Origin of the sequence: Rhizobium gallicum bv. gallicum R602sp (assembly GCF_000816845.1) — a bacterium.
Lineage (GTDB): Bacteria > Pseudomonadota > Alphaproteobacteria > Rhizobiales > Rhizobiaceae > Rhizobium > Rhizobium gallicum.
The window spans coordinates 3,168,819-3,223,586 of sequence record NZ_CP006877.1; the positions used below are offsets into that span (position 1 = coordinate 3,168,819).

The following is a 54,768-nucleotide window of genomic DNA, read 5'->3' on the forward strand; positions in this document are numbered from 1 at the left end:
CGTGTTTCATCGATCGCTTGACTGGAATAGCTTGCGACAGCGCGGGCAAGACGCATCAGCTTGTCGAACGATAGATCCGGCAGATCGTGGGTCTGCCATCCGGCCCTCCCCTCGGTCACCACCTGACCCGGCCAGTTGACGATGATCTCGTAAAGCGACATGTCGCGCAGAAAGGCGGAGATTGGCGCAAGAAGTTCGCGCACGACACCGCAATCTTCTCCTTCGGTCATCGGCGTACCTATTTGGTGACCAGAGTGGAAGGCGGGCTGAAATCCCCGAGAACGGCGCGGTCATAGGTCCTGTTGCGAGGCTCCGTCACGCGAAGCCGGTAAACGCCAGAGAAATCAAGATCCCGCGCTACGAAGATTGAGACGAGGTCGCCCTGGTGTTTCAGAAGCGTCGGCGGGATATTGATCGACTGTTCCACCGCGATCGCCGCGGCTTGCTGGCCGGCGCTCGTGGTATCCTGCGCCTCGACATCGCCTTCCTGCAGCCGGCTGCTCGCGTAGGAGGTCGCATCGCCGACGATCGACAACAGGATCGCGCTACCGAAACGCTCCCACCAGTGGGTGTCGACATAGCCGTCCATGCCGGCACGTCCAAGAGTATCGGTCGCAGGCGACGCGAGCGTGATGATCACGCCCTTCGGCGTCTTGGCACGGTTCCACAGAACAAACAGGCGTTTTTGACCGCGGCGAAGACCGCCGCGATATTCGCCAACGATCTGGGTACCCTTCTCCATCAGCACGACGCGGCCATTGTCCGACAGCACATCGCGGTTGATGACGCAGCTTGCAAAGCCCGGCTGGTCCGAGGAAAGCGCTGTTTCGAGCACGCAAGGGATGGACGTTCCCATGGCGACGATGAAATCGCGATTTCCAAGCATGCCGGCGCGCGAGCCCTGCAATTGCGTCGGCGTCAGCATCCTGTTGAACCGCTGATCTTCGTTTTCTGCCTCAGAGCCGAGAGTGCCTGGACTGACGTCGAACGGAAAGTCGTTCGATGGAGCATCCGAACTCTGGTTCTGCCGCTCGGCAGCCGGCCCCTTTTCGCCGCCATAAGCGATCACCGGCGCGCGGCGGGCAGCGTCCAGGAGCTTATCCTCCTCAGCCGGCGCCTCCTCGGCCACCACAGGCGTTGGCAGTTGCACTTCCGTCGGCATCACGACTGGCTGAACCGGTTCCCTGGCGCGCTCGAAATCCGAGGTCTGGCGGATGACGACGCGCTCGGGTTGGGTTCCTTCTGACGGCTTGTTCTGACCGCGCATCGACCAGAGCGCAAAAGCGACGAAGGCAACGATCGCAACGGCAACCGCGCCGCGTTTCAGGATCGGGCTGTTGTCGAGGCGCCGCCGACCGGTCGACGTTTCCGCGCGCTCTCCAGGGATCGGTGTGTTGTCTTCCGCAGCCATGACACTTTCCTATTGCGCGATAGCGGGTTGCGCCTTGACGACACGCTCGACGGACGGTGACGTCGTGTTGGTCTCGGGGTTGATGCCGACGCGGTCGTAGGCCTCGTTGAACACGCACAGCACATCCCCTCCCCGGCGCAGGATGAACTTGCGGCTGATGGCGTGAACCAGCACCAGATTGCCGTCGACGGATTTTGGAACCAGGCCCTCGGTGCCGTCGGAGTTTTCCATGTAGATCGCCGGCATTTCCTGATTGCCGGTAAAAGCGAAAGTGGTGACTTTGCCGTTGTCATAGACGGCCTGCGGTTCGAGTGACACGGAACCTTGCGCCGAATAGCGCCAGTTTCGCGGCCCATAGACCTCGTGGAGCGCGAGCACCCGGTCCGCCCGACCGGCCTCAGCAGCCTGGGCACGGGCGGCGGCCTTCTGACGGCGCCGTTCCGCCTCATCGGCCGGGTAGCGGTACTTCACGTAAAAATAGGTGTTCTGTCCGGCTTCGACCGTTCCGTCCCGCACCGTCAGTTCCATCTGATAGCTGCGGGTGGATCCGTCGCGCCTTGCCGTCACAACCGAGATATTGGTCACCGGCTGATGTTCCCGCGGCTTCAGGAACAGGATGTTGCCGGCCGGCGCCACCTCCCATGCAACGCTGTTGCCAAGGGCGACATGGGCAATCTCCTCGTCGGCGGCAAACTCGATCTGCACCGACGACCGCAACGTCCCGACGATCCGTGTGATGTTGTAGGGCTGATAATCGACGAAGCGGATACGGCTGTCCTTTGATGCGCTGCGGGGAATTTCCAGGGCAACCGCCGTCGATGAAAGACAAAAGCTGAAAACAGAGGCGATCAGTAATATCTGTTTCAATCGACGGCCTCCGGATCGGCACGATATTCGCTGACGGCAAAGCCCAGGGGATTGACCAGCCGGTCGGTGGAGGACATCGGCGCGTTGACATAGGAAAAGGTGAGCGTTGCGACCCAGTGCGTGGTGCTTACGTCGTCTCCGCGGGTGTTCGTGCGCATGTAGCGCACGGAGGCCACGTTTGCATTGATCAGGGAGATGGAAACAATGCTGATGCGCGCCGTCGCGCTGCGGCCGTAGATATTCTGCGGAGATTGCGGATTGCTGCCTCGGTAGACAGTCGCAAAACGCGTCTGCTCCGGCTGCGTGGAGAGCAAGGCAACGATCCGGAAATTCTCCTCGGCCTCGCTCCAGACATAGCCTTCTCTCGCGCGCACATACTTGGCGGCGAAATATTTGGTGACGGCCTCATCATAGCTCCCGGCAGCCGACGTCAATGCGGAGACGACGTCGACGATGCCGGTGGAGTTGTCGACGCGGACCACGAAGGGCTCGACCGTTTTCAACGGGGTGAGCCCGGCAATTGCAAAGACCGAGACGACGGCCGCGATGCCGGCACAACCAGCGACGAACCAGGCGATGCGGGCGGAACGCTCTACCTGGATCAGCCGATCCTGATCGAACCGGCGCGCCTTGTCGAAGTAGCTTTTCAGATTATCGGGCGTCACCATGTCACTTGCCCTTGCACGGACGGTAAGAACTCGCGATATCGAAATGGGCAAGGGCGGCTGGCGTGGCCGGGGCCGGTTGCTGCGCGTAGGAGGCGGCATGGCTTGCCGGGGCGAACTGATCCTGCTTCAGCTTGCCATCGTCCTCCCGTTGCCACATCGCCCGGTTCAGCGGCCGGCGTAAGTAGCCGTCACATTTGGGAAGCGGGTGTGTCATCGAGCTGCAGGCGGGAAGTGCCACGGTGATCAGAAACCATGAAACGACGCGAAGCATGCGCAAACAACCTGTCCATTTCTCGAGGAGAGTGGCCATCATTTTTCCCCTCCCGATCTGAGACGGCGCGAAACCGGGCGGGCCACCCGACCGACCGCTCTTGCCGAACGCGAGGCTGCCCAGGCAATCGTGCTTTCGTGAGCGTCGCGAGCAGCGCCGTAGCCGTAGGTCAAGGTTGCTCCGCCTGCCGCGAGTGCCGACGCAATAGCGGGCAACTGATAGAAGACGTAAAGTGCTGCAAGGCAGATGGCGCAGAGCGCGATCGGACGCATCAGGACGTCGGAATAGCTTTCGATCGCCGTGAAGGTCGTGTCGACGCAGGTGATCAACAACGAACCGATCGCAACGACCAGGACCTGGAGGATGACGAAATTGGCGAGCTGCGCAATCCAAGACTCGGTGAAGCGGCGAGTGGGCTGGAACATTGCAAGCGCAATGAAGATCGGGCCGATCGCAAGCACGATGGCAAGGGCCAGCCGCGCGTAAAGCGAAACGATGTAACCGATCGCCGCGACAATAAAGCTCGCGCCAATGACCATCATCCCGCCGATGCCGGTGACAATGTCGACCGGCCAGGACGCACGGGCCCAGACTTCCTGGGCGCCCTTCTGACCCTTGTCGAGCAGGCTGTCGAAGGTAGAGGCGCTGGGCGCCGCGCCCGAGTTCAGCGCCTCGGAAATCTCTTTGGGCAGCGTCTCGAAGAACAGACCAGTGACATAGGTCTGGTACTCGCTGGCATTCCTTACCAGCATGACGATGATTGCAAGCTTCATTGCCCGAAACGCAAACTCAAGGATGGGCTCCTGGACGGAACCGCGCAGCACAAGGTAGCCGTAAAGCACGACGTAGAGCGTCAGCGCCACGGTGAGCGGGCCACTCACCCAGGTGGCGATGTTTGCGGTGCCCGACGAGAGGAACGTCTCCAGGGGCGACTTGAACTGCCCGTCGACGAAACTGAAGACCTGATACATCTCTTAGCCTCCTGGTGACTGAGGATCCGCAGAAGCTGCAGTCTTGCCGCCTCTGTAGTTTTGGGAAGTGTCAGCATGTCTGACCGGATTGTTGCAGCACCCGGCCATGACGTTGGCGAGCAAGGCCTCATCACCCGCATCCGTCTGGCCGGAGCAAACCGGCTGGGCGGACGCGATCACGGCAGGAAGGGCATGTTTCATTTGAGCGCCGCTCCCATAGCGTCCATGCGCTTGCGCCAATCCTCCGCCTTTCGCTGGTCATCGACCTGCACCTGCGCCTGCTGGATCATCTGCAAACTCTGCATGCGCAGCACGTCGGTTTGAAGAAACGCTGTTTCGGCCTGCAGCCGTGCCTGAAGATCGGCGACGTCCTTGGCATCGGCGGCGCTGGATATCTGCTGGCGCAGCTGATCGATGCCCTCGATGCGCGTGGTGGCTGCATCATAGATCTGTTGGCCAAGGCTCATCTGCCCTGCATACTGTTTCTGGACGCGCGACAATTCCTGGGCGTAGAAATCATTGGCGTCGGTGCGATAGGTCGAGTTGCTCTTGAGGAATTTCGAAGCCGAATCGCCGAAGACATCGGTGCCCGACCCCTTGAACAGGCCTTCGACGGCATTGAAGTCGCGTGGCAGCGCCTTGCGGATCGAAGGGTCGTTCAGCAGGCTTGCGACATCTGCCATGTTGGTGATCTTGTTCAACGACCCATAAAGCTGCCGAGCTTGCTGGAGCTGCTGGTTCAGCGTGTCGAGCTGAGACTTCAGCTGTGTGATGCTCTCGATCTGCTTTACGATCGCCGTCCGGTCGATGACCGGAATGCCCTGTGCGGATGCCATTGCCGCCGACAGCAAGGCAGCTGCCGCCATAAGAGCGAATGTTACCCTTTTCCTTCGCATCATCCCGTTCTCCTTCTTTGCCGGAATTCCGCCAGCCAGTCCTCTCGCAGATCACCGACCTCCGCCCTGATCGCCTCGGCGAGTTCCACGTTGGCGGTGCGGCCCGACAGTATGTCGAGCTCGTCATCGAAGCCTTTGAGGTTCAGTTCAGCGACAACGCTGTTGTGTCCCTGCTTGACGATGAAGCGACGGCTTTCGGCCGACAGTTCGCGGGTAACAAGCTCGAACTCCCGTTCGGTGAGTTTGAAACCATCGACGTAGTCGGCACGATCGCCACGCGGATTGGGAAGGAAGATCTGCGTCGGGCACTGCTCGATGATCGTGTGGGCGATCGGTGAGACAATGGCATCGCGCGGGCTTTGGGTCGCAAACAGCATGAGCCCGTTCTGTTTGCGGATCGTCTTGAGCTTGTTTTCGGCGAGGTCGCGAAATCCTTCGTCCTGCAAGGCCTTCCAGAATTCATCGATCACGATGATGATGCGGCGCCCGTCGATCAGCTGCTCGATGCGGAAGAAGAGATAGGCCATCAACGGGGTACGGATTTCCTCGTTGTCGAGGAAATCTGTCATGTCGTATCCGACGAATTTGGCGCCGATCCCGATCTCGTCGGCCTCGTTGTCGAATACCCAGCCAAGCGGCCCTCCCCTTTCCCACCGCCGTAACCGCGAGGCGATACCCTCTGGGTCGGTGTTGTTGAGGAAAGTGCGCAAGGCGCCGATGGACCGCCGTTCGACCGGCAGGTCCGCCAGGCCGTCGACGGCCAAGGCGATGTCGCGCAGCTCCGTGACCGTCAGTTCACGTTTCGCCGATCCGGCGAGCTTGCCGATCCATCGTGTGAGAAACGCCTTGTTTTCCGCAGTCAACTCAAGTGCTTTCAGCGGCGCGCAGCCGGTGGCCACGCCATTCCTCACCGGCAGGTAAGCGCCACCCGCCGCGCGGACGAAAAGGTCCGACCCACGATCCTTGTCGAAAAAGACCATATGCGGATCGTGCTTTTCGAGTTGGGAAAGCATGAAGTTCAAAAGGACGGTCTTGCCGGCACCCGAGGGACCGCAGATGAATGTGTTGCCAAGGTCGCGGTGGTGGAAGTTGAAGTAGAAGGGCGAGCCGGACGCAGTCTTCAAAAGGGCAACGGCTGGTCCCCATTCATTTCCGTCCTTCTGCCCGGTTGGATAGGAATGGAAAGGCGAAAGTGCTGCAAAATTCCGGGATGTGATGGCGCCAGAGCGCGCGCGGTAGCGAAAGTTGCCAGGCAGTTGTGCCCACCAGGCCGCTTCAAGCCCGAGATCCTCGCGCGCGACGACCGCGCCGCCATTGGTAAGGTGCGAGCGGGCCTCCGCCAGACTGTCAGTGAGCGCTTTGACTGAGGAAGCGAAGACTGAAAGCGTGAGGTGATGCTCGCCAAGTACGAAGCGGTTGGATTCGAGATCGTCCATCGCGGCGTCGAGTTCTTCGACCTGGGACGCCGCCTTGTCGCCGGCGCTGACCATCTGGTTCTGCTTGCGCCCCATGATGCTGCGCGCATCCGCTTTCGAGGTGAAGGCGAAGGATTGTGCGAGGATGAGCTCGAAGGGGGCCGTCAGGATGCCGTCGAGCATGCCGCTGCGGGTCGCTGCCGGATATTCCTTGAACCCGAACATCCCGGCATAACGGCTTTCGGCCTCGTGACGGATCTCGATGGTCTCGCGGCCGAAAATCACCCGATCCGAATAGATCGCCGATGAAATCCTTCCTTCAGTCAACGCAATGGGCTCGCGCCGGCCACCCACGATTTGATGAAGGACTTCGCTCGGCTCGGAAAACAGGATGCCGTCCTGCTCGTAAAGGGAGAGCACCCGAGGCTCGAAGCGTTTCAGGCCCGCGGTGATGTCGGATAGCTTGCTGCGCAGGTGCTTCAGCGCAGTTTCGTCGAGCTCGACATCGCTCCGGCGCGCCCTGCGCAGCCGGGAAAGAAGGTTCACGGCCCTTTCGGCGGGATCGCGTGCGGGATGCCAGACCAGTGAAAGAAAGAGATCGTTGCGAAACAGATCCTCACCGATCATGCGCGCGCGATATCTCGAATTCAGCGCATCGGAGAAAGGATTGGCAAATTGTCCTTCCGGATAGCCGTTGTCGCGACGGCGAATGACATGCGTCCAAAGTGCGAGGCGCTCATCGGCGATATTCCGGTAGAGCGTGTTGAGGTTACGGTGCAGGCTGTTGAGGTCGAAGACGTCCGCTGTTTCAAAGGAGACGCCTTCGAGCGCGATCATCACCATCAGCGCTCTGGTACCGAGCCCGATCGTCGTCTCGTCGATATGGCGCACATAAGGAATAAAGGTCTCCGGCCCGAGTTCGCGGGATCGAAGCGTTGCGTTCCTAGGCAAGGCTAAGGTCCCTTTCGTCATAGTGTCTGGTGAGTTTGAGCGGCGAGAGCGTAGCCCCGCCCCAATAGGAGGTGTTGCGCGATCGACCACGGGTCTCCATCCAAGAAACCAGGATCCGGAACATGTTATGGTCGTGCTTGACGAGCGTTCGGAACAAGAAATGGAAGACGACGCCGACAAGCGCATAGGCAATCGATCCCGCCGTGATGTAGAGGATCGTCGTCAGCATGATGTTCAAACCCATCGCCTCCATCGTCACACCGGCAATCATCGCCGGCCGGGTGCAGGCGAGGAACAGGGTATCTTCTTCGATGTCGGGAGCTGTCGCCATGCCGTTCAGCTCCCGACAATGGTGTTCACCAGTTCTGTGGCGCCGAAGATCCCCCCGATGCCGATGATCCAGTAGCCGGCACGGCGCAGATCCATGTAGCCGAACATCCAGGCGATGCAGATGATGATCACGGCAATGACCGCAAGCAGGCGGGCGATGTTGCCGGTCAGCATATCGACGATATTCTGCAGGACGGTTTCGATGCCTGCGGCCTGGGCGAAGGCCGGTTCGACCATGCAGGCGACGATGGACGCGGCCATCAAGGCAGAGGCAGCGACAGGGCGAAGACTGGATTTTGAAGTCATTCACTTTCCTCCGATCGATCATTCTGAAACACGAGAACCGAGGATCGCCGCCGGGAATTGAAGACGTCCCATGAGGCGGTCTCTTCGACTTGGGGACGGCGTTTTCTCACCGCTGACACGTCCTGAATGTCCGCGGGCTTCTCGAAGCGAGCTTCCATGCGCGGCTCGCCAACGGAAAGCGATGCCAGTTTGGGGGACAGCCGGACCATTTCCTGGCGGACCTGCTCGTCATATCGGACCAGTTTGCCCAGCGACGGATCGTCTCGACCGTAGTGAGACTGTAGCATGATGTTTTCCGCTTGCGCTTCATCGACGCCTGCGCGCAAGGCAAGGCGATAATACCCATCGAGAAGAGTGGCGGTGGCCTTGAGGTTCAGGCAGGGATCGAACGCATCCGATATGGAAAGCTTCAGCTTGTGCAGTCCCTCCAAGCCAAGACCGCCAAGCCCGATCTGGATGTCCTGGTGAGCCGCCACGAGGGAAGTGGCGAGCTCAATTGCCTCCGCCTTCGATGCCGGTCGATCCGAAAGCGGTGGGCCACTGTTGATGCGGATGGCATAGGGATGAAAACTGCTCTCCAGGCTAACAACTGCAGCAATCGTCTCGATCGCAATGTTGGGAGCGCATGCCTGCGCAAGATCGACGAAGGCGACTGGCATTGCTTAGTACCACACCCTTTGGTTTCCGATCCCATCAATAGTCACGTCGACGTAGTGCGGCTTCGCGCGCATATGCGGTTGCATTGTCACGTAGCGCTGGCACTGTCGCTGGCCGTCATTCCAGTGCCAGGCGGATGAATGAACTCCGCGCTCGCTGTCTGAGTAGCATTCGTTGTTTGAGACAGTCTGCGGTGTGGTCGAGATGCAGCTTACCTGCCGCCCGCGGTCACTGTATCGCGTCGTTAAGCGGTAGCCTTTGTCGCAATAGTAAGGGGCGTATCCGGGCGCAGATGCCGTAAAACCATTGCCGTTGCAGCTCGGGAATGCGTGCCCCTTTGCAAGTTCTCGCCACAGTTTCTCAATCGGCGGGCGGCATTCGGTAAATTGCGTTGCGCCGCCGGGATTGGAAAGGCATAGGATAACCTGGCATCCCCAATCATCTGCCCGCGCATGACTCCCTGAAATGAGATATGATGGCGAGGCATTGAGAAGAGCCACGAACGTCCTGATCAGAAGGTTTTTCATGAGCCGTCCCTCCGCAATCAACACGCCAACGATGCCCGCCGGCGCCTGTGTCGTCTGGAATTTTATACAGCCTTATATTATGCAGTTAAAGAAATGACAAGAGCACTCAACGTTCAATGGCACAACCTTGCCTTTTCAGCCTTCATCTTTCATGAGATTTTTGACAATCCGCTGGAAGATGAAACGCCTCAGTCGCGGTTGAAGCAGATCGGCATGATGAGTGTCCTCTACATCATGCACCAGGGGCACCAGCCGCTAACGCTTTCAAATATCGTCGAAAATACGGGTTTGACGCGCACAGGCGTAACCGAAACGGTAGACCCGTTGGTTGGGCGCGGCCTCCTGACGGAGAGCTTCGTGAAGAACTCGATGGGGCGCGGCAAGGCGAGACGGTTTGAGATCGCTCCGGAGATCCTGGAGAAGATTCGCAGCTTCCAGGGGAGTTAAGACCCCGCCCGGGTGGCATCGTTGGCGAGTTTTAGCGCCTTAATTAAGAGCAACTGCTTCGCCTTTGTCACCTGAGCCAGATAGTCGGCGCGGGGATTGTCGGGCTTCTCGCTGGCGTGACGTCTTAAGGCCTCGTTGTCCATCTCTATGCCGAGCTGCGCTCACCGATCCTACGCCTTCGCCATCGCCGTGATCTTCGCGGATTCCGCCGCCATTGCAGGTTATACCCTTGTGCATGGCAAGCCGTTCCTTCTGAAATCTGGCGGCAAATCTTCTGCATTTGCGGGTTGCGCATTCGTCGGGCTTTCGGCGCTGGCAAGGCTGGCCGATCCATCGGTGCTCAACGTGGGTTAACGGATGAAGATCACACCCAGTTTTCCGCCCGGACGCCCGGCATTCGGGCGAACTCCCGCATGTTGTTGGTGACGACGATCAATCCTTCGCTGCGGGCATGGCCGCCAATCTGCATGTCATGGGGACCGCAAGGCGTTCCGGCTCGCTCAAGCTCGGTCCGGACCTGCCCGTAGTGCGCCGCCGCCTTGTCTGCGAAAGGCAGCACCTCCAGCCGCACCACGAATCGCTCGACCGCAATCAGGTTCTCGATGCGGCGAGCCGATTTTTCCGCCCCGTAATAGAGTTCTCCAAGCGTGATGCTGGATATACAGAGCTGTTCGGCCAGCGTGTTGAATTTCTCACGCAGTTCCAGTGGATAGTTCTTCATCACGTAGATGCAGATATTCGTATCGAGCATGTAGGTGAGCATCAGAACGACTCGCGTTCTTCCGCTGCCGGTTGCTCACGTTCGCTCAGGAAATCCTCGCTGACGCGCGGCCCGCTCAGAAACAGATCGTCCCACCGCTTGCCTTGGGGCACGATTACCCGGCTGCGGCCGATCTTGAGAATATCGACCAGATGCACGTTTTCAGGAAAGGCGACGGCTTTGGGAAGTCGGACCGCCTGGCTGCGATTACTGATGAAAACCGTGGAGCTGGTCATCGTGCATCTCCTGCATATCCAATTGGGATATACATAACTTTGCAACCTCCGAATTACAAGGGCAACTTTACGGAAAGCCCATGTTCGGCCTCGGCATCAGTTCGGCGCACCTGCCCCGAAAAGAGAGCTGGCGACAAATTCAAGATGGCCATCCACGATTTCGAGAGCGATCAGACCTATACCGAGAAGCCTGGGCGCATTCACGGTGAACATAACCTTTGCCGAGGTAAAGGCGAGCAATTTACGACGCCCGATGCTTACGGCAGGTCGCGCGCCGCATGAAGTATTCTGCGGTCTGGATCGCTCCCTCGCCTTCCTCGATGAGGAGGACGACAAAGCCAACCCCTTCGGCGCGAAGGACATCGGTGAGCTGGGTGACTGCGGATCGAGCGCGGCGGTCGCGAACGCCGTGTATAATGCGACAGGCATCCCGGGTTCGCAGTTTCCCAATTACTCTCTACAAGCTGCTGCCGAGCCTACCACTGATGTAGCGGCAGAAGGCATGATGCCACGCTGAAGGAAATGTGGGTGGATGCGGGAGTAGCGTCGAACATTCTACGACTAATCGGTCGTCGACTTTGCGCCCCTGCTCGCGATCGGTTAGATCGGCTCTGCGGGCATTTCATGGGATCAACGCTCCAAATTGATCTTGTCATATGTCCAGATTTGGGCTATGTCTAATTCAAGACTGGAGGCTATTATGCCGCACGCGCAAAGCACAAAGCGACAGGACAGGCATGAGCCGCACCGCCTGGAAACCGACCGGTTTGCTCCAGCAACCCGCAAAAGGTTGAGCGCCCCGGCTCTGCGAACCTTTCTGGCGATCGCCGATCTTTGGGGTCTGAACGAAGAGCAGCGCTTGCTTGTGCTAGGTTACCCATCCCGGTCCACTTATCACAACTGGGCCAAGCAAGCGCGCGAACATGGTGCCTTCACGCTGGACGTCGACACACTCATTCGAATCTCGGCCGTGCTCGGTATTCATCAGGCGCTTGGGATCCTGTTTCCCGATGAACGCCTCGGCGTTGCGTGGCTGCGAACGCCGCATGAAGCGCTTGTTTTCGGCGGCCATCCCCCGCTCGACGTCCTGACAAGCGGAACGCAGGACGGACTGATGACAGTTCGTCGATTTCTCGATGCGGCAAGGGGTGGCATCTACATGCATCCGAACATCCTGGACGAAACGTTCACACCTTACGAAGACGGGGACATAGTCTTCCGGTGACTGATCGTTTTGCTCAGGCGCCGCGTCCTTCGTACCGGCTGATCCCATCACAATTTCCGCCAATCGGGCTTTTTGATACGGTTTCGACGCCGGCCGACCTCGAAGCGGTGATGGAGCTTACCGGCTGGACCAATGACCGTCTGGTTGCCGACCGCATCCAACGACTTCCCCAGGGCGAATGGGTCTACGGCATTCCCAATTCCAGTATTGTGATGGGGGCATTTCTCCATGTTGCGCCGGGAGGAATGCGGTTTAACGGCCCCGATCTCGGCGCATGGTATGCCGCCGACGATATCCGCACGGCCGCAGCCGAGGTCGGCCATCATCTTCGGCGCGAAGCTGTTGCGCGCAGTGTGGCGACGATGACGCGCACCTATCGAAGCTACATGGCCATCCTGCTTGGAGATTACCTCGACATTCGTGGAGAGCAGATGCTGCGTCCCGAGATCTATGACGGCACCAGCTATGCCGCGTCGCAAGTGTTTGGTGAGCAAGTGCGGTCGAACGGCGCGGCCGGCATCCTCTATGACAGCCTGCGGCGCAGTGCCGGCGTGAACATTGTCGCACACCGGCCGCGGAACATTCGCAACGTTGTGCAGGCAGATCACTTCGAGATCACCGTCTCCGCCGACGATCGACGCATTGATGTCCAAAGACTCGCGGCCTAACGACGGAAACATCTGAACTTCGGGGTGAAGTGCGCATATTGCGTCCAGCGCATCAAGCTGCCCAATCCGCTTCGGACAGATACACATTCATGTACGGCTTGTTGCAATGCACGCGGTCTTCAGTTTGCAGAAGAACGCCATGACTGCGGAGAAGTTTTGAAATGCAGCGAACTCAGCGGCTCGGTCGGTGTGGGAGGTCAGATACGGATCGAACGGCAGCATGAACGGGTAAACGCATGAGACGAAACAATCAGTCAGCGGATGCGTTGCTGACGTCATCCCGTGGGTGAAGTTCGGGCCGGCGCATTGGCGCCAGCCAACTCTTTCACCACCGATATGCGTACCCCCGGGGATGTCAGAGGAGGACATCATGACCAATGTCTTGAATGCGGAGAAGCGGCTGCGAAAGGTTTTGCGCGGCCGTCCGTACAATGTGAACGAATTCGCCAGGAAATACCGGCTCGATGAGCAAGAGGCAAAGCGCCTTTACGAGAAGTTCGGACCGTCCGCCACCGACCTTGACCTATTGATGTCCGCAAAGTGTAGCGCGTCTCGCAAACTACCGCCCTGGGATCTTTGAAGCGGGGACCAAAATCTGCATTAGCTCTCCCTCGCTGCAAGCGTCAGTGGCATCTGGTCCTCGAGCGACATCGCATTCGGTGCCACTGGTCGCGCGTCCAGGAAGCCTGAGCAGAAAGCGTGGCGTCCTTCATTGAAATCAAAGCTCGATAGAACGTGAACTATACTTCTGGCTGACTTTTGGTTTCAGCAACGAGAAGCACCATTGTTGCGCATCATAGAAGTTTTTGGAGCAGCTTTTGCAATCCAGGTTGAGTCGCTTCCCGAATGGCGCCCTTCACTGAAAACCAGCGCGTCTTACGGACGGATTTTTCAGGAAAGGTTTCGGCGACAGACAGCGCCTCAAGCAAATGCACTTTCACCGAAAAGCGGTTGCGGCTGCCGTCCTTGAAGTAGGTAAAGGTTCCGAAGACCTCGTCAGAGACGACGCCGGTCACGCCAGCCTCTTCGAACGCCTCGCGTTCTGCCGCGGTTCTTGAATTTTCACCGGGCTCGATGTGCCCTTTTGGAAGGCCCCAACGTCCGCTGCGGCGGCTGCCTATTAGAAGAACCCTGATCTGACCTTTCCTGTCCCGGCGCAAACAGACCGCGCCAGCCTGGTGCACATCGTCTACGTCTGCAGGTGTTTCCGGTGCGATGGCGATCGATCCTGTAACATCGTCGTCCTTCGATGGGCGCATGCTCGTCAAGCAGACGGCACCTTGGTGAACGGGTCAACTCCAATCCAGCCTCGGCAAGATCGATCTTTTCCACTACAATGACATCCTCAGATGTCGGCTTCATGATACCGTGACACGGCTGAACTATCTGCTAGCTTCGAACGTTTCTGATCCTCTTATTCTGAACCTTGGAGATCATCCTTGGCTGCCGAAATCGAATTGAAACTCGAGCTGTCACCTGAAGCGGTCAAAGAGCTGCTCGCTTCCGAATTTCTCGGAGAGCCAGAAGACGTCCTCAGCCAGCAGTCGACATACTTCGACACGGCCGACCATCAGCTTTTCAAGGCAGGTTACACCCTGCGTATCCGCCGCACAGGCGAAGCCTTGTTTCAGACGGTAAAGGCGACAGGATCAAGCGCCTCCCTCTTCGCACGGTCGGAGTGGGAGACCCCTTTAACCACCGACACGCCCTTGCTCGATCATTCCAATCCGCTGCAGACCGAGTTTGGAGCTGACCTCGACGTCGCTCCCCAGTTCGATGTCCAGGTTGACAGACGGGTCTGGAACCCGAGCGAAAACGGATCACAGATCGAGGTAGTCGTGGACCAGGGAACTGTGATCTCGGGAGAGCGGCATACACCGATCTGCGAGGTCGAGCTTGAGCTGAAGGACGGTGACCGCCAAAATCTGTTCGTCCTTGCCAGGCGGATCAAAGCCGTTGCGCCCGTTCGTGTCGGGGTTCAATCCAAGGCGGGCCGTGGTTATCAGCTCATCGGGCCGCAGCAGTTCGTGTTCAAGGCAGAACCGATCGATCTGGACCGGAACATGAACGCGGTCAGATCCTTTCAAACCATCGCGCAATCCTGCTTCCGGCAATTCAGGTTGAATGAGGATGTCCTCCTTTGCCGAAGGAATGCTGAGGCTCTCCATCAGTCACGCGTGGCCCTGAGACGCCTCCGCTCTGCCTTTTCACTCTACAAGCCGGTGCTTACCGATACAGAAGCAGAGCGCCTGAAGGACGAGCTCCGGTGGCTGGCGGGAACACTAGGTGACGCCCGAAACCTGGACGTTCTCCTCGTCAAGGCCAAGGATGACGACATGCATCACCGGCTGAAGAGTGCACGCAATGCCGCCTATGACGACGTCGTCGACGCCCTTCAGTCCTCGCGCGCCCGTTCCCTGATGCTCGACTTCAACGAATGGCTTCAGTGCGGTGAGTATCTCGACCGACCGGAGACCGCCGATGATCGCAATGGGACGGCCGTCGACTTCGCCTGTCAGGCGCTCGACCGGATGCGCAAGAAGCTCAAGAAGCATGGCCGTGCCCTTGCACAGGTCGATGATGAACAACGTCACGAGGCCCGTAAGGATGCTAAGAAACTGAGGTATGCGGCGGAGTTCTTCGGCTCGCTGTTTCCCGACAAGCGCGGCGTGCGCCGCCACAAGCGGTTCATTTCGGCGATGAGCGACCTGCAGGATCACCTTGGCGCTCTGAACGACCTCGCAACCGGGCCAAGTGTCTTGAAGAAGCATGGTCTGGAAGATCATCCGGCTGCGAGCTCGGTCATCTCGCAGGCCGACAAGAAAGACTTGATCGATGCAGCACAGGCTGCGCTCGACGACGTCGTGGATGCAAAAAGGTTCTGGCGTTGAATGGGGAAAAAAAGCCCGCCGACGGCGGGCAAGAGAGCGGTCTGGTCGGAAACCATGACACTTCCGTGTCGCTTCCCGAAATGAAACAGTGATATGTTGCTTATAACTTGAAAATTGGCGAGGAGACTAATCAGTCCTCCCGAATATAGCAGCTATAGCGAATACCTTGTTCTTGGTGCTGGTGATCAAGGTGCGAAATTCAATTCGGAATTGCTTCGCGCGGCACCGAAGCGGATGCGGCCTTCTTCTTCAGCTTCCGCAGAACCGGGCTCTTTTCGGCGGGATCTTCCTCATCGTCGGGGTCATTCGCCGACCCGACCTCATCCATTCGGTGCGCTATCGCAAGCGCGTAAATGGTGTGTAGAACATTCCTATCCTTCACGTGAGGATCTGAAAGAGCAAGAAGCGAGGCACGCACTATCTTGTTGCTGGTCGCTTTGGGACACCGCTGCAGCACGAAATCGTAAAGCGCTTTGCCGGAAAGACCTTCTGTGGCGCCATCCAAAAGCGCTTCGTAAACTCGTTTCCGTTTTTCACTCACGTTTCTTCCTCCCTCCAAAGTCGTCGCGGCAGTTTCTGTCGCAAAACCGTCATACACAATAAATCACCGCGCGCAATAAAAGCACGAACTCGCGCCCACACCAGATGACGCCACCGTGTCGCCGTCACATCATGCGGCCGCCGCTGCGAACGACGAGATTTGCGCCGCCTTTCGATTCGGTCGACGATGTCTGCGAAAGTTTTCCAAGCCTTTTCGAGAAGGCTGTGAAACGCCCTTTACGTCTTTCCGAGAAAGACTTCGCAAATCGCGCCTTCACGAGGCTACGTCCCTACCACGAGGTCTTCGACGCATCTCCCGTAGCCGAAAAGCCCGCAGCGTGCCGCCGATCCGCCAAGCCGAGTTCAGCCGATAGCGAGGCAGACTCTTTGATAATCGGCTCGGGAGCCCAGGTTTTGGTCAGGATCGCGGTGGCGGATCAGGATCCGACGCGCGGGACGCCGTGGACATGAGCTAACGTCGCTTGCAGTCGCAATGAGGACTATCGCATGGCATCAGAGCTCCCTACCAGCCGCCGCCGGTTCCTGGCCGGAATGGCAACCACCGCCGCAGCGTCACTGCTCGGATCCACGGCTTTTGCACCTGGGGCTTTCGCCCAACAAGGTGGACAGGCGCCCATCATGCGGCCGATACCAAAGACCGCAGAGATGATTCCGGCGATTGGTCTCGGCACATTTGAGACCTTCGACATTCGTCCCGGCGAAACGCGCGACAACGTGCGCGAGGTCATCAGACTCTTCCATGCGCGAGGCGGACGGGTGATCGATACGTCACCACTCTATGGAATGGCCGAGGTTTGCGTCGGCGACTTCGTGACCGACCTCGGCATTTCCGAGGATATATTCATAACGAACAAAACCTGGACGACTGGCGACTATCTGTCCGACAACAGCCATTCGGAGCGCCAGCTTAGACAATCGCGGGAAAGATTGTGGCGCGATCAAATCGACGTGCTGCAAGTTCACAGCCTCGAAAATCACGACCAGGTTCGCCACTGGCTGGCCCAGAAGAAGGCGGAGGGCTCCGTTCGCTATATCGGCATCACCCAGTGGAGCCCCGAATATTACGACACGATGGAGCGTCTCGTGAACACGGGGACCCTGGATTTCGTCGACAATATGGGCGCGCTTTACGGTGAACTACCCGACCCAGCAATGCGCAAGCGCATGGCTGATCACTATACCGGGCTGGCAGGTGTGGCGGATGCGCTAAAACAGCCGCCCTATCCCGGCAAAAATTATGGTGGTGTCGTCACATGGCCTTTCCCGCAAGCCCCGCAACGTACTTGACGCTTGCGCTTGTCACACTGCCGATCGCCTCTGCGGCGTCAGGTGATCGGGTCGAGATCGACGGCTTCGCCATCGAGCGGACCGAGGTCTCCGTCTCGGACTTTGCCGCGTTCGCGGATGGCCGCAAGCTGAAGACCGCCGCTGAGAAAGCGGGCGGCGGTCACGAATGGGGCAGCGGATGGGAACGCCGGCACGGCTGGACCTTCCGGACGCCTTTCGGCAAGCCTTCTGAGGATGCGGCCGAGCCTGCCGTGCATGTCAGCTGGCAGGAGGCGCGGGACTACTGCGCCTCGGTCGGGGGCCGACTGCCGAGCCGGTCGGAATGGGAGCGTGCCGCATACCGCGAATATGGCAGCGGAAAGAAGGCTGGCTTTGCCATCGGCCGGGTATATCCCTATCCGACCGGCGAAACTCCGGACGGCGCCAACACGATCGCCGGCGATCCTTGGCCGCGTCATGCACCGGCGAGTGTCACCCGCGCTGGCATCAACGGCCTGTATGACATGGGTGGCAACGTATGGGAATGGATCGCGGAGCGTGACGGCGAAGACGCGCTGACGGCCGGGGGATCGTGGTGGTATGGTCCGGACAAGATGCGGAAGGAGGCTATGCAGTGGAAGCGGGCCGATTTCTATGTCGCCTATATCGGCTTCCGGTGTGCCTATGAACTGAAATCATGAAGCTTCGAGCCATCCTATCGTTCACGTTTCCGCTCACGCCCTGTTGATTGCCCGAACGCTAGAAGGCCATATTCGTTGCTGCGCACTTCGGCATGCCAAACTATCATCCGGCATAGCGCCCCTTTTTCTTGCATCCTTGGGCGGGCGCACAGCTGGGCTAGACTCATGCAACACCCTTCAGGCTGGAAATTGACACAGCCGCCGAACGACCATGTTAAAGCAACATGGTCTGGGGGCCACTTCGAGACCGCGCGCCGCGGCCGGACCCCCGAGGTCGAAGGCCGGATCGCGTCTGATAAGCACCTCATCATGGTGACCCTGAGCGGCGGCGCGGATCGGCATTCCTTCCGTACCGATGACGGCTTTCGTTATGACGGTCGGGATGAAAAAGGCATGATCTCGTTTCTACCGGCCGGATGTGGTCGCGATCTCGCCCTCCACAATGTGGCATGGGAATGGGGTGCGATTGCAATTGATCCGGCGACTGTCGCTCCCCAATTTCTCGACATGCAGCCTTTTCTCATTAACAACGATGACTTCATCTATGGCATGACTGCACAGATGGGCGGCCTGCTTCACCGCGATGGCAGCCTGGATGCAACCTATTGTTCCACGATGGTTCTAGCCCTCTCCCAGTATCTTTCGAACAGGCTTGATCGAAGCAGTGCAGGACAGGCGTCGGTCAAGTATTGTCTGACGACCAGACAACTGCGCGATACTTATGAGAGAATTGACACCTGGCTGGGGCGAAGAATCGTAATCGCTGACCTTGCTGTTCCGCTTGGCATTTCAGAGGGGCACTTTTTCCGGGCCTTTCGCGGCACAACCGGCCAGACGCCGCTCGAAGCGATCTCAGCTCGTCGCATGAACCACGCGGCGCGGCTATTGAGCGAGACAAATTTGGATGTGACAGAGATCGCCGTGCGGTGCGGAATTGAGAGCCCAAGTCATTTCGCTCGCTTGTTTCGGGCTCACAAAGGACAGTCGCCCTCACATTGGCGTCATGGGCGGAAGCTGCTTTGATCTTGACCTTAAAGCTGGATGATCGGCGCTAAGTCGTCGTCAGTCGCACCGTGGCGACCTTTCGTCAGGCCAGTTCCGACAGCAGTTTGTCGAGCGTAATCGGGAATTCACGCACCCGAACACCGGTGGCGTTGTAGACCGCGTTCGCCACCGCGGCACTGGTGCCGCAGACACTTAGTTCGCCGAGACCCTTGCTGCCGAGAACATTGGCCTTTTCGTCGTGCTCCTCCAGAAACACGACCTCCAGAGGGGGCACATCGGCATGCACCGGCACATGATATTCGGCCAGATCATGATTAACGAAATGCCCGTGGCGCGAGTCGAGCACGGTTTCCTCCATCAGGGCCGCACCGATCCCCCACACCATTCCGCCGATGATCTGCGAACGGGCGGTCTTCGGATTGAGAATCCGGCCTGCGCCAATCGTGGTCAGCATGCGGCGCATCCTGATCTCGCCGGTATCGGTGTCGACACCGATTTCGGCGAAGTGAGCGCCGTAGGAATGTTGGGAGAAATTACGGAAAGCCTCGCCGGCCCGCTCGACCCCGCCTTCGGCTTCTATTCCAGATGGCCAAAGCCGGCCGACCAGCTGACCAAGCCGTTCCGTCCGCTCCCCCAACCGCAGCTCGCCATTTGTGAAGACTACATCCGCCGCCACAAGGTTTTCGAGGGACGGATCGCGACGGCGCGCCTCGGCTACGATTCTTTCGCGAAGCGCAAGGCAGGCATTGTGCACAGCCGACCCGGCGCTGGCAGCACCCCAGGAACCACCGGAACCCGCCGTGCGGGGAAAATTGCTGTCGCCGAGCTCGACCCTGACGGCCGAGGGCGGTAGGCCTGTCGCATCGGCGGCGATCTGTGTGAGGATCGTATAGGTGCCGGTGCCGATATCGGTCATGTCGAGCTGCACGGTCAAATGACCGTTTCCGCCAAGGCGGACCCTCGCGCTCGAGGCACCAAGGTAATTCGGACGGATTGCAGCCGCCATGCCGTAGCCGACGAGGAACCGGCCGTCGCGCATGGTGCGCGGGACGGCATTTCGCCGCTCCCAGCCGAAGCGTCTTGCGCCTTCGCGCATGCAGGCGACCAGATTGCGGGTCGAGAAAGGGACGTTGTTCTCCGGATCGAGTTCAGGCTCGTTGCGAACGCGAAACTCTATCGGATCGAGACCGAGCTCTTCGGCCATCTCGTCCATCGCGCATTCGAAGGCGAACATTCCGGGCGCCTCGCCGGGCGAGCGCATCCATTCGCCTCGATTGGTGTCCATTGCGACGAGGCGATGCCGGGTCAGACGATTTTCCGCCGCATAGAGCGAACGGGCAAACACTGCCGATTGCTCGCAGAATTCCTCAAACCCCGAAGTCGCGGATATTACGTCGTGGCCGAGTGCCGCGAGCTTGCCGTTTCGGTCGGCTCCGAGGCGGATGTTATGACGCATCTTGGCCCTGTGCCCGGCGTTGGCAAACATCTGCTGGCGCGTCATGGCAATCTTGACGGGGCGTTGCACGACCCGCGCCGCGAGCGCGGCGAGAACGGTATCCGCATGGACGATGAGCTTAGAGCCAAAGCCGCCGCCGGTGAACGGGCTGACGATCCGCACGCGCTCTGGCGCAATCTGAAGCGTATTAGCCATTCCGGCGCGGAAATTGGCAAGCGTCTGGGCGCCCGTGTAGACGGTGAGGTCATCGCCGGACCAGACCGCGATGGTCGCATGCGGCTCCATTGGATTGTGGTGCTGATAGGGCGTCGTATAGGAAGCATCCAGCCGGACGGCTGCGGTGGCGAAAGCGCTTTCGAAATCGCCGATGTTGCTGTCGGTCGCAAACCCGGCATTCGTCCGTTGCGGCGCGTATGCCTCGGCAAGATGGGCTTCCAGATCATACCTGCCGGTCTCCGCCTCGTAGCGAACGTCGATCAGGCTCGCCGCCGCCCGTGCTGCTTCGAATGTCTCGGCCACGACCAGAGCCACCGGTTCGTCATAGAAGCGGACGCGGTCGCTCGAAAGCATCGGCCGGGCCCGGGTGAAGACCTCCGGCACCGTCGGCGTGACCGGCGGTCCGAATTCCGGTTGGGCCGGTGCATTCCTGTGCGTCATCACGTAAAGCACATCCGGAGCCCTTTCTGCCTCCGTGGTGTCGGTGGCGATAATCCGGCCCTTGGCGATCGCCGCGCCCTGAATATAGCCGTGGGCGATATTGGCCATTTCGGAATGCTCATAGGCATAGCTCGCGCGGCCCGTCACCTTCGGGATGCCATCGACCCGGTCAAGCGGCCGGCCAATATGCCGCTGCGCACCCTCGGTTGACGGAGATGGGTTTGCTTGATTGTCCGTCATCATCGCCTCATACGTTCTGGGTTGCGGCCGAAAGGGTGGCTTGGAGCGTTCGCCGGGCCAGCAGGATCTTGAAATCGTTACCGCCGGCGCCGCGTGCCCCGGCAAGAGCGGCCTCGGCGGCGCGATTGAGAACGTCATCACTGCGCTTTGCTCCATCGAGGACCTGTTCGGCCCCCGATGCCCGCCAGGGTTTCGGCGCGACGCCTCCCAAGGCGACACGCGCGCTCGAAATGCTGTCCTGTTGTACATCGACCACGACGGCGACGGAGACCAGTGCGAAGGCATAAGAGGCGCGATCGCGCACCTTACGATAGATCTGACGCCCCGGTGGCGGTGGCGGCAGGATGACAGCCGTAATCATCTCGCCAAGGCCAAGCGACGTTTCGACATTAGGTGTCTCGCCGGGCAGCCTGTGAAGCTCCCCGATCGGAATGACCCGTGTCTTGCCGGACGCAGAAACGGTTTCGATTTGTGCATCAAGCGCCGTCATGGCGACCGCCATGTCGGACGGATGGACCGCGATACATGCCTGGCTGGCGCCGAGAATGGCATGCATCCGGTTGGAGCCCCCAAGCGCGGCACAGCCCGAGCCCGGGCTGCGCTTGTTGCAGGGCATGTTGCGGTCATAGAAGAAGTAACAGCGCGTGCGCTGCAAGAGATTGCCCGCCGTCGATGCCTTGTTCCTGATCTGCGCGGAGGCGCCCGAAAGCAAAGCCTGCGTCAGCAGCGGGTAGCGGGTGCGGATACGCATGTCGACGGCAAGATCGCTATTGCGCACCACGGCGCCGATCCGCAAGCCGCCATCCGCGGTCTCCTCGATCGCGGCAAGCGGCAGCCGGCTGACATCGACAAGATGCGTCGGCTGCTCGATCCCAAGCTTCATCAAATCAAGAAGATTTGTGCCGCCGCCGATAAATTTGGCGTTGGGATTTTCAGCAACGGCGGCTGCGGCCTCTGCGGCACTTGCTGCCCGGTGATAGGTGAAGGACCTCATGTCTTCAAGCCTCCTCGCTGACGTCGCGGATCGCGGCGACGATGTTGTCATAGGCGGCGCAACGACAGATATTGCCGCTCATGCGCTCACGGATCTCGACGTCCGTCAGGCCGACCGTTTCGGCCGCGACATCCCCGCTGACATGGCTCGGCCAGCCTGCGGCCGCTTCCTGCAACATGCCGACTGCCGAACAGATCTGGCCGGGCGTACAATAGCCGCATTGGAAGCCGTCTCTTGCGATGAAGGCCGCCTGCATTGGATGCAGCTCGCCCTCCTCCGCCAAGCCTTCGATCGTGGTGATCTCGTCGCCTTCATGCATGATGGCGAGCGTCAGACAGGAATTGATCCTTCGCCCGTTGACCAGCACCGTGCAGGCGCCGCATTGGCCGTGGTCGCAGCCCTTTTTGGAGCCGGTCAGCCCGAGGCTGTTGCGGAAGGTGTCCAGCAAGGTCGTTCTCGGATCGACGTTGACATCGAAGGTTTGGGCGTTGATCCGCAGGGTCAGGGGAACTGTTTCGACGTGAGTGGGAGCCGCTTCAATCGGCGTCGGTTGCGACTGGCCGCTTGCCGGCAAACCCGTCACGAGAAAAAATCCCGTCGCGACTCCCGTCTCGAGGACGGCACGCCTGGTGAGGCCAGACCTGGTGTCATTTGTCATCGGATCGTCTCCGTTCCTGGCGCATCGACCGGATGTCGGCTGCGCAGTCTTTCAGAACGATCCTAGTATGGGGGCTCGATCAGCCCACTTCTTCCACGATCCCGGTGAAACTGTCAGGATTCCGGAAGAAATTCCGAGCGATAGGCTCTCGGCGTAGTTCCCCGCAAACGCCGGAATGTCGAGGTGAAATGGCTCTGGCTGGCAAAGCCGAGAGCGAGCGCAAGATTACCGATCGGCGATGACGTGGCTCGCAGCAGGGTTTCCGCACGGGTGATGCGCCGTTCGAGCACATAGGCATAAGGCGCCATTCCGGTCGCCGCCTTGAAGCGTCGAGCGAAGGTGTCCACCGGCATCTTGGCGACAGCCGCAAGATCGCGCAGCGATATGTCGCCCTGCAGCTGCGCATCTATGAATTCGTCCATCCGCGCGAGCGTCCGTCGGCTGAGCGGGCCGACGCGATGGCCAGGCGAAACATGTCCATCCAGAAAGGCGACACGCAACGCCAGAAGTGCGACAAGATGCTCGACATAGGCCGCATCCGGCCGTATGCCGCGGGCCATATCCGCGCAAAGCGAAGAGACGAGCGCGGCCATGACCGGATCCGTCCCGTTCACCAGAGTCGGCATTCGCGACAACTGATCGGAGCCTGAAATATCCGCGGTGGGATCGATCCACAAAGCGGAATAGCTGAGGTCTGCTTCGCGATAGACGCCGTACCGCTCTACATCGGCCGGCACGAAGGTGATGGCACCCGCCCGGTCCCGCCCGTCATAAACGAGGCCGTTGCTGGAGGAAACGCGCGTTCGCTCGGTTCGCCCCTTCTCGGTCAGCACAATGACGTGCCGCGGTGCGGTCCAGCGCAACTCGATCTCCCTGCACACCCAGCGCCGGTGGTCGAAGGTGATAGCAGAGTTAAGCCAAGACGCTCGATGAAGCGGCTCGGAGCGATCGTCTCGAACACGGAGATTGCCTGCACCGAAAAGGGGTTCACTCCACATGGATAAAAACCTTGCTGACGGGACTTCGCTGGGACCGCCCACTATAAGATGAGACGGCGCCTGCTATTGATGAAATCAGTGTGTGATTGCAACACATCGGATCAATTAACAGTGAAAGTGAAGCGCAAAGCGCTAGGAAGCACGTGGCGAGAACCACGAAGGGCGGGGTTACAGGGCGGACAAAAACCGCATCGCTACACCTCACGTCCGACCGAACCGGCGCTGTTTAGTCTTAACGCCGTTTCAGATGAGTGTTGTTCCATAGCCGACGCAAAGCGAGGCCTTCAACCACTGAGTTCAATATCGCGAAACCCTCGGCCTGCGTCAGGCTCGCCAGCCCTCGGCGCGCCACTGCTCAGCACGCTCGTCGATATCGATGCTTCCCTTCGCGGTCAGGATCCTCAGGGCGGTGTCGTGAGCCGATTGGCTTACCGTCTGCGCGGTGACGAGGAAGCCCCCGCGTCGAAGGCCCTCGGCGTAGATGCTTCGCTGCTCGTCTGTAAAGAAGAAGTTCGCGATCGCATCGAGAAAGCCGGCGCGCTCCTTCGGCGGCGCGTCTTGCCGGTGGCCTCGGGTCAACGTCACTGCATCTTTTGGAATGCCGGATTCAATCAATTCGTCCGCGGCCTGCTGCGCGTCGCTTTCGCTGTCAAACATCGCACTGATCGTCTGACCGTTACCGCTGTTTGGTTCAGCCATTGGAGGTTCCTCCTTTGAGTGACAAAACCTAAACAGCGGCAACGCCTATAGGTTCCGGCCGGATAGAACCAAGGCTGCCGCATGAGTTCTGATGGATCACATGGCGATCAAATTCAAGCCGTCCACGCAAGGCTTGAAATAGCGGGTATCATGGGATATGGGCCCGCGCGTCCTGAACTCATGCAACAGAATTCGGCGCGGATTTTCCTCGTCCCTCACCTCCCGGCTTCGCCAGCGACCGTGCGATGTCGACGATGTCATCGCGCGGGGCGATCGGATCTTCCTGTTCAACGGATTTGTGCCCCTCACCGCCTTTAGCTCGTAGGCGCCTCCCGCTTAGGCCGGCAGACAAGCCATCTGGCCCCAAACAGGACGGCATTGCGTATGTTCAAGGAACGAACCGTTTCAAATTCCAGAGACGCATGAGTTCGGCTGGAGCGGAAATACCCGCGTCAAGGACAAAGGGATCGAGCTTTCGTCCCCGGCCTTCCTTCCCCAGATCTCGCACTGGAAGCCCATGGCCGAACCCCTGCAGCAAGTAGAGCAATACCCGAAAACGTCCGTGTTGCTCCCACCGGACAAGCGTACCCCAGGGCTGGACCACTGTGCGGCGCATTTCTTCCGGGATGCCGGCAACCTCGAGCCATTGAGCAACGCATGCCTCCGCGTTTACGGACTTCACCACGCGGTCTGCTGTTCCTTGCCATATGGAGACGTTTGGCCATACGCTCTGCGCCGGCGAAACCGCTTTGACTGGGCTGCCCCATCCGCCCGGTGGAGGCGCAGTGCCGGATTTCATCGCCCGCAAAGCGGATACTGCGTCCCTTGCGGTCCCAAAGGGCATTCCGCCGACGATCGCGGCACCGGCAAACAGGCCGGAATATGTTGCGATAAGGGCCGATGTCATTGCTCCGCCCGCAGATAACCCCGCAATGTAGATCCGGGACCGATCGATCCGGTGGCGGTCAATGGCATGTTCGATCATCTGCCGGACAGACATCAACTCGCCGCGGTCGCGCGCTACCGCGCTTGGCCGAAACCAGTTGAAGCAGCCGTGGGCATTGTTGGCATTCTTCTGTTGCGGATAAAGGAGAACAAATCCGCGCTGGGCAGCGAGCCTGGAAAACCCGCTTGCAGCGTCGAAGCTCTCAGGCGTCTGCCGGCACCCATGAAGGATCACGACGAGCGGCGGCTTTGCTGGCAATCGCTTCGGAAGAAAAAGTTTCATCCCGAGCCGTCCAGGATTACTGCCGAAGCCGACTACCTCGCGAAGGACCGGACTTACGCCGCCTTTCGATACTGTCGACGTTGATCTCGTTTTCGCCTGCGAATTTTTCCAAGCCTTTTCGAAGAGGCTCTGAAACTTCCTCTGCGTCTTCAATAATCGCGAGAAAGACTTCGCAAATCGCACCTTCACGGGCTACGTCCCTACCACGAGCTCTTCGACGATTCTCCCGTTGCCAAAGGCAACCGTCGACAGAAAAGCGTCAAACTTCTAACGCTGTTCGCAAATGGTCCAGCAGACATCACACGCTGGACGAAGGCGGAGCAGATGGGACGAGCGGTTCGGCGGCGAGGGCCTGACGTAGGCGCTCCTCCTGCTCTGGAGACAACGACGAGCGCAGGACCTTGGCACGCTCACCCTTGAATGCTTCCAGCACCTTCTCGGGCTGCGCCTTCCGGACGAGAAGGAACAGCGCCGAGCTATTGGCCGGAATCGCTTCGGCCAGCCGTTTGATGAGATCGTCGTCGATCCCATAGTCGGTTATTGAACCGGCAAGCGCACCCGATCCGGCGCCGAAGGCGCCACCGAGGACCATGCCCGCCAGCGGGTTGAGGAACAGGAGACCGACCAGCGATCCCCACAGAGCACCAGAAACACCGCCGCTGGCCGCGCCGGCCGCGGTAAGATTGAGGCTTTGCTTCAGGCGGACCTTGCCCGAGCTGTCGCGGACTGCGACCACGGCGTCTTCCAGATCGACAAGGTATTCCTTCTCGAGTTGGACAAGCCGGTTGAGAATGGCGTCCGCCTTGTCGGCGGTATCGAAACCGAGCACCACGAGTTCTGACATCGAGTTTCTCCGCGTTGGTATCCGACAGGACATAGCAGCCAAGTGGATTTCGTCCATGGATCAGAAGCTAGATATGACCCTTCCTTGCCGCTAACATCGGGATGTGAGATTTGGTTTCCGAGCGGTCGGGATCATCTTCAGGCGCGGTCAAAGGGTCCAGTTCCAGCGCGGTGACGCTCCCGGGGGGATTGTCCCCGGCCATGAGTCGATGCGTCTGTTACGGGATGCTGAAGCCAAAATAAGGCGACCCTGGTATCCCGTATCATTCAGAACAGATGAAGCGTGACATGCACGACCCCGCGCTCTCGCTTTGTACTCAAGCGCAATCCGCTTCGGTTGAACACCGCCAGCATCGGGATGTTTTCTGGCAGGACTTCTGCGATCAGTTCCTTGATTCCGGCTTCACGAGCAATCGCGGTGACGTGGCGCATCAGTGCCCCGCCGACGCCCAGTCCCTGGCAGTGGTCGGAGACGGTGAAGGCGACCTCGGCCTGCCCAGGCTCTACCACGACATAGCGTCCACCTCCGACGACTACCGGTCGTCCGCTTTCTTCCGTTACTGCTACCAAAGCCACATGATTGACAAAATCTATGTCAACGAAAAAAGCGATTTCCTGTTCCGTAAAGCTGCGCTTTGCCGCGAAGAAACGTCGGCGGAGGGATTCCGCGGAGCTGCGGCCAACGCTTCTTCGAGTCCAGTCCGGTCCTCGGGTCTCAGTGCGCGGATTTCGACGCGGCGTCCGTCACGCAACACCTCAATCGCCGAGTACTTGGCCGCTTCCGTCATGAAATGGTCCGATCGTTGGCTGCGCTGACTTAAAAAACGCGCCTACCAAAAGCGGCGGTAGTCTCGTCAACAATGTTCACCATAACGTCTGCACAGGTGGATCGTGCGCGGGAACTGGTTCAAGTCCAGTTGTTCCATGTCGGTCTTCGTCATCAGTAACACGACAGCGCCCGATCCCTCCAGAAACTACATCTGCACCCCATGAGTTACAGTAACATATTTCCATGTTCGCGAGTTTCGTTTCATGCTCTCCCGACCCGATGGGCGGCGATGACGGGGGCGGCATTTCATGTCATCGTGACCTTATCGATAGCCCCGATTTCATGAAGGACTCCATGGTTTCATGGATCGAGGCAAAGCCTCACTCTTGTACCCAGAGCGTCGCCTTGACGTCCACATCTCTTCAATATTGCGCGATGTCGCCCGTTTCAGATTGCGCGAGCGTCAGGGGATAGCGCTCCGGGTGATGCACAAGGGCCGTGAGGTTCACCGGCCGGTTGCGGTTGTCGAAGGCAATCTGATCGACGGTCAGGACAGCGGCCGGTGAATGCAAGCCAAGCATCTCCGCCTCGTCAGCAGACGCCAGACGCGCGCTCAATGTTGTTTGCCCGCGCGACGGATGGATGTGATGGTGCTGGCGCAGCTCTGCATAGAGCGAGCGGTTGCCCACCGTCCAATCCAGGTCCAGAAGGCCGGGAACCCGCGCGGCCGGCAGCCAATCCGTCTGAATGACAACCGGAATCTCATCGAGCAAGCGCAATCGGGAGAGCACGACGACATCAGCGCCGGGCGGCAGGAAAAGCGGCCGGCTGATCTCCAGCGGTGCACGAAGGACACGTGCCTCGATCAGGCGATGTCCAGGAACGCGGCCGTTCGAAATGGCTGTGGCGGTAAAGCTCTTGAGAACCTGCAGCTCGAATCCGCCGCTATGCTCTGCCACATACAGCCCTTTGCCCGGCTGGCTCGTCACCACGCCTTGCTGAACCAACTCGCGTATTGCGTGCCGAATAGTAATCCTGCTGACATCGAAGAGATCAACTAATTCGCGTTCCGAGGGCAATTTTCCCCGCAACGGCAGCTTGCCGTTTCGGATCGACGTCAAAAGCGCTTCATAGACTTGCTTGTGGAGCGGACGGGGATCTTCGCGGTCCACCAGACTCTGAGGCATAATGGAAAGCGGGCGCTCCTGACGCTTGTTCAAACCTGTTCCCCTTTCCTTTGCTGTCATTTTGCAACCACTCTCCACGTAATTTGCGACAAAGTCCATATTGACATGACTGGATATAACCAGTCCTAATGTGTGCCCAGGAGCCATAGAGTTCCATAGATACCGAAGCGCTATCACAAAAAGGGAACAGTTCATGTTGAAGAGAAGCCTTGCTGCCTTAGCCATCTCCGTCGGCATTTGGACCGGGAACGCCCATGCGGAGACCATTTCCGTATTCTGCTCGCCGACCGAGTTCGAGCTTTGTACGACGGTCGCCAATGCCTGGAAGGAAAAGACCGGCAACGAGGCGAAGATCAACAAGATGCCGGCTTTGCTCGATGATGCGATCCCGCTTTATCAGCAGCTGCTGGCGTCGAAATCCAAGGACATCGACGTCCTGTTCCTGGACGTCATCTGGCTCGGCATGTTCAAAAACAACCTGCTCGACCTGAAGACCCTGGTGCCGCAGGCAGACCAGGACAAGCATTTCGCCTCGACGCTCGGCGCAGCCAAGCTTGACGGCAAGCTGGTCGCCATGCCCGCCTATATGGATGTCGGGCTGATGTATTATCGCAAGGATCTTCTGGAGAAATACGGCAAGCAGCCGCCGAAGAGCTGGGACGAGCTTGCAGCCAGTGCAAAGGAAGTCCAGGACAAGGAACGCGCCGCCGGCAATGGCGAGATGTGGGGCTATGCCTGGCAGGCCAAGAGCTACGAAGGTCTTACCTGCGACGCTATCGAACTGATCGCCTCAAATGGCGGCGGCACGATCATCTCGGACGATGGCAAGGTGACGATCGACAATCCGCAGGCAGCCGAAGCGATAGAGAAGGCCAAAGGCTGGATCGGCAGCATCAGCCCGGAAGGCGTGCTGAACTACGACGAGGAAGCCTCCCGCGCGATCTTCGAGTCCGGAAACGCGGTTTTCCATCGCAACTGGCCTTATGTTTGGGGAACGACCCATCAGAAAGGCAGTGCTGTCATCGACAAGGTCGGCGTGATGCCGCTTCCCGTCGGCAAGGAGGGCCAAAAGTCGAGCGGCTGCCTCGGCCCGATGTATTACGGCGTGTCAAAGTTCAGTGCCAAGCCCGAGGTTGCGGCCGATTTCGTCAACTTCATCACCGCGCCCGACATGCAGAAGATGCGGGCGATCGAGGCGGCCTACAACCCTTCGATCCAGGCGCTTTACAGCGATCCGGACGTGCTTGCAAAATTGCCCTTCCTCAAGGACAACCAGCAGGCATTCGCCGACAGCGCAAGCCGTCCCTCAGGCTATACCGGCACGAGCTATAACCGCGTTTCGCAAGCCTTTTATCGCTCGGTCCACGACATGCTGTCAGGCGGCGGCGATATCAAGTCAGGGCTGAGCGCCCTTGCAGCGCGACTTGAGAAGCTGAAGGAGAGCCGTTGAGGCTTTTCTGACAAGCCGGCGCGAGCGGGACCCCTTGCCTGCTCGCACAGCCGGCTTACCTGCCGTGCAACCGGCCACTGAAGTGGCCGTTGCTTTTCAGCATAATCAAGTTCGGGTGTAAGATGGCATCGGTTTCACTGGACTCCGTTTCAAAAAGCTATGGCACGCATTCCGTGATCGAAGATGTCGATCTCAGGATCAGGGACGGCGAGTTCATCGTCTTTGTCGGCCCATCGGGTTGCGGCAAGTCTACCTTGCTGCGTATCGTCGCCGGTCTGGTGTCCCCGACAAAGGGCGCCGTCAGCATCGGCGGCGACGATGTCACCGACGTTCCGGCCTCCAAGAGGGGCGTTGCCTTTGTCTTTCAATCCTATGCGCTCTATCCGCATATGAGCGTTGCGCGCAATATCGGCTTTGCGCTGGAAACGCTCGGTCTTGCGCGGACCGCCATCAGCGACAAGGTGCTCGCCGTTGCAAGAATGCTCAAGGTCGATCATCTCCTGGATCGCCGTCCGAGAGAGTTGTCCGGCGGCCAACGCCAGCGTGTTGCGATCGGCCGGGCGCTGGTCCGTCAGCCGGAGATCTTTCTTTTCGACGAGCCGCTTTCGAACCTGGACTCCGATCTGCGCATGGAGATGCGCATGGAGATCGCCAAGCTTCACGACGAACTCAAGACGACGATGATCTATGTGACGCACGATCAGTCCGAAGCCATGACGCTCGCTGACAGGATCGTTGTTCTCAACCACGGGCGCATCGAGCAGGTAGGCACCCCGCAAACCCTTTACCACGCACCGGACAACCGCTTCGTGGCAAGCTTCATCGGAAGCCCACGGATGAACTTCCTGTCCGTTTCCATGCAAGATGCCGCCGGCGGCAAGAAGATTACAGGCCCCGGTGGACTTTCTGTTGATGCAGGATTTCTGGGCTCCGATGCAACGGCCGCGACCATCGGCGTGAGGCCGGAAGCCCTTACCATCGCAGCCGCCGGCACGGGGCGCATGTCTGGTGTCCTGGAGCGTGTCGAAGACCTCGGGCATGAGCATTTTGCCTATTGCCGCATTACGGAAGAGGTCGTGTGGGTAATCCGGGTGAATGTTCCGCCTGCCAAGGAAATGATCGGCCTGCGGATCGGACTGAAGTTTGCTGACGAGGCGGTATTCGTCTTCGACGCGGCTGAGCGGCGGATCCCGCAAAAAAGGGCGATTGTCAACAATGTGAGGGCAGCAGAGCAATGAGCGCGCGTCTGGCACGCCGCGACCACCTGGCCGCATGGCTTTTCCTCATCCCCGTCATCATCGTGATGCTGCTCGTGGCCGTCTGGCCTCTCGCGCGGACCTTCTTCTTTTCCTTCACCGATGCCTATCTTGATGATCCTTCCATCTATTCCATGGTTGGGATCGATAATTTTCTCGACGTGATCAACGACAGAAGCTGGTGGGTGGCCGTCAGGAACACCATCGTCTTCACGGTCATTTCGGTTGCTATAGAAACCGTTCTCGGCCTTGCAATTGCGCTTTTGATCAATGAGGCCATCCCGGGACGGGGGCTGGTGCGTGCTGCCATCCTCGTCCCTTGGGCGATCCCCGTCGTCGTTTCCGCAAAAATCTGGGAATGGATGCTGAACGACCAGTTCGGGGTGCTTAACAAGATCCTGATCGGACTGGGCTTTATCGATCACGGAATAGCCTGGACGGCGAGCAGCTCGCTGATCATGGGCGTCATCATTTTTGCCGACGTGTGGATGACGACGCCCTTCATGGTCCTGTTGATCCTTGCCGGACTGCAGCTGATTTCGCCGGAAATATTCGAAGCTGCAGAGGTGGACGGCATTCCGGCATGGAAGCGCTTCTGGTCGATCACCTTGCCGATGCTTCGGCCGGCCATCGGCGTGGCCGTGCTCTTTCGCGTGCTCGATGCCCTTCGGATGTTCGACCTTGCCTATGTCATGGCTGCCAGCAATGAGAATGTCATGACTGTGTCGATCTATGCGCGTGACAGGCTCATCAGCTTTCAGGAGCTGGGTGTCGGCTCGGCCGCATCGACATGGGTGTTCCTCTTGGTGGCGCTCGCCGCCATCATCATCATCGGCGCGCTACGTCTCGATCGCGCAAGCGGGGAGCTGACGAAATGACGGAGGTTGCACTCTACAGAGCGGTACGCAAACCTGCTGCCTACTACCGGGTGCGGCGACGCATCGTGAGGCTCTTTCAGTCCGCAGCACTCCTGCTCGTGCTGATCTACACGCTTTTCCCCTATTATTGGGCTTTCGTGTCTTCGACGAAGCAGGGCGCAGCGCTCTACCGGGCAGCACTCGTTCCCGCGCTCGATTTCACCTACTACCGGCAGCTGATCGACAATCCGGTCTTCATGGGCTCGCTTCTCAATTCCGCCTATGTCGCGGTGGCGACGACGTTCTTGTCGCTTTTTATCGGCCTTAGTGCCGCTTATGCGCTCGGGCGGATCGATTTTCCGCAGCGCCGGACACTGCTGATGATCATCCTGATGATCTCGATCTTTCCGCAGGTCGTCGTTCTCTCCGGCATGTTCGAGCTGATCAACTGGATGGGGTTGTTCAATCGTCCAAGCGCACTGGTTCTGACTTATCTTCTCTCGACAGTGCCGTTCACGACCTGGGTTCTCACGACCTTCATCCGGGAATTCCCGCGTGAGCTGGAAGAAGCGGCAATCATCGACGGATGCTCGCATTTTCGCATTCTGATGAAGATCCTGCTGCCGCTGATGGGTCCGTCGCTCGCCAGCACCGGCATTTTGGCCTTCATCCTGGCGTGGAACGAGTTCCTCTTCGCACTCACCTTCACTTTGACGGACGAGAACCGCACGGTGCCGGTTGCAATCGGCCTCATTGCTGGAAACAGCCGTTACGAATATCCCTTCGGCCAGATCATGGCCGCCTCGGTTACCGTCACCCTCCCCCTCATCTTGGTGGTGCTTTTCTTCCAGCGCCGCATCGTTGCGGGTCTGACGGCAGGCGCGGTCAAGGGATGAAAGACAAAGGACACAGTCATGGACATGTTGGTGAAACTCTACGAACTTAAACCTGATTCCGCCTTGGAGAAGCGTTTGGCAGATCAGGACATCCTGATCCGCCGGGTGCTTGCACCCGAGCTCAAAGCACTCACCTCGTGGATCGAGCCGCGCTTTGGCGCCGGATGGGCGTCGGAGGCGACCGTTGCCACAATGCGCCAGCCGCCGTCGTGTTTTGTTGCCGTCAAAGGCGGTGAGCTCATCGGCTTTGCTTGCCACGAGGCGACGGCCAAAGGCTTCTTCGGGCCCACAGGCGTGGATGTTTCAGCCCGCGGTCATGGCGTCGGTCAGGCCTTGCTGATTACAACCCTGCTCGACATGCGCGCCCAGGGTTACGCCTATGGCGTCATTGGCGGCGCCGGCCCGATGGAATTTTATCGCCGCAGCGTTGGCGCGATCCCGATCGAAGGATCTGTTCCGGGAATTTATCGCGACATGCTTGCGATAGCCACTCCAAGCGAAGTCTCGGAATCTGAGAAACTGCCAACGGAAATGCAGAGGTGATATCGCGATCCATTTTCGGCTCATGAAAATTAATTTCATGATTTCGGGAGAAGCCGCGTTAACAGTTGACGACTTGTAATTTTTGCCCCAACCTGAAGAAAATAAATTACGAAATGGGAACGACTTTAGCATGAAAGTGGGAATCGTAGGGCTGGGATTCCGGCTCGGCTATCTTGGCTATGTCTTCAAGGCTATCGACAGCAGCTTCGAAATCGCAGGCTACGTCGATCCGGAGCCTGCCGGTCTCCCCGGCTTGACGGAAAAGGGTATTTCGGTCGGCAAGGCGTACGCGTCGCCTGAGGAACTTCTTGCCGGCGAAAAGCTCGACCTCCTGATGATCGGCTCGCCCAACCACATGCATCTGGAACACATCCGGCTGGGCCTTGAGGCCGGCTTGAAAGTGTTTTGCGAAAAGCCGATCGTCACCACGATCGCCGAAAGCATCGAGCTCGCCAGGCTAATGGCAAAGTTCGGCCATGAACGGCTGATGGTCGGCCTGGTGCTGCGGTATTCGCCGCTCTACAAGGACCTTCGCGCCATCCAGGCAGCCGGCAAGCTCGGCCAGATCGTCTCGATCGAGGCATCCGAACATATCGAACCCTATCACGGCGCGTTCTTCATGCGCGACTGGAGACGCTACGAGCGCTATTCCGGCAGTTTCATGCTGGAAAAGTGCTGCCATGACCTCGACCTTTACAACGGCGTGGTCGGCGCCAGGGCGGAACGCGTCGCAAGCTTCGGCGGACGCAAGAGCTTCATTCCTGCAAATGATCCAACGCGTGAGGGGATCAACGACCTCGAACTCTTTCACCGCAAACCCAGCGGCTGGATGGGATCGGACAGGGTCTTCGACAGCGATGCCGACATCATCGACTATCAGGTCGCGATCGTCGAATATGCAAATGGCGTCGGCATGAATTTCCACACCAATCTCAACGTTCCGGATCAGTTTCGCCGCTTTGCCATCATGGGTTCGCGCGGGATGGCGGAGGGCGATTTCGTCCGCGGCTATCTCGACGTGCACGAGCAGCTGACCGGAAAGAAGATCGTTGAGACCAAGTATGCCGCAACCGAACTTTCCCAGCATTACGGCGCAGACGAACAGATGGCCGCCGACCTGCTCGACAGCGTCCGCACCGGCACTGAACTTCCCGTCTCGACGCTGAACGCGCTCGAGGCGGGCATCCTTGCGTTAGCGATGGACGAAGCACGGATGAAGAGGACAGTCGTCGATCTGCGTCCTGTGTGGGATCGCTTCGACGAGGCGCTCCACGCCAGAGCGGCTTGAGGAGGATGGCAGGATGAGTGTTCAAAAAAGCACCGTCATCTTCGCCTGGATCCTTCTCCTTCCAGCTGTCCTTTACGTCATGGCGATCGTCGCCTATCCGCTGGTCGATACGTTCATTCTTTCCTTCACCGACGCATCGCTCAGGAAGACGACGAACTGGGTCGGCTGGATCAACTACGAGAAGATCTTCAACGCCACATTTGCGGAAGTCATCCTCCGCACCTTCATATGGACGTTCTTTTCGGTATCAATCAAAATGATCATCGGCACCTTCGGCGCGACGATGCTCAATGCTGCCGTGCCCGGCCGCTCGCTTTTCCGCCTGCTCACCATGCCGCCATGGATCGTGCCGATGGCGATCGGCATCTTCATGTGGGGGTGGATGTACAACGGACAGTTCGGGATGATCTCCGGCCTTCTGCAGCGCTTCGGCCTGACCGACGGACCAGTGGCATTCCTGGCTTACGGAAGCACTGCCTTCTGGGCAACGATCATCACCGACGTCTGGATCGGCGTTCCGCTGGTCACCATCTATTTTCTGGCCGCGATCCAGTCCATTCCGAAGGACCTCTACGAGGCAGCCTGGACAGATGGCGCCGGCCGATTTTATCGTTTCCGCCGCATCACGCTGCCGCTGATGGTCCCGGCGATCATCACGATGTCGATGCTGTCTTTGATCGCCACGTTCAATTCCTTCGATATCATCTGGATTCTGACCCAGGGCGGTCCGAGCGGTCAAACGACCACGATGATCATTGATACCTATCAGACTGCCATCGGCTCCAAGAAATACGGTGAAGGCGCTGCACGCGCGGTGCTGATCTGCATCTTCCTGTCGCTCTTCTGCTTTGCCTATTTTCGTGTCACCCGCCGTCTCAACCCGGAGAAGCGCGCATGAGCAGCCCCGCTATGATCGATCGCTACAGCTGGTGGGAACTCGTGCTGATCTATTGCGGCATCGCGCTGTTTCTGGCCTTCGTTCTTTCGCCCTTCGTCGAAGGCTTTCTGGTCTCGCTGAAACCGTTGAGCCAGCTCTTTTCCTCGCCTTATCGGTTCTGGCCGGAGAACGGTTCCTTCGAGGCCTACCGAACGATGTGGGTCAGCGTTCCAGGTTTCGGGCGCTATATTTTCAATTCGTTCTTCATATCGATCATCGTCACGATAATCGTTCTGTGTCTCGTCATCCCGGCGTCCTACGCCTTTGCACGGTTCGAGTTCAGGGGCATGGGCATCCTTCTCGGCGCCTTCCTGACAGTCAACATGTTCTCCGGCGCGGTACTCTTGATCCCTCTCTTCCGGCTGATGCGCAGCATGGGCGTCCTCAACACCTATCTCGCCATGATCGTGCCGGGCGTGGCCTTCCTCATTCCGTCGGCGATCTGGCTTCTCAGGACCTATATGATCCGCATTCCCCAGGAATTGAATGAAGCCGCGTATATGGATGGCGCCAGCCATTTCTACACGCTTCGCCGTGTAATCCTGCCGATCGCAATGCCCGGGATCATCGTCGTGGCGATCACCACTTTCATCGGCGCCTATGCGCAGCAATTCATCTTCGCGCTGACGTTCAACTCGAAGACCGAATACATGCCCCTGCCGGTGGGACTCTTTGCTTACTTCGGTAAGCAGGAGGTCATCTGGAACGAACTGATGGCGGCCTCCTTCGTCGGCATCCTGCCGGCGATGGTCGTCATCTTCTTCCTGCAACGCTATCTCGTCGGCGGGCTGACCGCCGGTGCGGTGAAACAATAAGACCAAGAAAACGAGTGAACAGCTAACACAAGAATGGGAGTCACAACGTGAGTATTACCATCAGAACAGGCCTCATGGCACTCGCCTTGCTCGGTTCGACGGCGTTGACCGTTGTTAAGGCCGAAGCCGCCGACCAGGAGATCAGCTGGATTTATTGCGGCGATAAGCTCGACGATATCCATGCGAAGTACATCAAGCAGTGGGAAGAAAAGAACACCGGCTGGAAGATCACGCCGGAAGTCGTTGGCTGGGCCCAGTGCCAGGACAAGGCAACGACGCTTGCTGCGGCTGGCACGCCAGTCGCGATGGCCTATGTCGGTTCGCGTACCCTCAAGGAATTTGCCCAGAACGACCTGATCGTCGAGGTGCCGATGACCGACGAGGAAAAGAAGGCCTACTATCCGCACATCGTCGACACCGTCACCTTCGACGGCACACAATGGGGCGTTCCGATCGCATTTTCGACAAAGGCGCTTTACTGGAACAAGGATCTCTTCAAGCAGGCTGGCCTTGATCCCGAGAAGCCGCCGAAGACCTGGGACGAGGAAATCGAATATGCCAAGATCATCAAGGAGAAAACCGGAATCCCCGGCTTCGGCCTTTCGGCCAAGACCTTCGACAACACAATGCATCAGTTCATGCACTGGGTTTACACCAACAACGGCACGGTGACGGACGCGGAAGGCAAAATTACCCTCGATAGCCCCGAAGTGCTGAAAGCGCTGGAGGCCTATAAGAGCATTGTGCCCTATTCAGAAGAAGGCCCGACGGCCTACGAGCAGAACGAAGTCCGCGCCATCTTCCTCGACGGCAAGGTCGCGATGATCCAGGCGGGTTCCGGTGCTGCCTACCGCCTGAAGGACACCAAGATCGACTGGGGCATCACGACCCTGCCGCTTGGCCCGCAGGCCAAGGGCCCGGGTACTCTGCTGATCACCGACAGTCTTGCGATCTTCAAGGGTTCGGGCGTCGAGGACAAGGCAATCGAATTCGCCAAGTTCATCACCTCTCCCGGTCCCCAGGAGGAATATGAGCTCAACGGCGAATCCGGTCTGACGCCGCTTCGGCCGTCGCCGAATATCGACAAGCTGGTGACTGAAAAGCCTTACTGGAAGCCCTTGATCGACGGCATCAGCTACGGTGGTCCGGAACCCCTTTTCACCGACTATAAGGGCTTCCAGAACTCGATGATTGCGATGGTGCAATCCGTCGTGACCGGTCAGGCTCAGCCGGCCGACGCACTCAAGAAGGCTGCTGGCGAAATCGAAGCGTTCAAGTAGTCTTCATGGGGATCGCGGGGAAGCAACAACCCGCGATCCTTCCTGATTGTGCAAGTGCTGCTGCAGCGGCGACCGGAGACAGGTTTTGGGACAGCTTTTTCTCAATAAGGTTCAGAAATTCTACGGCGACTACGAAGTTCTGAAGGGCGTCCAGCTCGATGTGAAGAACGGCGAGTTCGTTGTCTTCGTTGGTCCCTCAGGTTGCGGCAAATCCACCCTCCTGCGCATGATCGCCGGTCTCGATGCGACAACTGCCGGAGACATCGTCATCGATGGTATCCGGGTCAACGACCTGCCGCCGGTCAAACGCGGCATTGCCATGGTGTTCCAGTCCTACGCGCTTTATCCGCACATGACCGTATTCGAAAACATCGCCTTTCCGCTCCGCGTCGAGAAGATGGAGGAGTCAAAGCTCAAGGCAAAGGTCGAGAATGCGGCGCGTATTCTCCATCTTGATCAGCGCTTGCAGCAGAAGCCCGGCATGCTGTCTGGCGGCCAGCGCCAACGTGTCGCAATCGGCCGCGCCATCGTGCGCGAGCCGAAGATATTCCTCTTCGACGAACCGCTGTCGAACCTCGATGCGGCGCTACGCGCCGATATGCGCATCGAGCTTGCAAAACTGCATCGCCAGTTGAAGGCCACAATGATTTACGTGACGCACGATCAGGTGGAAGCCATGACCATGGCCGACCGCATCGTCGTGCTGGATGCCGGCGATATCTCTCAGACCGGTGCACCACTGGAGCTCTATCACAAGCCGACCAACCTCTTTGTTGCCGGTTTCATCGGAAATCCGAAAATGAACTTCCTGCCGGTTACCTGCAAAAGCGTCAGCGATGCCGGCGTGGAGGTGGACCATGGCGGGCAGACCGCCACTTTGCCGGTTGCTCCGCGCGAGGGCATGATCGGCAAGACGCTTACGCTCGGCATCCGGCCGGAGCATGTGCAGCTTGGATCCGGCGACATCTCGCTGACGGTTACGCCGACCGTTATCGAACGGCTTGGCGCCCATACGGTCGCCTACGCCTCGCTTAACGGCGAGGGCGAAAACTACTGCGCGATGCTTCCCGGCAGTGTCGGAATTCGCGCCGATACGCCTGTCGTCACGGGGATCAACGCCACAGATTGCCACCTCTTCGATGAGGCCGGCATTGCCTTCGAGCGCCGCGTGGAACTCACGGAAATTGACATGACCGTGCTTGACCCGACCGCAGCCTAGGTTATCGCCCGAGATTTGTGTAGAAAGCCTTCATGGCGGGGTCGAAGCGGATGGCTGGCAAGGCGGCGATATAAAGGGCGTGTCGAGCCCCAGTTCCGGCAGGCCGGTGATGAGGAAGCATGCGGTGCGCAACCGATGCCCCTTGAGCGGCATCGGCTCGTCGGCTCTTCAGAGCTGAACCCGTCCACGATCTGAAGACAGCGACTCATCTCCTCATCTGCCACCTTTCCGATGCCAACTGGGCTAACGGTCGAAGCCGCTTTGTGACTATTTCGCCGCCTCTGAGTGCCAATCCCCGTCTGGCTTGATTTCGACCGCGTCGTGGACCTCCTGCCAACTGTCGATTCCGCCTGGGAACCAATAAACGCTGGTATAGCCCTTCATCACCAGCCGTTTTCCAGCGTTCCAACTACCCCAGCACTCGGGACGGCAGAAAGTAACGATGGGCTTTGAGCTGTCTCCTTGCGTCAGTTCCTCTACGCGACGAAAAAAAACTTCCTCTTGCGTCGGCCCAAAAGCCGCTGCGCCGGCGCCCGGAAACCATGCTGCGCCCGGAATGGAGCGATGGGTCGGCAGCCAAAGCCGATCCTTGGGAAATTCTTCCGGCTTCTTATCGGCGGGGCCAACATCGAGAAGCACCGGATTTTTAGGCATCAGCGCCTCAAGGCCTGCCAGATCGATGACGACGGCACCTCTGAGCGTCGTCGGTGTCTGCCCCCGCATCGGGCCAGTCCACAAGCCGTTCGGCTCGCGCACTTCGGCCAAGGACCATTGCGTGCTGGCAGCGGTCAGAAACAACGCAATCGCGAGTGAGGCGGCAGCCCTCAGCAAGGTTCCAATCAGCCCCGACATGTCCGCACCTCTTAATTCGTGGCCGGAGGCACCTTGAAACTCTGTTCCCAACGCCCACCCTTGGTGTCGGACGCGACCACCTTCATCGGTCCGTCGCCGCGGGGCACAAAATTGAAGCCCATTACGGGATTTGTAGACAGGGAAATATCGCCCACAATGTCCAGGACGGTCTGATCCCCGTAGGAGACAGTCATCTTCTCGAGGTAACGCGCCGGCGTGAAATGCCGGGTGAGCTGGTTCATCTGCATTCCGCTGAAGTTCGGGTGGCGGATCATCAGCGTTGCCTCGGCAGGTTTTCCCTGCTGAATGCTTTCGGCGAATTTCATCCTCATTTCCCCCATCCCCTTCATCGCTTCCGCGTCGCTGGGGCCGGAAGGCGCCGAGCAGCCGCCTGATGCCTTCACAAAGGCGGCAGTCGAAAACAGTTTTCCGTCTTTCGTCTCGGCAACAGCGTGAACGTTTGTGTAGGTGTCGATCCGCACACGCAGCTGCAACGTGCCTGAGTCCGCGGCCGGCCCGAAGGTGACATGAGCGGCCAGCGGCGCAGGATTGTCATCGATAACAAGATAAACCGATTTGATTTTGTCCTTTTGGGGCATTGTCAGCGTGATCGGCACGAGCGCAGCATCCTGCGCGCGCTTTGGCGCATCGATTTTGATCAATGAATCGGTCGGGAGAACTTCCCGGTCGTCGAAAAGGTAATCGGCAATCAGTTGCCAGCGCTCCTCCCGCTTGGCATCCGCCTGGGACGAGTCTGCGGCGGGAACCGGCCCAGCGCAGATCGCCGTGATGAGAGCCACCCCGAAGATCGGTCGCAATATCTCCATCACTGTCTCCTCCTTCTTTCAATCTTACACTACTCCCATTCAAGCTCCTTGTAAGCTTGAATGACGTTGCGGCCGTTATAGTCATCGAACAGCGCCCAGCCCTCGCCTTCTCCCGCAGCTACCACTCGGCTGGCCTTGTCGATCTCAACGCCCTCCGCTATCGCCTTGCGTGTTTCATCGCGGAGAACCGTAAGATAGCGTACCTGTTTTGCCATCGCCGGTCCGAAGTCCACCATTGCCGGTCCATGACCCGGCACCGCGCGAGCGGCACCAATGCCTTCGAGCCGCTTGGCTTCATTCAACCATCCGGGCAGGCTGCCATCCAGCGAGGGAACGCGATCGACGAAGAGCAGGTCCGCAGGAAACAACGTTCCCGTGGACGTATCGAACATCGACAGGTCGCAATCGGTATGCGCGGTGTCATGCGCTGTGATCCGGATAATGCGATCGCCGAGATCAACTTCGCCCGCACCTTCAATCTCCCGGGTAGGATAAACAATACCGCCAACGCTTTGAGATCCGAGAACCTCGACAAGACGCTCGCGATAATGGCTTGCCCTCGCATTAAGAGCGGGGCTCAAAGCGTGATGGCCGATAAATTCCGGCTGTTCTTCAGCAAAGGCCGAAGCGCCAAAGCAATGATCGGGATGAACGTGGGATATCACAACATGCCGGATCGGCTTGTTGGTCCGTTTCCTGATTTGTGAGTGAAGCCATTGCCCGTCTGCTAGACTGCCTCCAGGATCGATCACCAGCACGCTGTCGCGTCCGATGATAAAGCCTATGTTTGCAATGCCTCCGTTGTTGGCCCGTGTGGCTTCCTCGTGCGGCGCCGCACGAATGAAGAGGCCGTTCCCAACCTCGTTCAACGAAAAGGAATCGGCAGCAAATCCACGCGCCGGCAGACAGCACAGACAGAGACCAAGCGCAATCGCCTCACGCCGCGTGAAGCAAACGCCACCGGCGGACCGTCCAGCATGATCGACCCATGTGAGCTTGTCTCTTGACATGTTTAAGACTACCACGTTGCGACTGATCTGGTAGCCGTCATTAGCTGTTGGCCGAGGAAGGGGTAGTCGAGGCAAAAGCGTTCATCGACCTGTTCATGATCGCGCTCGACACTCGTGGATGGGACCCATTTCAGCTGCATGCGATTGGGTGGTGGCAGTGCCATTTGGCTTCCGAGCGCGCCTGCACCTGCGTCTTTAAATTTCGCCACGACCGCGATGCTGCCACAACCTCCCCTGCTCGATCGGGACGTTCCGAAGGGGTACGCAGCACGCCAGCCCTGGACCATCTCAATGAAACCGGCATCTATCGTTTCGGCATTCATCGGCATCACCGGCTGCTCTGACCGGTCCGGCAACCTCGGCAGCGGGATCAGATCCTTAGATGAACGCTGAAGCTCAACATCTACGGCAGGTCCGCGAGGCAAAAGCCGAGCGGAAAAAATGGGCCTGTATCTGCATACTTTTTGGGCTTTTAGCCGAGTTGCCCGAATTGCGAAGGCTTCAGGCTTATCTACCTCGCTCTTGCTGCTGCGCGTCCGCCAGCGATGCGGCGATTGCAGCGATCGAGCGAAACAGGACGAGCGGGTCGTCCTTCGAGGGCGTGAAACCTCGGCGCTGCCAGAATTGACCGGCTTCGTGATCGACGGCGTTGACCATCAATGCCCGTCCGCCAATGAGAACGGCGGCCTGAACGCATCGCTCCAGGGCGTGTTTCACCAGACCTGTGCCAATGCCACGCCCGGCCCAACCTGTATCCGTGGCAAGCTGGCCAAGAAGGAAACAGGGAACCGGATCAGGTGGTTGCCCCGTGCGTATCGAGCGCGGCAAGATCGAAGGAACGACGGCCGTGGGGGCCAAGCCGTAATACCCGACAACGCGCCCGGCCGCGTGGACAACGAGAACCGCCGTGAAGCCCCTTTCCTGATTAGAGAACGCGCGCACCTTCAGCCAATGATCGAGCGTAGGCTTGCCGCAGGAGAATTCGGAAACGTCATGCGCCGCGGAAAGCGGTTCAGGAGCCGATAGTGTCACGGCTCACCGCTTCGCGACGTAGCCAGCTTCCCAAGGCGAGGCTCGCTTAGCCAGTTCCACCACCTCGGGAACCGGCGCAGCCGGACGGGACAGGACATCCATGAAGTCGGCAAAGCCCTCTGGGCTCATCCTGATCAGGCGGTTCTCCATCACCACCTCTTCGGCCGCGCGCACGGCCGCATCGCGCACGAAGTCCGTGCGCGACCGGCCACGCAAGGTGGCAGCACGATCGATCATTGCGACGTCCGCCTCGGGCAGACGCATCGAGATCGGGTATTCCTTACGTTCGACTGTGGTGGCCATGTCTATCTCCTGGGCGCAACATAATAATTGTAGCGTCAAATGCAATACGTTGCTAGCGTGCCCAGCTGCGCTGGCGCGCTCACGCTGCGCCCATCCGCTCCGATCAACGCCGACTATTCACCTTCGAATTCCCCGGAAGCACGCAAAACCTGGACAGCGAAGCAAAACGAGCGTGAAGAGTTGGTCGACGCGATGCTTCTCGACGCGCCCGAACTGACGTTTACGTCGCGCGGCGACCGGGACCCTGGGCTCGTCCAACTCGCCCGCCTCGGCAGGCAAATGGCGCGTCAAAACTTCGACGCGCAGATGAAAAGGCGGGGGTGAAACGGTTCCCGAAGACGCTGGGAGACGTGATTTGAAAGTCGCCATCTACGCCCGCTATCCTCCGACAATCAGCGGGACGCTTCCACCACCGACCAGCTCCGCATCTGCCGCCTTCATGCTGAAGCAGGGCTGGCAGGTGGTTGGGGATCATACCGACCACGCCATTTCCGGCACCTCCCTTCTCCGCCCCGGCATCCAGGCACTGATCTCCGACGCGACGCGTGGACGCTTCCAATTCGTGCTGGCCGGGGCGATGGATCGCCTGTCGCGTGATCAGGAGGACATGGCCGGCCTCTACGAGCGCATGGTGTCGCCACCGCGTAGAAGTGGGGCAGCCACGCTTTCCTTGGCGTTAGGGTCGCTCTTGGGTTTTGTACTACTGCAGGCTCCCGTCGCCGCCGCGGTCGGCGGCCTTGAAGTCCGTCATCACCTTGTTGAGAAACTCATTCTGGCTGGCCTTGCCGTCGCCGTTGGCGTCGATGGCGGCGAATTGCTGGGCATTCAGAACTCGGGCAACTTCATCGGAATTCAGGCTTCCGTCCCTGTTCTTGTCCATGCTCGCGAAGGCCGAGGTCATAAAGGCCTGATATTCAGATCGCTCGACCGCTCCGTTCTTGTTGCGGTCGAGGCGATCCATTTGGCCTTGGTTCATGGCCGTCGGTTGATTCTGCGCGGCGGCCGCAATGGCGGTAAAAAAAGCGAATCCCGTCAGTAGGGCGAATCTTTTCATCATTCCGGCCTTTCGCATCATTAACAGGTCAAGGCACTGCCGCCCGCAGCACCCAGCGTGGCGCCGCCGCCAACAGCCCAAAGCTGCCCGGTCCCCGAGCCAATGGTCGCGCCGACCAGACCGCCGACGACCGCGCCGCCGACCGTACCGGCGATGCAGCCGAACTCGTTACTACGTCCTCCTTGCGAGGTTGCAGCAGATTGGCAACCAGACAAGGCAAGGCAGCCTATGAGAGTAATACTTATCGTGCACTTGGTCATTTTTTCCTCCCAGCATTTCCGTTCACGTTTAAGACAGACGGCGGAGGCGCCAATGAGTGGCCTCGGACGAAGATAAGCTTCTGATTAAGTCCCTCAATGTGCGAGAGATTCTTATGCTTATCAGAAGCAACTCACAGATAAACCTGCAGCGTGCGCGATGAAGCTTCAACGTTGCTGGCTAATACTACCACTGCACATGAACGAAGACAACACTCGGGCGTCTGTCTCGACCGCTGTTGCCGAAGCGAGATCAGAAAGATGGGTTCAGAGCTCCAAGACCGGGCATAGATGAGGTGCGGCCGAGCTCGCCGCATGTCGCCTGCTGTTAACGGGTGCAACGTAAGCAATCCGAAAGCCAAACGTAACATACCGTATACTCCCCCGGGGGAGGCGTATGTTACTGCCCTAGCGCTTTCAATCGCCCTATCATCTCTCAAATTTCGGAGGACATGGCGATGACTGCAAGCGAGACGACCCCTCAGTCGATGACCAGCGCCGAAGAGCTGCGCAAACGGGCCCTCGAACTTCAGCTTCTGGAGATGGAGCGCGACGAAAAGATAAAGGCTCGCGAAGCAAAGAAACATGCCGAGTTCTTGGAGGACTTTTTCCGCAAGCAAATCAGCGAAAATGAACGCGCCATCATCAAGCGCCTGGTGATGAAAGCCGCAGCGGACGGGAAATACGAGGCGATGATCTTCAGCTTCCCGTCCAGTCTCTGCACGGACAGCGGCCGAGGCATCAACAACAACCTGCCCGGATGGCAGAATACCCTGCAAGGCAAGGCAAAGGAGTTTTACGATCTCTTTCAAGAAGTCGCAAAGCCTCAGGGCTACGGCCTCAAAGCCGTGATCATCAATTTCCCGGGAGGCATCCCCGGCGACGTCGGCTTCTTCCTGACCTGGCAGCCGCCTGTCGAATAATCCAAGCCGGCCGCCGCCAAGTGCTCGGTTGATGTTTGCAGGGCGGGAGATTGGTCGTGAAGACGATAGAAATCGAGCGAAAGTTTCTCGTATGCAACGACAGTTGGCGCACAAGCCTTGTCGTGTCGCATACGCTTCAACAGGGATATCTGTCGCGGCATCGTGAGAGATCGGTGCGCATTCGGGTGATCGACGGAACCTCGGCCCGTCTCACTGTCAAGTTCGCTTCCCGCGGTCTGGCGAGGGAGGAATACGAATACAACATTCCTGTCTTCGAGGCGTGTGAGCTTTTGCGACACGTAAACGGCACCGTTCTTGAAAAGACAAGACACATAGTCTCTCATGGCGACGCCATTTGGGAGATCGATGTCTATTCCGGCGCGTACGAAGGACTGACGATTGCGGAAATCGAAATGTCGAACGAGCACGACATACTCGCTTTGCCGGGCTGGCTTGGCAGAGAGGTTACGGGCGACCAAAAATACTCCAATCGCGCGATGGCCGCAGGTCGCTGTGTGACCGCGAGCCCTCCTGTGCCGCACGAAAGCATCCGCAGCGCTAGTCGCGGACAGTCGTCCAATTGGAGTCTGGATTGAAGTCTTTGATCCCCGCGGCCCGCTCTTCTGTCTGCGGTCCCAGGTCGCGTTCGTAGATGACGCTCACCCCATTGATGATAAATGTCTGCACGCCGGTCACCCGATATTTGACCGGCCAGGCAAGCAATGCAAAACCCGCTGTCATGTGGCCGTTGACGACATAGCTTTGCTTTCCGCCGAGCACGTTTTCTCCCTGTCCCGTCAAGATGCGATAGCGATATCCAAAGTAACCCTCGCCACGCTTGGCTTTGTCAAAGGCGGCCGTCTGGACCAGAGCACTTGCCGGGCTGTCTTCACCATACACGCTCGGATCCCAGTATAGACCGTCCACCTTGCCGGGACTGCTGATCAGCTTCTGTGCATATTCGTAAATGCCGTCCCCATCGCGATCCTCAGACGCATATTCACGCTGGGCCGCAACATAGTCCTGCATGGTCTGGATCGTTGCGAGTTCGTTGGCGCCGATGCGACGGTTGACGATTTCCTGTAGCCCTACCGCAGTATCGAATGCCCACTTGCCGTCCTTGTCCTGCGACAGGGGAAAGGGCAACGGCCACAAGACGTCTCCCACGGAAACGATCTTGCGATCTCCCAAATCCTGAAGGCGCAATTGCCGCGCAGCGCCCTCGCGGATGAGACCATAGCTTATCATGGCCTCGTTGCTGGACCGCAGCTTGGCAGCATCCAAGCCAAGGAGATTTGCTAAACCGTCAAGATCGTTGGCGCTGAGCACGGTCTTGAACCGCTCAAGAGCCGCCGAGGGATCGTTGAACGATGGCGCGGTTCCGGCTGCGAACTCCGAAAGGTCCGTCTGCATCTGGGACGTGGACGGGGCCGCGAAAACCAGGGAGAGGGCCGTTCCGAGCAGCAGCGGGATCAATTTCAACCGTAGTCTCATGGTTTGTCTCCGATCATCTCAAAAGCGAATCCCTACCGCCGGCCACCACCACCACGACCGCCGCCACCGCGACCACCGCCACCACGGCCGCCGCCCTGCATCCTCGGGGGTGGGCGATTTTGGGCAACGCGGGGCGGACCGCGATGCCCGCCTCCCATGCTCTGCCCTCCTCGCTTGGAAGCAACCGCTTCGCGGCGGCCGGACTGAACGTTGCCGAGCGCACTTGGCTGGCGTGAACGATTGTCGGGTCGCGCCGCCATCTTCTTACCGCTTGGCTTCTTGCTGGCCTTGGCGGCCGGTTTTGATGGACGGTTGGCAGCAGCGGCCGGGCGATTGCCCGCATTGCCTGGACGAGCATCCGCACGGGAGGCGCCCGGTCGATTGGCGGCGACATTTCCCGCCTGCGATCTCGGATTTGCCTTTAGGCCTTCTGCCGTACCCTTGCGGATGTCGTCAGCTCGGGCGCTGATGTCTCTGGTACCCGGCCCGACGTTGCCTTGGCGATTGCTAACCTTGTTCTTGAGCTGGTTGCGGTTGTCGGACTGAAGGCTGGACTTGATCGCCGAACGGTCGAGATTGGCGATCTGATCCTTTCCGACACTCAGCTTGCTTCGGTCCACCTTGGTCCAGTCGACGTCGTTCCACTTGACCTTGCCATTGAAATCTCGATCATTGAAGCAGTTGTTGCAGTCGATGTCGACGTCACCACCCCAATCGCCGCCCCACACGCCCCAGTCGTCCCAGTTAACGACGGCGGCCCATGCCACCCCGGTTACCGCCGCAGCGAAGAATGCGGCGCCTGGATAGTAGTAGCTGTCGTAGGAATCGGGATAGTAGGAGATCGGCTCGACCGCGTAGCCCGGTTCATAGAACATTTCCGGGGGGTACTGCGGGATGTAAACCTTCTCCGGATTGGTCGGCCTTATGACGATGTTTTCGTTCTCCGTGACAACAGTCACCTTATCGTCCGTCTTGATGATGTCCTTTGCCACCGCCTCGTCGCGAAGCTGCTGAATGGCAATGAGCACGTCCTTTTGCTGATTGGTGAGCGCACCGGCCAGCGACTGCGTCCAATCGAGATCGTTGCTCATCATTTGGACGATATCGGGATAATTCAGAAGCGAGATGACGCTGCCGTCCCACTCGTCTTTCGGCTTGAGATCCTTATTCTTCTTAGCCTCCAGGAAGCGGGCTGCCTCCACGATCTGTAGCGGAAACAGTGAAGCCGCGGAGATCGCGGCGACAAGTTCATCCGGATAAAGCGCGATGCGGGCCACAAGAACCTCAAGCTCGTCGTCGGAAAGCAGGTCAGTTTCCGTCTCGACCTCGACAGTCTGCGCGGAGGGGGGTTTTGGCGTTGGTGTCGGTGTTTGCGAGTAGGCCGGTGGGGCAGGATGCAACGATATGATTGCGAGGGCTGACAGTCCGCCGAACAGCCTGCGGGAAATTGTTTTCATGGCGCATCGATCTCCTATCAAACCAGTCTCTATGATGCGTGCCCTACGGAGATCTCGGTGTATCCGGTGGCCGCCTGAGCATCACGATTTTCGACTGGGCAAGCGCCTCTCCCATTTCCTTCAAAAGGGCATCAACCAGGGCGGAATATTCTTGCCGCCGCGCTTCCCGAAGGGTGTCGGGCAGGTGTTCGACATGCGCCAAAGCGTCCGCTGCAGCGGCCAGATCCTCGCACATGCTGTGAAATGCCTCATTCACATAAAAAAGTCGCTGCACTAGCCTCTTTTGGTCGGAGAAATGCGCCTCGGCCATCTCGAGAATGGAGACATAGGTCGAATTGCTTTTTCCCGAGGTCATCCCCACCCCTGCCATTGAAACGAGTTAAGCAGATGGCCCCATTATATAGCGCCTGCTCAGGACAGAGGCGTAACATACGCGATCCTACGGTTGGTCGGTTTCGCGACGTATCAAAACGGTTCGGATTAGCGCTGATCAAATTCCGCCGTCCTTAAGCGATCGGCCGGCACGGCCATTCAGAGTCACCCTTAAGCTCCTCTCGGTAGCGATCCGCGCCCATCGCATCGGTAGAGGTTACGCGATGTTACGGGCCTTTGAGCCAAAGCGGGCCTACTATTTGCGGTCGATGGTCGATAGCGACCAAACGGCTCGGCTGGTCAAGCCGAAAAGGAGGGGCCGTGTTTCCCGACTGTTTTGCCCTGGGCGCGCTGGTCTTCGTCTTCCTCACCTTGTTCCACGCCGTGAGCGCGATCCACGACATTCCGCATCTGATGGCCAAAGCGCGAAACAATCCTCATCAGGACGCTGTACACGTCGCGGGATGGGTCAGCCTTTTCACGCTCAATGCAATTTGGCCGTTCCTTTTTTTCTGGGCAACGATCGCCCAGAGGATCGCCCAGGGTCAATTACAGCTGAGCGGCGCATCGATCCTCCCGCAATCGCCCAAACGCGTTTCGCCCGAACAGACGTTTGGGCACGTTGACTGCTCGAAGACCCCCACGAGTACCAACTGTCCGCCGGTGTTGTCGCATAGGTCGCTGTCCATACCGAACACTGGCACCGCGTCGCAATTCTTCGGAAGCTGCTTCTGCGTATGAGCAGTTGGGTGAACTACGTGTTCCTCGAACACTAAAATGGAACGACGGTCCTTTCGACCGTCAGCGATGCGAGCACGATGGAGAAAAGCGTAGAGGAACCAAGGACAAAACGACGAGGAGCAGGCGGTGATAGGTAGTCTTCCTTTGTTGCGAGGCTTGGCCGGTTTCAGTCGAGATTGGCTCCGCAGTGATATACCAGCCGGGCTGTCGATTGCTGCGGTGGGTTTGCCGAGCGCTATCGCCTATCCGGCGATCGCCGGTCTGCCGCCGGAAACTGGCATTTATGCAAGCATCGTTGCTCCGATCGCCTATGCGATCTTCGGTCCTTCCCGTCTCCTGATTGTCGGCCCCGACGCCGCAACCATGACCGTGCTTGCGGCTGCGATGGGAGCAATCATCGCAGCCGAGCCCACTGCCGCCAACGTCGATCGGGTCGCCATCGCATCGGCACTGGCCCTCGGCGTCGGCCTCTTCTGCATTGCGGCGAAGCTGCTGCGGCTCGGGGTCCTCGCAAGCTTTCTGTCGCGTCCGATCCTTGTCGGCTTCTTTGCCGGCGTGTCGCTTTCCATACTCGTCGGGCAGATCGGTCGCTTCACCGGTGTGAAGATCGAGTCGGAGGGGTTGATCCCGCCGGTCCTCGAGATTCTCGGCAAGAGCGCCTCCATCCACTGGCTGTCGCTCGTCTTCGGCCTGCTCATGTTCGCATTGCTGTGGGCCGTCCGGGCCTTCCCCGTTAAGATCCCCGGACCGGTTCTGGTTGTCGTCATATCTGTCGTTCTTTCCGCAATCTTTGATTTCAGTGGGCGCGGCATCGCTGTCGTAGGCGACATCCCGAGCGGGTTGCCGACACTCTCGCTGCCGGCACTTTACGCGATGCCTCTCGACAAGATCGTACTTGGCTCGGCTGCGATCTTTCTCGTGAGCTTCGGCGCCGGCATCGTAGCCGCGCGAAGCTTTGGGTCGCGCACCGGCGAAGAGGTCGATGCAAATCAAGAGTTGATCGGCCTTGGCGCTTCCAACATCGCGCCGGGACTCTTCGGCTCATTTCCCATCAGCGTGTCGGATTCCCGAACCGCTATCAATCTGTCGACAGGTGGCGTCTCACAAGCCGCAGGGCTGGTTTCGGCGGCCACGCTGATTGCAGCACTTGTTTTTCTTCAAACCGCCCTGCGGATACTTCCGATACCTGCCCTGGCAGCGATCCTTGCAGCGGCGGCCATCAGCCTCATCGATGTTCACGAGCTCAAGAAGATCTGGCGCATCAGCCGGATGGAATTTGTCTTTGCGCTGATCGCCATGTGGGGCGCGATCAGCTTCGGCGTTCTCAACGGTGTGATCGTCGCCGTTGCCGCAACCCTCGTCTATTTGTTACGCAAAACGATGTTTCCGCGCGACGGCCTTCTTGGCTACATCGAAGGACGGCACGGTTTCTTCGACCTCGCCCGCTACCCGGAAGCTCGTCCGGTCGAAGGCGCGGCAGTCTTCGCAATTCAGGGCAACGTCCTGTTCTACAACGCCGATTACGTGCGCATTCGGCTGATGCAGGTGGTGAAGGAGCTCGCCGCCGGAACCAAGTGCCTTGTTCTCGACGCCAGCGCCATAACGCATATCGACAGCACCGGCGCAGCAGCGCTCGACACCGTGGCCGGGATGCTTGCGAAGCGGGATATCATCTTCGCGATTGCCGACCTGAGCGAGGAAAGCAGGGGCATTCTCGACCGTGCCGGCGTCATCAAGGCGATCGGCGCTCACAACCTTTTCAATGGCAGAGAAGAAGCGCTGCGGACGCTCATAGGCAAGTCCGCACGGCCGTGAATGCGGGTGACATGAAGATAATGGAGGAAGCGATGGACGAAGTATATGAACCGCAGCAAGAGACGCCAACCGAACGCAAAGGAAAGAACAAGAATCGGAAATCGTGGAGCTACAACAAGGAGATCAAGCGGCTGCAGGTCGAACTGGCGCATCTGCAGGCATGGGTAAAGAAATCGGGCGCCAGGATCGTCATTATATTCGAAGGGCGTGACGCCGCGGGCAAGGGCGGCATGATCAAGCGGATAACGGAGAAGGTCAGCCCACGGGTCTTTCGCGTCGTCGCCTTGCCCGCTCCTACCGATCGTGAAAAGTCGCAGATCTTTATGCAGCGCTACATTGCACACTTGCCTGCGGCGGGCGAGGTCGTAATCTTCGACCGCAGTTGGTACAACCGAGCGGGGGTCGACCGTGTGATGGGCTTCACCAGCGAAAAAAAGGCCCAGCGCTTCCTTGAACTGGCACCCCGCTTCGAGGCCGCAATCGTGGAAAGCGGCGTCATTCTGCTGAAGTATTTCCTGACCGTCAGCGAGGAGGAACAGGACCGCCGCTTCAAGCGCCGCATCGATGACCCGGTCAGGCAATGGAAACTCAGCCCGATGGATGTCGAGTCCTACCAGCGCTGGTGGGACTACACCCGCGCTTATGACGAGATGCTGCGAATGACCGACAGCAACCACGCGCCATGGTGGATTGTCCCGTCCGACGACAAGGAGCGCGCCCGGGTGAACTGCGTCTCCCACATCCTGCAATCCATTCCCTATCAGCGCGTAAAGTTCGACGCGCCCGACCTTGGAAAGCGTCAGAAGCGCCCCTCGCACTACATCGAGGATCAAAGCTTTCGGCACGTCGTACCCGACACGACCTCGTGAAAATTGGTGCCGGTCGGAACGGCGGAGGATGGGATGAGACGATGGAGCAGCCAACAACAGATAGGACGGCGCAAGGAGCCGAAGCGGGGCAACTTTCAGTAGAGGCAAGGGTAAGCGACCTCGTCAGGCTGGGCATCATCGGGCTCTTTGCCTATTGGACCATACTTCTCATCGCTCCTTTCGCGCTGATCGCCGTCTGGTCAGCCATCCTTGCGGTGGCGCTCTTTCCCATGTTCGAGGCACTTGCGAGACTGATCGGAAACAGGCCCGTAATTGCCGCGACTGTCATTGTCGTGGCCTGTCTCGTTTTGATCATCGCACCCCTGGCACTCTTTGCGGTCAACTTTGTCGAGGCGATACAGGCGTTCGTCGGTAAATTGCGAGCCGAGAACTTTACGTTGCCCGCAGCGCCGGCGACCGTTCGCGAATGGCCGATCGTCGGCGAGCGAATTTATGGCGCATGGAACCAGCTCGCAGGCGATCTGGCGGCGACCATCATAAAGTTTCAAGCGCCAATTCGTGAGGTCATGGGGGTCGTTGTCGCAAAGTTTGCCTCGATCGGCGGCGGCGTGTTGAGCTTCATCGCCTCGATCATTCTCTCGGGCATCTTTCTCACCATGTCGGCGCGCCTGGCAATGGCAATACAGGTACTGGCTAGCCGGATCGGTGGCGAAAAGGGTGTTGGCTTTGCGCGTCTGGCCGGGACGACAGTGCGAAACGTCTCACGCGGCGTCATAGGCGTCGCCTTCCTGCAGGCGCTGTTATGCGGGCTGTGCTTTGCCTTCTTTGGCATTCCGGCAAGCGGGACCTTAACTTTTGTGGTGTTCGTCCTCTGCTTGATGCAGCTTGGGCCTGCGCTCGTACTCGTGCCTGCCATCGTTTGGGCGTGGTTCTCCTGGCCGGCTTTGATCGCATTCGCCTTTACCGTCGTGGCGGTTCCGATCATGATCGTCGACAATATATTGAAGCCGATCTTGATGGCGAGAGGCCTCTCGACCCCAATGCCGGTAATATTGATTGGCGTGATAGGCGGCACCTTGTCGTACGGCCTGCTGGGGCTATTTTTGGGGCCGGTCGTTCTCAGCGTCTTCTATGAACTGCTGAAAGCCTGGGCCTGGCCGTCAGAGGCGCCGAGCGGACCGATAAGCGCTCGGGACGTGGGCGTAACCGGCGGGTCGGATAGCATGAAGACACATTGAACGCGTTTCACACCTCATCGCTCGGCGAATAATTTTTATCCGGTAGGGGAGCAGCTTTCACGTACAAGTGCTTGTTTTCATTCACTATATAGTGCAATAGATCAAAACCTCTTGCTCTATTTCGCGACAGAGTTGCTCGTATTCCCTGATCAGCGCTTCTTTCCTTGGGCTTTGCTTTCTAAAGCGGTCCAGCGCGTCGACGGCAAGGTCATAAGATTCAAAGATCTCGCCCAAAGTCTCATTGGCCTGGCCCGCCAAAACCTGACGGATATCAGGGAGCCTAAGCATTAATTTCCTCCTTCCACGCTCTCGGCTCATCGATTAAATCCGTTCCACGCACTCTCCTACGTGATACGAAATCACTGGGACTACAGATCGTTCCATCTAGGGTCTGCATCGACAGGGACGATGGAGAGGGCGCATTCGCCTATGTTCCCGGTAAGGAGCCGGGCGGAAGTCCAATGCTCAATGAGGGATTATCTTCTCTCTGTCTCGAAGTTCCGGTTGATATTTCTATTTCGCGCCGTCCCGGTCGGTCGCGTTCAGAGCCTTCACGGTGACAGCTGCAACGATGCCAGTCAGAACAATTCCCGCAAAGCCGATGACCAATGCGAGCACCCGCGCCGCGACATGTTTGGGCGTAAAGTCGCCATAGCCGATGGTAAGTCCTGTTACGAAGGTGAAGTAGAGGGCTTCGTCGATCCGCCACTCCTCTATGCGCCAAATTGCAAGCCCGCATCCAACCATTATCGTAACGATTCCGGACAGGATTGGCCAGATCACACGGAGCTGCTGGACGAGCGCGATGAAGAATAGGCGCCTCATCTGCTTCGGGCGCGGCTCGTTGCCGGTTTCTGCTGGCACGATTTTCGACCTTTCTGCGGTTCAGCGTCAGGAGAGCCGTGAAGGGCGAGCCCGGAAACATCTCGGGTCCTTGTCCGACCGCCAACGGGCGCAATGCATCCGCCCCATCCTCCTTACCGCAAGTGATGCCCCAGGACGCGGAACGTTATCGCAGGTCGACTTCACCGCACAGCCGGGGGCAAGATATACAGCGTCATGGCGAAGATCATATAAACCATCAACGCCAATACGCCGACAAACCATGCCGACCGCCCGCTGTTGGTGACGAACATTGCGGTGACGGTCGCCAGGAGCACCATCACCACAGCACCCGGCCAGAACTGCAGGTCCATCGGCGACGGGCCGACCACGTAACTCAACAAGACTAGGACGGGTGCGACGAACAAAGCGATCTGGGAA

General features: G+C 58.9%; 63 protein-coding genes and 3 pseudogenes (2 of these 66 running past the window's edge). 27 read left to right on the top strand and 39 right to left on the bottom strand.

From position 1 onward, the window contains the following. The 12 genes from virB11 to RGR602_RS35705 all read right to left on the bottom strand — a co-directional run. Positions 1 to 230 carry the 5' portion of a P-type DNA transfer ATPase VirB11 gene (gene virB11, locus RGR602_RS15495; RefSeq protein ID WP_052451595.1) on the bottom strand. Its footprint begins 853 nt before the window's first position, so 230 of the gene's 1,083 nt are visible here — the first part of the coding sequence; its start codon is at positions 228 to 230; the stop codon falls past the left edge of the window. Between the two features lie 8 nt (positions 231 to 238). Then, positions 239 to 1,411, bottom strand: a complete 1,173-nt coding sequence (virB10, locus tag RGR602_RS15500; RefSeq protein WP_039845836.1) for a type IV secretion system protein VirB10 — start codon at positions 1,409 to 1,411, stop codon at positions 239 to 241. Positions 1,412 to 1,420: 9 nt separating this feature from the next. Next, positions 1,421 to 2,278, bottom strand: coding sequence for a P-type conjugative transfer protein VirB9 (gene virB9, locus RGR602_RS15505; RefSeq protein ID WP_039845837.1), 858 nt, complete (start codon positions 2,276 to 2,278; stop codon positions 1,421 to 1,423). Next, the gene (locus tag RGR602_RS15510; RefSeq protein WP_039845838.1) at positions 2,275 to 2,946 is read right to left on the bottom strand and encodes a virB8 family protein; all 672 of its coding nucleotides are present in this window, start codon (positions 2,944 to 2,946) and stop codon (positions 2,275 to 2,277) included. Before RGR602_RS15510 ends, virB9 begins: the two co-directional genes overlap by 4 nt. A gap of 1 nt (position 2,947) precedes the next feature. Continuing rightward, on the bottom strand, positions 2,948 to 3,217 hold the full coding sequence (locus RGR602_RS15515) for a hypothetical protein (RefSeq protein WP_039846937.1): 270 nt from the start codon (positions 3,215 to 3,217) through the stop codon (positions 2,948 to 2,950). A 38-nt stretch (positions 3,218 to 3,255) separates the two neighbouring features. After that, positions 3,256 to 4,188, bottom strand: coding sequence for a type IV secretion system protein (locus RGR602_RS15520; protein ID WP_039845839.1), 933 nt, complete (start codon positions 4,186 to 4,188; stop codon positions 3,256 to 3,258). Between the two features lie 197 nt (positions 4,189 to 4,385). Beyond that, positions 4,386 to 5,084, bottom strand: coding sequence for a P-type DNA transfer protein VirB5 (virB5, locus tag RGR602_RS15530; RefSeq protein WP_039846938.1), 699 nt, complete (start codon positions 5,082 to 5,084; stop codon positions 4,386 to 4,388). Further along, positions 5,084 to 7,450, bottom strand: a complete 2,367-nt coding sequence (locus RGR602_RS15535; protein WP_170250346.1) for a VirB4 family type IV secretion/conjugal transfer ATPase — start codon at positions 7,448 to 7,450, stop codon at positions 5,084 to 5,086. The genes virB5 and RGR602_RS15535 overlap by 1 nt, the downstream gene beginning before the upstream one ends. Further along, positions 7,443 to 7,781 carry a type IV secretion system protein VirB3 gene (locus tag RGR602_RS15540; protein WP_039845842.1) on the bottom strand — a complete coding sequence of 113 codons (339 nt, stop codon included), beginning with the start codon at positions 7,779 to 7,781 and terminating at the stop codon, positions 7,443 to 7,445. The genes RGR602_RS15535 and RGR602_RS15540 overlap by 8 nt, the downstream gene beginning before the upstream one ends. A gap of 5 nt (positions 7,782 to 7,786) precedes the next feature. Then, a complete protein-coding gene (locus RGR602_RS15545) occupies positions 7,787 to 8,086 on the bottom strand; it encodes a TrbC/VirB2 family protein (RefSeq protein ID WP_039845843.1) in 300 nt (99 codons plus the stop codon). Further along, entirely contained in the window at positions 8,083 to 8,745 is a 663-nt protein-coding gene (locus RGR602_RS15550; protein ID WP_039845844.1) for a transglycosylase SLT domain-containing protein, read from the bottom strand. The genes RGR602_RS15545 and RGR602_RS15550 overlap by 4 nt, the downstream gene beginning before the upstream one ends. Positions 8,746 to 8,748: 3 nt before the next feature. After that, the gene (locus tag RGR602_RS35705; RefSeq protein ID WP_082046559.1) at positions 8,749 to 9,270 is read right to left on the bottom strand and encodes a hypothetical protein; all 522 of its coding nucleotides are present in this window, start codon (positions 9,268 to 9,270) and stop codon (positions 8,749 to 8,751) included. A gap of 93 nt (positions 9,271 to 9,363) precedes the next feature. Here RGR602_RS35705 and RGR602_RS15555 point away from each other — a divergent pair, with 93 nt between their 5' ends. Continuing rightward, positions 9,364 to 9,717, top strand: a complete 354-nt coding sequence (locus RGR602_RS15555) for a MarR family transcriptional regulator (protein WP_039845845.1) — start codon at positions 9,364 to 9,366, stop codon at positions 9,715 to 9,717. Positions 9,718 to 10,081: 364 nt separating this feature from the next. Here RGR602_RS15555 and vapC read toward each other — a convergent pair whose 3' ends face one another. Both vapC and vapB read right to left on the bottom strand, forming a co-directional pair. Next, entirely contained in the window at positions 10,082 to 10,480 is a 399-nt protein-coding gene (gene vapC / locus RGR602_RS15565) for a type II toxin-antitoxin system tRNA(fMet)-specific endonuclease VapC (RefSeq protein WP_039845847.1), read from the bottom strand. Next, the gene (vapB, locus tag RGR602_RS15570; RefSeq protein WP_039845848.1) at positions 10,480 to 10,713 is read right to left on the bottom strand and encodes a type II toxin-antitoxin system VapB family antitoxin; all 234 of its coding nucleotides are present in this window, start codon (positions 10,711 to 10,713) and stop codon (positions 10,480 to 10,482) included. The genes vapC and vapB overlap by 1 nt, the downstream gene beginning before the upstream one ends. A 205-nt stretch (positions 10,714 to 10,918) precedes the next feature. Here vapB and RGR602_RS39720 point away from each other — a divergent pair, with 205 nt between their 5' ends. The 4 genes from RGR602_RS39720 to RGR602_RS15590 all read left to right on the top strand — a co-directional run bounded on the left by RGR602_RS39720 (position 10,919) and on the right by RGR602_RS15590 (position 13,186). After that, the gene (locus RGR602_RS39720; protein ID WP_203226206.1) at positions 10,919 to 11,230 is read left to right on the top strand and encodes a hypothetical protein; all 312 of its coding nucleotides are present in this window, start codon (positions 10,919 to 10,921) and stop codon (positions 11,228 to 11,230) included. A 183-nt stretch (positions 11,231 to 11,413) separates the two neighbouring features. Continuing rightward, complete coding sequence (locus tag RGR602_RS15580) at positions 11,414 to 11,938, top strand: antitoxin Xre/MbcA/ParS toxin-binding domain-containing protein (RefSeq protein WP_039845850.1); 525 nt, start codon at positions 11,414 to 11,416, stop codon at positions 11,936 to 11,938. Then, the gene (locus tag RGR602_RS15585) at positions 11,935 to 12,606 is read left to right on the top strand and encodes an RES family NAD+ phosphorylase (RefSeq protein WP_039845851.1); all 672 of its coding nucleotides are present in this window, start codon (positions 11,935 to 11,937) and stop codon (positions 12,604 to 12,606) included. The genes RGR602_RS15580 and RGR602_RS15585 overlap by 4 nt, the downstream gene beginning before the upstream one ends. Before the next feature lie 370 nt (positions 12,607 to 12,976). Beyond that, entirely contained in the window at positions 12,977 to 13,186 is a 210-nt protein-coding gene (locus RGR602_RS15590) for a hypothetical protein (RefSeq protein ID WP_039846939.1), read from the top strand. 214 nt (positions 13,187 to 13,400) lie between these two features. Here RGR602_RS15590 and RGR602_RS15595 read toward each other — a convergent pair whose 3' ends face one another. Further along, entirely contained in the window at positions 13,401 to 13,865 is a 465-nt protein-coding gene (locus tag RGR602_RS15595; RefSeq protein ID WP_082046608.1) for an NUDIX hydrolase, read from the bottom strand. A gap of 180 nt (positions 13,866 to 14,045) precedes the next feature. On the opposite strand from RGR602_RS15595, the gene RGR602_RS15600 reads away from it, so the two are divergent. Beyond that, the gene (locus tag RGR602_RS15600) at positions 14,046 to 15,497 is read left to right on the top strand and encodes a CYTH and CHAD domain-containing protein (RefSeq protein WP_039845852.1); all 1,452 of its coding nucleotides are present in this window, start codon (positions 14,046 to 14,048) and stop codon (positions 15,495 to 15,497) included. A 199-nt stretch (positions 15,498 to 15,696) separates the two neighbouring features. Here RGR602_RS15600 and RGR602_RS15605 read toward each other — a convergent pair whose 3' ends face one another. After that, positions 15,697 to 16,038 (bottom strand): hypothetical protein, encoded by a 342-nt coding sequence (locus RGR602_RS15605; protein WP_039845853.1) that lies wholly within the window; start codon positions 16,036 to 16,038, stop codon positions 15,697 to 15,699. Positions 16,039 to 16,544: 506 nt separating this feature from the next. On the opposite strand from RGR602_RS15605, the gene RGR602_RS15610 reads away from it, so the two are divergent. From RGR602_RS15610 to RGR602_RS15620, 3 genes are all read left to right on the top strand, one after another. Further along, positions 16,545 to 17,345, top strand: a complete 801-nt coding sequence (locus RGR602_RS15610) for an aldo/keto reductase (RefSeq protein ID WP_223843951.1) — start codon at positions 16,545 to 16,547, stop codon at positions 17,343 to 17,345. Then, entirely contained in the window at positions 17,312 to 18,025 is a 714-nt protein-coding gene (locus RGR602_RS15615; protein ID WP_039845854.1) for a formylglycine-generating enzyme family protein, read from the top strand. The genes RGR602_RS15610 and RGR602_RS15615 overlap by 34 nt, the downstream gene beginning before the upstream one ends. 165 nt (positions 18,026 to 18,190) lie before the next feature. Beyond that, positions 18,191 to 19,048, top strand: coding sequence for a helix-turn-helix domain-containing protein (locus RGR602_RS15620; protein WP_039845855.1), 858 nt, complete (start codon positions 18,191 to 18,193; stop codon positions 19,046 to 19,048). A gap of 64 nt (positions 19,049 to 19,112) precedes the next feature. Here the strand turns inward: RGR602_RS15620 and RGR602_RS15625 are convergent, their stop codons facing one another. The 9 genes from RGR602_RS15625 to RGR602_RS15665 form a co-directional block, all read right to left on the bottom strand. Beyond that, positions 19,113 to 21,383: a xanthine dehydrogenase family protein molybdopterin-binding subunit gene (locus tag RGR602_RS15625; protein WP_039845856.1), complete on the bottom strand. Its 2,271-nt coding sequence runs from the start codon at positions 21,381 to 21,383 to the stop codon at positions 19,113 to 19,115. A gap of 7 nt (positions 21,384 to 21,390) precedes the next feature. Next, positions 21,391 to 22,377, bottom strand: coding sequence for an FAD binding domain-containing protein (locus tag RGR602_RS15630; protein WP_039845857.1), 987 nt, complete (start codon positions 22,375 to 22,377; stop codon positions 21,391 to 21,393). Between the two features lie 4 nt (positions 22,378 to 22,381). After that, positions 22,382 to 23,035: a 2Fe-2S iron-sulfur cluster-binding protein gene (locus RGR602_RS15635; protein ID WP_039845858.1), complete on the bottom strand. Its 654-nt coding sequence runs from the start codon at positions 23,033 to 23,035 to the stop codon at positions 22,382 to 22,384. Between the two features lie 113 nt (positions 23,036 to 23,148). Beyond that, complete coding sequence (locus RGR602_RS15640) at positions 23,149 to 23,898, bottom strand: helix-turn-helix transcriptional regulator (protein ID WP_223843952.1); 750 nt, start codon at positions 23,896 to 23,898, stop codon at positions 23,149 to 23,151. A gap of 459 nt (positions 23,899 to 24,357) precedes the next feature. Further along, positions 24,358 to 24,732: a hypothetical protein gene (locus RGR602_RS15645; protein WP_052451596.1), complete on the bottom strand. Its 375-nt coding sequence runs from the start codon at positions 24,730 to 24,732 to the stop codon at positions 24,358 to 24,360. A gap of 388 nt (positions 24,733 to 25,120) precedes the next feature. After that, positions 25,121 to 26,149, bottom strand: a complete 1,029-nt coding sequence (locus RGR602_RS15650; protein WP_039845860.1) for an extracellular catalytic domain type 1 short-chain-length polyhydroxyalkanoate depolymerase — start codon at positions 26,147 to 26,149, stop codon at positions 25,121 to 25,123. Between the two features lie 109 nt (positions 26,150 to 26,258). Further along, positions 26,259 to 26,804 (bottom strand): DUF1269 domain-containing protein, encoded by a 546-nt coding sequence (locus RGR602_RS15655; protein WP_039845861.1) that lies wholly within the window; start codon positions 26,802 to 26,804, stop codon positions 26,259 to 26,261. A gap of 266 nt (positions 26,805 to 27,070) precedes the next feature. After that, entirely contained in the window at positions 27,071 to 27,379 is a 309-nt protein-coding gene (locus tag RGR602_RS39420) for a GNAT family N-acetyltransferase (protein WP_323808228.1), read from the bottom strand. A 615-nt stretch (positions 27,380 to 27,994) separates the two neighbouring features. Then, entirely contained in the window at positions 27,995 to 28,759 is a 765-nt protein-coding gene (locus RGR602_RS15665) for a GntR family transcriptional regulator (RefSeq protein ID WP_039846943.1), read from the bottom strand. Between the two features lie 193 nt (positions 28,760 to 28,952). Between RGR602_RS15665 and RGR602_RS15670 the strand changes: the two genes are divergently transcribed. From RGR602_RS15670 to RGR602_RS15715, 10 genes are all read left to right on the top strand, one after another. Then, positions 28,953 to 30,209, top strand: coding sequence for an ABC transporter substrate-binding protein (locus tag RGR602_RS15670; RefSeq protein ID WP_039845863.1), 1,257 nt, complete (start codon positions 28,953 to 28,955; stop codon positions 30,207 to 30,209). 122 nt (positions 30,210 to 30,331) lie between these two features. Continuing rightward, positions 30,332 to 31,447, top strand: coding sequence for an ABC transporter ATP-binding protein (locus tag RGR602_RS15675; protein WP_039846944.1), 1,116 nt, complete (start codon positions 30,332 to 30,334; stop codon positions 31,445 to 31,447). Continuing rightward, entirely contained in the window at positions 31,444 to 32,343 is a 900-nt protein-coding gene (locus RGR602_RS15680; RefSeq protein ID WP_039845864.1) for a carbohydrate ABC transporter permease, read from the top strand. Before RGR602_RS15675 ends, RGR602_RS15680 begins: the two co-directional genes overlap by 4 nt. Beyond that, positions 32,340 to 33,218: a carbohydrate ABC transporter permease gene (locus RGR602_RS15685; protein WP_039845865.1), complete on the top strand. Its 879-nt coding sequence runs from the start codon at positions 32,340 to 32,342 to the stop codon at positions 33,216 to 33,218. Before RGR602_RS15680 ends, RGR602_RS15685 begins: the two co-directional genes overlap by 4 nt. An 18-nt stretch (positions 33,219 to 33,236) precedes the next feature. Continuing rightward, positions 33,237 to 33,761, top strand: coding sequence for a GNAT family N-acetyltransferase (locus tag RGR602_RS15690; RefSeq protein ID WP_039845866.1), 525 nt, complete (start codon positions 33,237 to 33,239; stop codon positions 33,759 to 33,761). A 130-nt stretch (positions 33,762 to 33,891) separates the two neighbouring features. Beyond that, positions 33,892 to 35,049, top strand: coding sequence for a Gfo/Idh/MocA family protein (locus tag RGR602_RS15695; protein ID WP_039845867.1), 1,158 nt, complete (start codon positions 33,892 to 33,894; stop codon positions 35,047 to 35,049). A 13-nt stretch (positions 35,050 to 35,062) separates the two neighbouring features. Then, positions 35,063 to 35,947: a carbohydrate ABC transporter permease gene (locus RGR602_RS15700; protein WP_022718732.1), complete on the top strand. Its 885-nt coding sequence runs from the start codon at positions 35,063 to 35,065 to the stop codon at positions 35,945 to 35,947. Then, positions 35,944 to 36,801, top strand: a complete 858-nt coding sequence (locus RGR602_RS15705) for a carbohydrate ABC transporter permease (protein ID WP_022718731.1) — start codon at positions 35,944 to 35,946, stop codon at positions 36,799 to 36,801. Before RGR602_RS15700 ends, RGR602_RS15705 begins: the two co-directional genes overlap by 4 nt. A gap of 74 nt (positions 36,802 to 36,875) precedes the next feature. Continuing rightward, entirely contained in the window at positions 36,876 to 38,081 is a 1,206-nt protein-coding gene (locus RGR602_RS15710; protein WP_039845868.1) for an ABC transporter substrate-binding protein, read from the top strand. A gap of 85 nt (positions 38,082 to 38,166) precedes the next feature. Then, positions 38,167 to 39,300, top strand: a complete 1,134-nt coding sequence (locus tag RGR602_RS15715; RefSeq protein ID WP_039845869.1) for an ABC transporter ATP-binding protein — start codon at positions 38,167 to 38,169, stop codon at positions 39,298 to 39,300. A 10-nt stretch (positions 39,301 to 39,310) separates the two neighbouring features. Here RGR602_RS15715 and RGR602_RS40030 read toward each other — a convergent pair. The 4 genes and pseudogenes from RGR602_RS40030 to RGR602_RS15730 form a co-directional block, all read right to left on the bottom strand. Then, positions 39,311 to 39,468 (bottom strand): annotated as a pseudogene (locus RGR602_RS40030) (IS110 family transposase); the annotation flags it as partial. Positions 39,469 to 39,567: 99 nt separating this feature from the next. After that, positions 39,568 to 40,152, bottom strand: coding sequence for a rhodanese-like domain-containing protein (locus tag RGR602_RS15720; RefSeq protein ID WP_039845870.1), 585 nt, complete (start codon positions 40,150 to 40,152; stop codon positions 39,568 to 39,570). An 11-nt stretch (positions 40,153 to 40,163) separates the two neighbouring features. Then, entirely contained in the window at positions 40,164 to 40,979 is an 816-nt protein-coding gene (locus RGR602_RS15725; protein WP_170250316.1) for a quinoprotein dehydrogenase-associated SoxYZ-like carrier, read from the bottom strand. Between the two features lie 29 nt (positions 40,980 to 41,008). Further along, entirely contained in the window at positions 41,009 to 41,989 is a 981-nt protein-coding gene (locus tag RGR602_RS15730) for a quinoprotein relay system zinc metallohydrolase 2 (RefSeq protein WP_082046561.1), read from the bottom strand. Positions 41,990 to 42,036: 47 nt separating this feature from the next. Here RGR602_RS15730 and RGR602_RS37235 point away from each other — a divergent pair, with 47 nt between their 5' ends. After that, on the top strand, positions 42,037 to 42,333 hold the full coding sequence (locus RGR602_RS37235) for a hypothetical protein (protein ID WP_170250318.1): 297 nt from the start codon (positions 42,037 to 42,039) through the stop codon (positions 42,331 to 42,333). Between the two features lie 163 nt (positions 42,334 to 42,496). Here RGR602_RS37235 and RGR602_RS15740 read toward each other — a convergent pair whose 3' ends face one another. Continuing rightward, entirely contained in the window at positions 42,497 to 43,021 is a 525-nt protein-coding gene (locus RGR602_RS15740) for a GNAT family N-acetyltransferase (RefSeq protein ID WP_039845872.1), read from the bottom strand. A 3-nt stretch (positions 43,022 to 43,024) separates the two neighbouring features. Next, positions 43,025 to 43,324, bottom strand: coding sequence for a type II toxin-antitoxin system TacA family antitoxin (locus RGR602_RS15745; RefSeq protein WP_039845873.1), 300 nt, complete (start codon positions 43,322 to 43,324; stop codon positions 43,025 to 43,027). Between the two features lie 355 nt (positions 43,325 to 43,679). On the opposite strand from RGR602_RS15745, the pseudogene RGR602_RS38395 reads away from it, so the two are divergent. After that, positions 43,680 to 43,892: pseudogene (locus tag RGR602_RS38395) on the top strand (recombinase family protein); the annotation flags it as partial. A 132-nt stretch (positions 43,893 to 44,024) separates the two neighbouring features. Here the strand turns inward: RGR602_RS38395 and RGR602_RS15755 are convergent. Beyond that, complete coding sequence (locus RGR602_RS15755; protein WP_039846947.1) at positions 44,025 to 44,378, bottom strand: EF-hand domain-containing protein; 354 nt, start codon at positions 44,376 to 44,378, stop codon at positions 44,025 to 44,027. Positions 44,379 to 44,398: 20 nt separating this feature from the next. Further along, positions 44,399 to 44,638, bottom strand: a complete 240-nt coding sequence (locus RGR602_RS15760; RefSeq protein WP_039845875.1) for a hypothetical protein — start codon at positions 44,636 to 44,638, stop codon at positions 44,399 to 44,401. Between the two features lie 455 nt (positions 44,639 to 45,093). On the opposite strand from RGR602_RS15760, the gene RGR602_RS15765 reads away from it, so the two are divergent. After that, positions 45,094 to 45,558 (top strand): hypothetical protein, encoded by a 465-nt coding sequence (locus RGR602_RS15765; protein WP_039846948.1) that lies wholly within the window; start codon positions 45,094 to 45,096, stop codon positions 45,556 to 45,558. A gap of 56 nt (positions 45,559 to 45,614) precedes the next feature. Further along, entirely contained in the window at positions 45,615 to 46,154 is a 540-nt protein-coding gene (locus RGR602_RS15770; RefSeq protein WP_063855994.1) for a CYTH domain-containing protein, read from the top strand. Here the strand turns inward: RGR602_RS15770 and RGR602_RS15775 are convergent. Genes RGR602_RS15775 through RGR602_RS15785 form a run of 3 tightly spaced genes read right to left on the bottom strand, consistent with a single transcriptional unit; the run spans position 46,117 to position 48,864 of the window. After that, positions 46,117 to 47,052 carry a DUF2950 family protein gene (locus tag RGR602_RS15775; RefSeq protein ID WP_039845876.1) on the bottom strand — a complete coding sequence of 312 codons (936 nt, stop codon included), beginning with the start codon at positions 47,050 to 47,052 and terminating at the stop codon, positions 46,117 to 46,119. The genes RGR602_RS15770 and RGR602_RS15775 overlap by 38 nt on opposite strands. 32 nt (positions 47,053 to 47,084) lie before the next feature. Further along, on the bottom strand, positions 47,085 to 48,509 hold the full coding sequence (locus RGR602_RS15780; protein WP_039845877.1) for a DUF3300 domain-containing protein: 1,425 nt from the start codon (positions 48,507 to 48,509) through the stop codon (positions 47,085 to 47,087). A 43-nt stretch (positions 48,510 to 48,552) separates the two neighbouring features. Next, positions 48,553 to 48,864: a hypothetical protein gene (locus RGR602_RS15785; protein ID WP_039845878.1), complete on the bottom strand. Its 312-nt coding sequence runs from the start codon at positions 48,862 to 48,864 to the stop codon at positions 48,553 to 48,555. Positions 48,865 to 49,202: 338 nt separating this feature from the next. On the opposite strand from RGR602_RS15785, the pseudogene RGR602_RS39425 reads away from it, so the two are divergent. The 4 genes and pseudogenes from RGR602_RS39425 to RGR602_RS15805 all read left to right on the top strand — a co-directional run bounded on the left by RGR602_RS39425 (position 49,203) and on the right by RGR602_RS15805 (position 53,505). Then, a pseudogene (locus RGR602_RS39425) lies at positions 49,203 to 49,507 on the top strand (DUF3302 domain-containing protein). A gap of 241 nt (positions 49,508 to 49,748) precedes the next feature. Further along, positions 49,749 to 51,437, top strand: coding sequence for a SulP family inorganic anion transporter (locus RGR602_RS15795; protein WP_039845879.1), 1,689 nt, complete (start codon positions 49,749 to 49,751; stop codon positions 51,435 to 51,437). Between the two features lie 32 nt (positions 51,438 to 51,469). Continuing rightward, entirely contained in the window at positions 51,470 to 52,306 is an 837-nt protein-coding gene (gene ppk2, locus RGR602_RS15800) for a polyphosphate kinase 2 (protein ID WP_039846950.1), read from the top strand. 41 nt (positions 52,307 to 52,347) lie between these two features. Beyond that, entirely contained in the window at positions 52,348 to 53,505 is a 1,158-nt protein-coding gene (locus RGR602_RS15805; RefSeq protein ID WP_039845880.1) for an AI-2E family transporter, read from the top strand. An 84-nt stretch (positions 53,506 to 53,589) separates the two neighbouring features. Here the strand turns inward: RGR602_RS15805 and RGR602_RS15810 are convergent, their stop codons facing one another. The 3 genes from RGR602_RS15810 to cax form a co-directional block, all read right to left on the bottom strand. Continuing rightward, complete coding sequence (locus RGR602_RS15810; RefSeq protein ID WP_039845881.1) at positions 53,590 to 53,823, bottom strand: hypothetical protein; 234 nt, start codon at positions 53,821 to 53,823, stop codon at positions 53,590 to 53,592. Between the two features lie 195 nt (positions 53,824 to 54,018). Then, entirely contained in the window at positions 54,019 to 54,330 is a 312-nt protein-coding gene (locus RGR602_RS15815; protein WP_203226202.1) for a potassium channel family protein, read from the bottom strand. 200 nt (positions 54,331 to 54,530) lie between these two features. Continuing rightward, positions 54,531 to 54,768, bottom strand: the 3' end of a protein-coding gene (gene cax / locus RGR602_RS15820; RefSeq protein WP_039845883.1) for a calcium/proton exchanger. It continues 857 nt past the right edge of the window; 238 of the gene's 1,095 nt are visible here — the last part of the coding sequence; its start codon lies beyond the right edge, outside the window — the gene reads right to left on this strand; its stop codon occupies positions 54,531 to 54,533.

Bases quoted from the DNA above. Each gene is read 5' to 3' on its own strand.
- virB10 (WP_039845836.1), bottom strand. From the start codon at position 1,411: ATGGCTGCGGAAGACAACACACCGATCCCTGGAGAGCGCGCGGAAACG.
- RGR602_RS15510 (WP_039845838.1), bottom strand. From the start codon at position 2,946: ATGGTGACGCCCGATAATCTGAAAAGCTACTTCGACAAGGCGCGCCGG.
- RGR602_RS15515 (WP_039846937.1), bottom strand. From the start codon at position 3,217: ATGCTTCGCGTCGTTTCATGGTTTCTGATCACCGTGGCACTTCCCGCC.
- RGR602_RS15520 (WP_039845839.1), bottom strand. From the start codon at position 4,188: ATGTATCAGGTCTTCAGTTTCGTCGACGGGCAGTTCAAGTCGCCCCTG.
- virB5 (WP_039846938.1), bottom strand. From the start codon at position 5,084: ATGCGAAGGAAAAGGGTAACATTCGCTCTTATGGCGGCAGCTGCCTTG.
- RGR602_RS15540 (WP_039845842.1), bottom strand. From the start codon at position 7,781: ATGGCGACAGCTCCCGACATCGAAGAAGATACCCTGTTCCTCGCCTGC.
- RGR602_RS15545 (WP_039845843.1), bottom strand. From the start codon at position 8,086: ATGACTTCAAAATCCAGTCTTCGCCCTGTCGCTGCCTCTGCCTTGATG.
- RGR602_RS15550 (WP_039845844.1), bottom strand. From the start codon at position 8,745: ATGCCAGTCGCCTTCGTCGATCTTGCGCAGGCATGCGCTCCCAACATT.
- RGR602_RS35705 (WP_082046559.1), bottom strand. From the start codon at position 9,270: ATGAAAAACCTTCTGATCAGGACGTTCGTGGCTCTTCTCAATGCCTCG.
- RGR602_RS15555 (WP_039845845.1), top strand. From the start codon at position 9,364: ATGACAAGAGCACTCAACGTTCAATGGCACAACCTTGCCTTTTCAGCC.
- vapC (WP_039845847.1), bottom strand. From the start codon at position 10,480: ATGCTCACCTACATGCTCGATACGAATATCTGCATCTACGTGATGAAG.
- vapB (WP_039845848.1), bottom strand. From the start codon at position 10,713: ATGACCAGCTCCACGGTTTTCATCAGTAATCGCAGCCAGGCGGTCCGA.
- RGR602_RS15580 (WP_039845850.1), top strand. From the start codon at position 11,414: ATGCCGCACGCGCAAAGCACAAAGCGACAGGACAGGCATGAGCCGCAC.
- RGR602_RS15590 (WP_039846939.1), top strand. From the start codon at position 12,977: ATGACCAATGTCTTGAATGCGGAGAAGCGGCTGCGAAAGGTTTTGCGC.
- RGR602_RS15595 (WP_082046608.1), bottom strand. From the start codon at position 13,865: ATGCGCCCATCGAAGGACGACGATGTTACAGGATCGATCGCCATCGCA.
- RGR602_RS15610 (WP_223843951.1), top strand. From the start codon at position 16,545: ATGGCATCAGAGCTCCCTACCAGCCGCCGCCGGTTCCTGGCCGGAATG.
- RGR602_RS15615 (WP_039845854.1), top strand. From the start codon at position 17,312: ATGGCCTTTCCCGCAAGCCCCGCAACGTACTTGACGCTTGCGCTTGTC.
- RGR602_RS15620 (WP_039845855.1), top strand. From the start codon at position 18,191: ATGCAACACCCTTCAGGCTGGAAATTGACACAGCCGCCGAACGACCAT.
- RGR602_RS15625 (WP_039845856.1), bottom strand. From the start codon at position 21,383: ATGACGGACAATCAAGCAAACCCATCTCCGTCAACCGAGGGTGCGCAG.
- RGR602_RS15630 (WP_039845857.1), bottom strand. From the start codon at position 22,377: ATGAGGTCCTTCACCTATCACCGGGCAGCAAGTGCCGCAGAGGCCGCA.
- RGR602_RS15635 (WP_039845858.1), bottom strand. From the start codon at position 23,035: ATGACAAATGACACCAGGTCTGGCCTCACCAGGCGTGCCGTCCTCGAG.
- RGR602_RS15645 (WP_052451596.1), bottom strand. From the start codon at position 24,732: ATGGCTGAACCAAACAGCGGTAACGGTCAGACGATCAGTGCGATGTTT.
- RGR602_RS15655 (WP_039845861.1), bottom strand. From the start codon at position 26,804: ATGTCAGAACTCGTGGTGCTCGGTTTCGATACCGCCGACAAGGCGGAC.
- RGR602_RS15665 (WP_039846943.1), bottom strand. From the start codon at position 28,759: ATGCCTCAGAGTCTGGTGGACCGCGAAGATCCCCGTCCGCTCCACAAG.
- RGR602_RS15670 (WP_039845863.1), top strand. From the start codon at position 28,953: ATGTTGAAGAGAAGCCTTGCTGCCTTAGCCATCTCCGTCGGCATTTGG.
- RGR602_RS15675 (WP_039846944.1), top strand. From the start codon at position 30,332: ATGGCATCGGTTTCACTGGACTCCGTTTCAAAAAGCTATGGCACGCAT.
- RGR602_RS15680 (WP_039845864.1), top strand. From the start codon at position 31,444: ATGAGCGCGCGTCTGGCACGCCGCGACCACCTGGCCGCATGGCTTTTC.
- RGR602_RS15685 (WP_039845865.1), top strand. From the start codon at position 32,340: ATGACGGAGGTTGCACTCTACAGAGCGGTACGCAAACCTGCTGCCTAC.
- RGR602_RS15690 (WP_039845866.1), top strand. From the start codon at position 33,237: ATGGACATGTTGGTGAAACTCTACGAACTTAAACCTGATTCCGCCTTG.
- RGR602_RS15695 (WP_039845867.1), top strand. From the start codon at position 33,892: ATGAAAGTGGGAATCGTAGGGCTGGGATTCCGGCTCGGCTATCTTGGC.
- RGR602_RS15700 (WP_022718732.1), top strand. From the start codon at position 35,063: ATGAGTGTTCAAAAAAGCACCGTCATCTTCGCCTGGATCCTTCTCCTT.
- RGR602_RS15705 (WP_022718731.1), top strand. From the start codon at position 35,944: ATGAGCAGCCCCGCTATGATCGATCGCTACAGCTGGTGGGAACTCGTG.
- RGR602_RS15710 (WP_039845868.1), top strand. From the start codon at position 36,876: ATGGCACTCGCCTTGCTCGGTTCGACGGCGTTGACCGTTGTTAAGGCC.
- RGR602_RS15720 (WP_039845870.1), bottom strand. From the start codon at position 40,152: ATGTCGGGGCTGATTGGAACCTTGCTGAGGGCTGCCGCCTCACTCGCG.
- RGR602_RS15725 (WP_170250316.1), bottom strand. From the start codon at position 40,979: ATGGAGATATTGCGACCGATCTTCGGGGTGGCTCTCATCACGGCGATC.
- RGR602_RS15730 (WP_082046561.1), bottom strand. From the start codon at position 41,989: ATGTCAAGAGACAAGCTCACATGGGTCGATCATGCTGGACGGTCCGCC.
- RGR602_RS15745 (WP_039845873.1), bottom strand. From the start codon at position 43,324: ATGGCCACCACAGTCGAACGTAAGGAATACCCGATCTCGATGCGTCTG.
- RGR602_RS15755 (WP_039846947.1), bottom strand. From the start codon at position 44,378: ATGAAAAGATTCGCCCTACTGACGGGATTCGCTTTTTTTACCGCCATT.
- RGR602_RS15760 (WP_039845875.1), bottom strand. From the start codon at position 44,638: ATGACCAAGTGCACGATAAGTATTACTCTCATAGGCTGCCTTGCCTTG.
- RGR602_RS15765 (WP_039846948.1), top strand. From the start codon at position 45,094: ATGACTGCAAGCGAGACGACCCCTCAGTCGATGACCAGCGCCGAAGAG.
- RGR602_RS15775 (WP_039845876.1), bottom strand. From the start codon at position 47,052: ATGAGACTACGGTTGAAATTGATCCCGCTGCTGCTCGGAACGGCCCTC.
- RGR602_RS15780 (WP_039845877.1), bottom strand. From the start codon at position 48,509: ATGAAAACAATTTCCCGCAGGCTGTTCGGCGGACTGTCAGCCCTCGCA.
- RGR602_RS15785 (WP_039845878.1), bottom strand. From the start codon at position 48,864: ATGACCTCGGGAAAAAGCAATTCGACCTATGTCTCCATTCTCGAGATG.
- ppk2 (WP_039846950.1), top strand. From the start codon at position 51,470: ATGGACGAAGTATATGAACCGCAGCAAGAGACGCCAACCGAACGCAAA.
- RGR602_RS15805 (WP_039845880.1), top strand. From the start codon at position 52,348: ATGGAGCAGCCAACAACAGATAGGACGGCGCAAGGAGCCGAAGCGGGG.
- RGR602_RS15810 (WP_039845881.1), bottom strand. From the start codon at position 53,823: ATGAGCCGAGAGCGTGGAAGGAGGAAATTAATGCTTAGGCTCCCTGAT.
- RGR602_RS15815 (WP_203226202.1), bottom strand. From the start codon at position 54,330: ATGAGGCGCCTATTCTTCATCGCGCTCGTCCAGCAGCTCCGTGTGATC.